Consider the following 57671-nt stretch of genomic DNA (forward strand, 5'->3'; position numbering starts at 1 on the left):
GTTGTTGTTGCATTCCTCCTGGTGGTGGTTGTTGTTGCATTCCTCCTGGTGGTTGTTGTTGCATTCCTCCTGGTGGTGGTTGTTGTTGCATTCCTCCTGGTGGTTGTTGTTGCATTCCTCCTGGTGGTTGTTGTTGCATTCCTCCTGGTGGTGGTTGTTGCATTCCTCCTGGTGGTGGGGGTTGAGTTCCTCCCGTTGGTGGGGGTTGAGTTCCTCCCGTTGGTGGGGGTTGAGTTCCTCCTGTTGGTGGGGGTTGAGTTCCTCCTGTGGGTGGGGGTTGAGTTCCTCCTGTTGGTGGTGGGGGTTGGATAGGTGTGGGTGGCGGTGGTGCAAAATTGGAGAGAATTGCAATATTGCCTTGAGTGCGATCGCTGGATAAGAGAATGCCGTTGAGTTGTTCAGTTCCCGTAAAAATGCCGCCTACAGTACCATTAGTTCTGGCATCCCCGACAATAAAGGGAGTATCGCTATCCCCACCATGTCGAATGACGATCGCCTCGTTGCCATTGGCATCAACCGTATAAAGACTCGTAGGAATATCCAAGTGATCGCGCAAAGTTCCGGTTGCGCGAAAAAATCCCCCAGTATTGATTTCAATCCTGCCACCCCTGCCGTTACTACCTCCCGAGGCATTAATCGCCACAACTTCAATATCTCCAGAAGAGGTGAGGGAGATATTGCCGCCACCGGAGATAATCTCACCACTTTGAATCCCAGTATTTCCAAGATTTGATGTTAAGGTGATATTGCCACCACCGGAAGAGAGAATCGCATTGCTATCAATCAACAGTCCCCCATTTCCCGATTGATTTGCCGTGAGGGTAATGTCTCCCTGATTGGTCTGAATATTACCATAGACAGCAATCCAATTTCCCGCCTCCGCAGTCAATCCGACCCCAGGGGTTTGGATGGCGATCGGGGTACTTACAGTAATGTCCTCACTTGCTTGCAGAATGACATTGGTTGTCGCATTATTAATCAAGTCTACAGCGATCGCCGTCGGTTGGCCTAAATCCGGGTCCGTAAAGGCATCAACGTCAGACAAATTAGCTGTATTTTCTGTACTGCTGACTACTTCTATATTTGTCGGGTCAAGTAAAAGAATTCCCGAATTACCATAAGGTGCGAGGGTATTGACAGTCCCTTGAAAGTCTAAAAATTCCCGTCCCGATATTTCTACAAACCCGCCATTTTGGGGACGGATAGAAGGATGAAAACCCCCTCTGGCAGTGACTTGTCCATAGAAGCGCGTGGTTTCATCGGACCAGATAATCACTCGTCCTCCATCTGCTGTAGAGGGGGAATTTGTGATTACTGCTGGATCAAAGATAGAGAGTCCATCAGCATGAATGGTTGTATTTTCACTAACAAATGTGCGGGTAGCGGTGGGAATTGTACCATTGCCTTGAAAGTCCCCGCCAATCCTGATTGTGCCACCGCCATCAATTCCGGAGGCATCGATCGCGGCATCGATGACAGCAACGCGATCGCCTACAAGGGTGATGCTTGGCAATGTAGACTGATCAGGCGTTTGGTCCCTGACATCAAGGGTTCCCGAGGCGATCGCATCCCCGATTTTGGCGTCCAGACTGATTCCTGAACCTGTGAGAGCGATCGTCCCATCGGCATTCACTTCTACCCCCGTCGCACTTTCTATGTTCCCTCCGGTTAGTAATTCTGAAAGTGAAAGGGAATCAGGCAGTGAGGCGACTTCCCCTCCCGTTAGAACTCCCTCTGTTCCCATCTGGATATCTAAACTTAACAAATGTCCGCTTTGAGAGAGGCGAACCCGATTTTGTCCGGGGATTGCAGCAAGGGTAATATTTCCTCCGGGACTAGCAAGAGTACCAGCATTGAAAACAGTTCCTCCCATTAAAACCAGTGCGTGACCCGGTTGCAATTCCATGCGGCCAAAATTAGCAATACTTCCCGGTTTCCAGGAGTCAAAAGCAAACTGCACCGGCGTTCCGACTAACTCCTGCCAATTTTGAAAACCCGTGGCAGTAAACCAGGTATTACTATCAAATCCAATTCCCGTTGCTGTAGTCGCAAAAAAATCTCCTGCTACATTTAATTGGGCATTTTGTCCAAAAAGAATTCCAGCGGGATTCATCAAAAATAAATTAGCATTCCCTCCCGAAATTTGGATTAATCCATTGATAAACGAAGCGGTCCCTCCGGTAACTCGTCCCAGAATATTTTGAAGATGAGGGGTAGCTTGAAAATTGGCAATTTCTCCAGGATTTAAACCAAACTTCTCAAAGCTATGAAACAGATTCACGCCATCTTTAGAAAAAGTCCCACCTTGAATATCATATTGATTTCCATTCCAGTGAACTTGGGTCCCCGTCCCATCCACAGCGGGGGAAATTTCTTGCGCGAGAGATAAATTAACGTCCGTCAATACCACAATGAGACTGAATAAAACCGGGTGAATTAACTTCATTGGGATTACTGGTTTAAGAGAGTTTCGAGTCAGTGGATGCTAGGAAATTTGGTCATGGGGGTTTAGAGGGGACAAGAGACTGCATCAGCGAGGAGTGGTTGCCTCAGAGGGTTAGGCGATCGCCTCAATAGGAACCCTTCAGCGGCAATCTAAGTAAAAACCCACAGGAAGAGACAGCAGGACTGATAAAATAAGGGGAAACCATTTAGGAATAGGGACCCGTGTTAGCGGCATTACTGTACGGAAAAGAAGACTTACGTTTAGAAATTGTACCGGATCCGACACCGGATGTGGGGGAAGTCGTGATTCGGGTGAAAACTGCCACGACTTGCGGAACAGATTTGAAGGTATGGCGGCGTGGGGGTCATGCCAAGATGTTGCAACTTCCCACCTTATTTGGACATGAGGCAGCAGGGGAAATTGTGGCAATTGGGGAGGGGGTTCAGGGATGGCAAATAGGCGATCGCGTGGTTGCCAATAATTCCGCCCCTTGCTTCCAGTGTTTTTTCTGCGATCGCCATGCCTATTCCCTCTGTCCTAACATTACTTGGAATAACGGAACCTTTGCGGAATACTTAAAAATTCCTGCACCAATAGTTCAAGCTAATTTACTGGCAATCCCCCCAAATATTCCCGATGAATTAGCTTCCTTAACCGAACCCTTAGCTTGTGTTTTACATGGAATAGACCGTTCACCAATTCAGCCACAAGACCGGGTTACCGTGATTGGAGATGGAGCAATTGGATTAATGTTTGTGGCAGTTTTAGCAACCCGTTGCGCCCAAGTTATATTATTCGGTGGTAATGATAATCGCTTGGAAATTGGCAGGAAAATGGGAGCATTCCAAACCTTTAATTATCATCAATTAGGGCAAACCATCCCCGAAGTGGTGAGAGGGTTCACCGATGGATGGGGTGCAGATGTTGTCATCGAAGCGACAGGAGTACCAGAAGTCTGGGAAACTGCGATCGCCTGTGGTCGTCCGGGTGCTATTATTAACTTATTCGGCGGTTGTCCAAAAGATACGACAATCACCGTAAATACTGAACGATTACATTACAGTGAACTGACCTTAAAAGGCGTATTTCATAATACCCCTTACCATGTCCGAGAAGCACTTTCTACCATTGCCAGCAGACAGATTCCCTTGGAATTGTTACTCAGCGATCGCCGGTCCCTGAAAGACTTAGAAAGAACCTTCCAGGATATGCGCGATCGCCAAGCAATTAAAGTTGCGATCGTCCCCGGTGACTAAGAAAATCATGATTAGGGGATTTTTAATTTTTTTAAAATAACCCGAATTTTAATCAACAAAAGCCGGGTTCTTTGCCAATTTTTACCTTAACAAATACTTTCCTCAAAACTCGGTTTGAGGGTAAGAAATTACCGGCTTCGATGATTTTTTTACCGAGTCTCCTGTAAAATTATCCTAAAACTAAAGCAATTAAAACAATGCTTTATCCTAAAATTATTATTCTAAATCTTAGAAACAAAAATAACAGTAAAAATTTATACCAGCAGCTATTATTATCCGGGGTAGGAGTAAATACTTACTATAAATGCGCGAGTAAATCACCCCTGCACTGTCATTAAAAACCCATAAATACCTAGAGAAAATACTCTTGACATCCTGGAAAAATAAATGTTATGACTAAAAAAGTACATCTCAAGTATCAGGAAGACAGAATGACCTCAAAATTTTGGCTTAAAGGCTTCAATGTTTCCGCTGTAGCTGGCACAACTTTGGGATTGTTGATGCCTGTATTGCCTGTCTTAGCTGTTGCTCCTTCCTCCAATATCGCCGAAGATTCTAGCTTCGCCCAGTCCGAAGAATTGATGATCGCGCAAAGCGGATGTGCAAGGGCTACCACGAGAGAACAATTCACAACAGACACCTATAATGTGTTCATTTGTGAAGATGGAAATGGAGATTATTTTTATCAAGGGATAAACCGTTCTAATGGGGATTTGATTAACGTCTATGGAGTCACCTTCACAGACAGTGGATATTATATGGCGACGACATCCGATAGCTCCGGCAACGAGTACACTTACATGGTAGGGGAATCTTTAGACGTGTACGAAAATGGCGAACTGATTTGGACTGAACCAACCTATTAAACCTGAACCTCGGGTTTAGTTATTGTGATTTATCTCTCCCTTCCAGGGGTTTTAAGTTAGAGAATTTGGTGCATCTTTACTTAATTTACAGGCTGTTCAGATGAGGATCTGAAGCTTTCGAGATTGGAGCAGAAGCTTTTCAGGGAATTCAATCGAATATCAAATTTTTATAGAGCTTATCTCAATGAACTTTTTAATTCATTGAGATAAGCTCTATACTGCATGATTTCGGACTTGCCTCACCCCCCTTGCCAAATGCCGGAATAGATACTTTGGACAGCGATCGCAATTCGATGTAAATCCTCCTTTAATAGAGGCGGCCAGTCTACCCCAGAGTTCCAGCCACTTTCAAAAAGCTGCTGACTTTCCACCGTTAAAAGATACAAAGCCCAGACCAAGTTGCGGTCTAAATTTTTGGCATCTTTCACCCCCTCAAACACAACCTTAAGTGCTAATAAAATAGCCGTAATCTGACCAGGAATTGGCGGTTTTCCCTGTTGGAGACGGCGGAGTAAATCATCAGGGTTGCGCTGAGAACTTAGGGCAGTTCCCTGATCCATTAAAAAATTGTAGGCAGTTGGGTAATCCATCGGCTTTTTTTATCGAACAAAATTAGCAGGCTCGCACAGAGTAGCATCATAACTTTAGCGCAAACCGAGAAAGGTGCGATCGCCTGCAAAGGAATAACCCGATTTGAGGCAGTGGTATCCTTAAAAAAGAAACTCAATCCAGCTATACAAAATAAACTCCCTCAAAAATCAAACTTGCCTTGAATAAGTGCCAGCAGTGGATGATTTTGGGTCTGGTAAAGATGAGTATTAGCCTTCCCTTCCAGCCGATTTTATCCCTTGAAAAAAGGGGAATTTCACCCGGGTTGCAAAAGCCCCCTAATCCCATAATATAGAACTAGAACAGAGACAGATGGGGCGCTTCAGCCCTCCTCATCCTCTCATCCTTACCCAAGGAGAATCCATGTCTTATTTATCTCAATTAGAAGCACAGATTATTCGGGAAATGAATCAAGCGCGGGCCAATCCGGGGGAATATGCTAACAAACTCGAAAGCCTGAAACAGTATTATGACGGCAGACTGTTTAAACAACCGGGAGAAACCCCGATCGCAACCCAAGAGGGCATCAGTGCTGTTGATGAAGCCATTCGGGCCCTGCGGGCAATGGATCCTAGACCCTCCTTGTGCCCCTCCCGAGGGATGTCTCAAGCGGCAGCGGATTTAGTCAAGGACCAAGGGCCACGAGGGGAAACAGGACATACCGGCAGCGATGGCAGCACCCCATTTGACCGGATGAACCGTTATGGACGCTGGCAGGGAGGGGCCGCAGAAAACATCAGTTATGGTTCCGATACCGCAGAACAAGTGGTCATGCAACTGATTATCGATGATGGGGTGAGTAGTCGCGGTCATCGGGAAAACATCTTCAACGGTGAATTTCGCTGGACTGGGGTCGCCTGTGGCCCTCATCAAACCTACCGGCAGATGTGCGCGATCGCCTATGCCAAGGGATATGAGGAACGGGAGTAACCGCAGTTACCGGGGTAATGAGACCCCATTGCCCCGGGAATAGGGACCCCTTTCAGCAGAACTTTGATTTTTGCGGCATACTTAGATATTTGTTAAAGAGACATCCCTCACCGCCGCAATTGCTGGTTTTTCCATGACGCTGACGCAAGTTTGGGGAACGTTACTGATTTTTATCCTCTGTCCAATCTTAGGGGCCTTACCCCTGATTGATTGGATCACTCGCGCCCTCACCGGCCAAAATTTGCGGCGGGTGGGAACCGGCAATATAGGGGTCTCTGCGGCCTTCTATCATGGAGGACGAGTTGCCGGTATCCTCGCGGTGATATCTGAGGCATCAAAAGGAATTTTAGCCGTATTGCTGGCAAGGCAATTTTTTCCCCAGAATCCAGAATGGGAATTAATTTCCTTGATTGCCTTGGTAATGGGTCGGTATTGGAAAGGACGAGGGGCCGGGACCACCAATGTGGTTTGGGGGTTTATCGTCTATGACCCGACTGCCTCGGGGTTGATTTTTTTGATTGGGGGCATTAGTTTTACTCTAGTGCGAGAGCGTCAGCAGGGTCGGACCTTAGTTTTGGTCCTCCTGCCGCTGATTACGGCTGCCTTGCACTCCCAGCAAGTCGAACGAATCGCCGCCGCGATCGCCCTGGGGGTAATACTCTACTGGATTTACCAAAAAATGCCTGACGATTTAGATTTGCCTGCCACCAACAGTCATGAACAATCTCAGAAGATGTTTCGCTTCTTCCGAGGCGATCGCGCCCTGGTTTCCCTAGACAAACCCCTTGATGCCGCCAAAGTCGGCGCAAAAGCTGCTACATTAGCCGCCCTCAAGCAGTCCGGCTATCCCGTTCCCCCGGGATGGGTCCTCCCGCCCGGGGATGACCCCGCCCCCTTGATTGCTCATCTCGACCCCTCCGAGGACTCTCCCCTGATTGTCCGGTCCTCCGCCATTGGTGAAGATAGCGAAACCGCCTCTGCTGCGGGTCAATATCTATCCGTTGCCAACGTTATTTCGCGCCCCAGTTTGAGTGAAGCGATTACCCGCTGCTTAACCTCCTACGATCGCCCCAATGCTGCTCAATATCGCCAGGATTCTAGCCCCCGAGTCAAATCCAGTAATAATCGTCAAAAGGCTAGAGACGCGATGGCGGTTCTGATTCAACCCCAAATTCCTGGAGTGTTTTCCGGTGTCGCCTTTAGTCGCGACCCCATCGCTGGACAAGGGGATTTTGTGGCGATCGAAGCCCTCCCCGGAGACTGTTCCCGAGTCGTCTCCGGACAAGTCACCCCAGAACGTTACCAAGTCTTTATCTCCGCTGCCGATGTCGATGGGACAGCCACCTGGAAACTCCCCGAGGACCAACAACTCCCCCTCGAAGGCACCGGGGATGTCCCCCGACGATTGCTGCAACAAGTCGCCTATCTCGTCCGCCATCTGGAAAACCACTACCACGGCATTCCCCAAGACATCGAATGGACCTACGACGGGGAATCACTCTGGCTATTACAAGCCCGCCCCATCACCACCCTGCTACCGATCTGGACCCGGAAAATCGCCGCTGAAGTCATCCCCGGGGCCATTCGTCCCCTCACTTGGTCCTTGAATCGTCCCCTCACCTGTGGCGTCTGGGGGAAACTGTTTAGCCTCGTTTTAGGCAAACGCGCCCGTCATCTGGATTTTCTGCAAACTGCTACCCTGCATTTTTCTCATGCCTACTTCAACGCCTCCTTACTGGGGGAAATCTTTCTGCGCATGGGGTTACCCCCAGAAAGTCTGGAATTTCTCACCCGGGGTGCGCCCTTCAGCAAACCGCCCTTAACTTCTACCCTGATCTCCCTGCCCGGATTACTGCGGTTGCTGCGGCGAGAAATCCGACTAGGATTTAATTTTGATGACCTAGAACAGAGGCGTTTGGCCCCCGCCTTAGCTGCATTGGAGTCCCAGAAAGCCCTTTCTATTTCTGATGACAATGGACCGGGATCGGGTGGTTCTTCCTTAACTCCTCAATCCCTAGTGCAACGGATTGATGAGATTTTGGAGTTGTTAGAAACGGTCACTTATTACAATATTTTGTCCCCCCTGAGTTTTGCTTTGAGAAAAGGAATGCTCAAAGTCGGCGATCGCGAACTGGATTATGGGAAAACTCCCGAAATCTCCGCAGTCCAGGCCCTCCAAGAAATTGCTAATGCCGCCCTCTTGGTCCTGCCGGACTTGGATGAAATTAGCCTTCCGGGAGATAAAACGGGCGATTGTTCTCAACTGTTTGCCGTCCTCGCCGAAATGCCCGAAGGACAAGCAATTTTTGACCAATTCGATGAATTTCTCAACCGCTACGGCTATTTGAGTGATGTTGCCACGGATATCGCCGTTCCCACTTGGAAAGAAGACCCTCGACCCGTGCGCCAACTCTTTACTCAGCAGTTGTTTCAACCTGTTCCTCTGGCAAACAAACCCAAATCCCAACGCCTCAAAGCCCAAATTGTTCAAAGTCGTCTTGACTTAAAGGGTCGAGTGGCGGTGATTTATAACAAGTTATTGGCCCATTTGCGCTGGAGTTTTTTAGTCTTGGAACAGCAGTTTATAGAAATGGAAATAATTGCTCAAGCTGGGGATATTTTCTTTTTAGAGTTTGGAGAAATTCGGCAATTAATAGAAGGTTATAATCGGGAATTAAGACCGCGTTTGCAGGAATTAATTGCGCAGCGGCGCGATGCCTTTGCACGGAACAAAAAGCTGGAATCAGTGCCTGCTGTGGTGTATGGAAATACCCCTGCCCTGCCCACTACGGTAACCCGCACCGCAGTGGATATGTCTCAAGGATTGCGGGGGATTGGTGCGAGTACGGGGGTTGTGGAAGGTCGTGTAAAAGTGCTTCGCAATTTACAAGAAATCAGCCCGATTGATAAGGAGACGATTCTAGTTGTTTCCTACACGGATGCCGGTTGGTCGGCAGTATTAGCCCGCGCTGGGGGGTTGATTTCGGAGGTGGGAGGTCAACTCTCCCACGGGGCGATCGTTGCTCGCGAGTACGGAATTCCTGCGGTTATGGATGTCACTGATGCCACCTCTCGCCTCCAAGATGGTCAACGGGTTCGGATTGATGGTGCCCAAGGTACGGTAATGATTGTGGGGGATGAATCACCGAGAGGATGATAGGCTGAATTGAAGAGAACGACAGCAAGTCGTTACTACAAACATCCTCCCCATCCTCCCCATCCTCCCCATCCTCCCCATCTCCCCATCCCCCCCATCCTCCCCTTACTCCCCTCCTTTGAACATTTTTCCCATAAAATTAACCCACACCTGACGGGGAAAAAAGCGGGGGAGATTAACAATGATGTGAGCTTTAAAAGTCCCGGTTACTACAACTAGCTGATTTTTTTCAAGGCCGCGTAAGGAGTCTTGAACCACTTTTTCGGGGGGGATAATGGTAACTTTTTGATTGTTGTTCATGGTCTGGGGAAACGCCGCTTGTTGGAAAAAGTTACTTTGAGTTGGACCGGGACAAAGGGCTTGAATGCGGAGGTTGAATTCGAGATTTTCGGCCCAGAGTGCTTCGCTAAAACTGAGGACAAATGCTTTAGAAGCGGCATAAACGGACATATAGGGCAGGGGTTGAAATCCGGCAATAGATGCAACATTAATGATGCTGCCCGATCGCCGCTGTTGCATGGAGGGTAAGATACAATGGGTCAGTTCCACGAGGGCTGCTATATTGAGGTGAATCATCTCTAATTGGCGACTGCGACTCCGACTGGCAAAGGGTCCGTAGTCTCCACATCCCGCATTATTAATCAGTAAATCAACAGTCAAACCTCGGTCTTTAACGGTTTGATAAACCTGGGTAGCGGCCTGGGGTTGTCCGAGGTCTTGTACAATGACTTCAACTTGAATGGGATACTGGTTTCGGAGTTGTTGGGCGAGGGTATTGAGTTGCTCTTGCGATCGCGCCACGAGAATCAAATGGTAATGACGACGAGCCAGTTCTCGGGCAAATGCAGCACCAATTCCAGAAGATGCTCCCGTAATTAAAGCAGTTTCCATGCTCATCCCTCGGATTTACTAAACGTTAAGTACACTGCTGAATTAAAGCCACCAGAGCAACCGCATTATAAACCTTGGTTTGTGTCTGTGCCGATCGCCCAGATGCCTAGGACGCAGGGAAGGCGATCGCCCTCACCCCAGTCAACGGATCCCCGAGGCCCTAGCTAAAGATGCGGCTTGCCCAGTCAAAGTCACGCCACCACGAGCGGATCCTGCTACTCTTAAACTATCCCTGCTCCAGATTCAAAACGGCTAAACTCGCTAACTGCCATCCCCGGAATGCGAGAGTATCAGTCTGCTTCAAGGTAGCTGAAACCCCCACAATTGAGGATAATAGAGCAGAAGCCGATGCTGACCTCCCCAGGAGCGATCGCGCAGATTTATTCCCCCCTGGCGATTTCCAATCCCAAGGATTAGCCAATTCACTCTAACTCGATTCAACGGAGGAATCATCCCTAATTCCACAACAATCTGAACCCGTTTACTGCTGATTGGTTCAATTTGGGCAAAGCAGTCTTCTGAACCTGCCACCGATCTCTATCCATTCAGTCTTTGAGCTGCAAGACTATGACCAGGCAGAATGCCAAAGCCACCAGTACCAACATGACCTGGACACAACACCCGATTACCGTCTTGCTCATTGACGATCAACCGATCATTGGTGAGGCAGTCAGTCGGATGCTGGTAGATGAAGAAGATATTATTTTTCACTACTGCCAGGACCCTCTTGATGGCGTTCGACAAGCCACCGAAATTTCCCCGACGGTAATTTTGCAAGATTTAGTCATGCCGGATGTGGACGGGCTATTATTACTGCGGTTTTTTCGCGCCAATGCCGCCACCCGTGACATTCCGATGATTGTACTGTCAGTGAAAGAAGAAGCCAAGCTCAAAGCCGAAGCGTTTGCTGCCGGTGCCAATGACTATTTAGTGAAACTGCCCGACCCCATCGAACTACTGGCCCGAATTCGCTACCATTCTCAAGCTTATATTAATCGTCTACAACGGGATGAGGCGTATCAGGCACTGCAAGAAAGCGAACTGCGCCTGCGCGGAGTGTTGGAAAATATGCCGGTGATGTTGACAGCCTTTGATGCCGAGGGAAATATTATCGTCTGGAACCGTGAGTGTGAAAGAGTAACGGGCTATTCTGCTACGGAAATTATTGGCAATCCCCAGGCTAAACATCTTTTCTCGGATCACTCCTTGCCCAGTGGGAGATCTCCAGAGTTGAGTGCATCCTCTACCTCGCCAATTGTCACCCCGGTGTCGTCGGTGAATACCCTCCGCGATTCCATTATTGAAGAAGTGAATAAAGCGCGGAATCATGGCCGCGCCCGGGAATGGCAAATCACCTGCAAAGATGGGGTGATCAAGACTGTAGCTTGGTCTAATATTAGCTCCCGCTTCCCGATCGCGAGTTGGGCTGGATGGGGAATTGGCATTGATATTACTGAGCGCAAACACGCAGAACTCGCTCAAGAACAAGAATATCAGCAACTCCGGCAATTTATTAAAAATGCCCCGATCGCAATGGCGATGTTCGATACAGAAATGCGCTTTCTGGCCTATAGCAACCAATGGCTCACCGATCATAATTTGCTCTCACAAAGTCTTTTGGGTTGCAGCTACTATGACATCTTTCCCGATATGAAAGAAGATTGGAAAGAAATCCACCAACAAGGATTACAAGGAAAATTTATTTCCCGCACGGAAGATAAGTGGGAGCGAGCTGATGGCTCGGTGTTATACTTCCGATGGGCAGTTCAGCCTTGGTACGTCAATCCCATCAATGGCACAGAAGATGGGGAGGCGATCGGGGGTCTAATTATGGTGGCCGATCGCGTGGATGAATTGATCCAAACCCGCGAAGCTGCCCTAGAAGCGGCTCATGCAAAATCCCAATTTTTGGCTAATATGAGTCATGAAATCCGCACCCCCATGCATGGCGTCCTGGGGATGGCGGGTTTGATGCTGCATACCTCACTCACCCCTAAACAACGGGAATATGTGGAAACCATTCGGATTTCGGCCAAACATTTACTCGGACTTATTAATGATATTTTAGATTTTTCTAAGCTGGAAGCCGGTGAAATGCAATTAGAAAATTTAGATTTTAACTTATATGAATGCCTCCAAGATGTCATCAATTTATTTAAACCTCAAGCCCAAGACAAAGGTATCATCTTAAACCTACATTTTGCCGAAAATCTGCCCCGGTTTGTGCGAGGTGACCCTAGCCGTTTGCGCCAAATTTTACTCAATTTAGTCAGCAATGCGATTAAATTCACCCCCTCGGGTTCTATTTCCCTAGAAGCTAAACTAGAGGGGAAAAGCAACCGCAAGACGCGCGTTGATTTTCGAGTCATTGATACGGGAATTGGAATTCCCTCAGAAGCCCAGGCGAAACTGTTTCAATCTTTCTCCCAAGTCGATCCTTCCACCAGCCGTCAGTATGGCGGAACGGGCTTAGGACTGGCGATTTGTGAACAGTTAGTCTCGATTATGCAGGGGGAAATTGGCGTAACCAGTGACGTGAATCAGGGTTCAACCTTTTGGTTTACCTTGCCATTTCAGACCGCCAATGGTGAGGGGGAAACTCAAGGGGAATCTCCAGGAGGAAGAGAGTGGGATTCCTTAGAAAAAAGGGGCGATCGCTCTTTGTCTGTGGGAAAAAAAGACCTCAAAATTTTGGTGGTAGAAGATCACTTAATCAATCAAACCGTTATACTTTCCCAGCTTGAAACCCTCGGTTACCAGGCAGACTGTGTGGCGAATGGTCTCGAAGCACTCAAGTGTCTGGAAGTTCAAGATTATGATATTGTCTTGATGGATTGTCAGATGCCCTTGATGGATGGTTATACCGCTACTCAAGAATTACGTCGCCGTGAGGGAAATAAAAATCGCACCGTTGTCATTGCCTTGACTGCCCATGCCATGAAAGCCGATCGCGACAAATGTTTGGCTTCGGGTATGGATGACTATTTGAGCAAACCCGTGGATGAAGAGGATTTAGCCCGAATTGTTCAGCGATGGGCACAGAAAATTCCTTTGAGTCATAGTAGTCATTCCCTAGGGACAGGGAAGGGAATAGACCACTCTTATGGGGCGACGGACTCAGAATTTGCGGAATCGGGTTCGGTGATCCCTGTGAATCCGATCTATCCCTCCACCGGAAATGGTCATCATTCTGGACGATCCTCCCCGGATTTGACCCTCCCCATCGATCGCGAACGCCTCGAAAAAATATCTCGGGGTAAAATCTCCGTCAAACGGCAACTCCTGCAAATGTTTCTGGAAACAGCTTCCCAAGATTTACAGCCTTTAGAACGGGCGATCGCCTCCCAAGACTATTCTCAGGTGAAGCATTTTGCCCACCGTCTCAAAGGTTCTGCCGCAAATATGGGGGTTCCCATTCTCTCCGATCGCGCCAAGGAACTGGAAGAAATGGCCTGCCAACGACGTCTGGAAGGTTCCACTGAACTTTTAGACTCGTTTCGCGAACTTCTCGAAGCGGTGGATGTATTTATTGAAACCGAACTGACTTGATGATTTCCTTTCCCCAGGAAAAATTTCCCCTTTTTAGTTTAGGCAGTCGCCCACTGTTCTATCCCAGAATTTGGCGAGTCCCGGTTCTCCCGTGGTAAGGGAATGGTTGCCGACTCTGATTCCCCCTCTCCCCCATCCGCAGTTGCATCCAGATGCAAAGGGAGTACGATTTTAAACTCCGTTCCCTCTCCCAAAGTTGAGTTACAGGTAAACAACCCTTTATGCTTCTCGACAATAATTTGATAGCTAATTGACAATCCCAGTCCCGTCCCTTTGCCCATCGGTTTTGTGGTGAAAAAGGGTTCAAACAGGCGCTCTCGGATCTCTGGGGGTATTCCCTGACCATTATCGGTGATTTGGATGACTAGGGAATCATTCTGGATCTCAGTGTGAATACAAATCGTGGGAACCCTAGGGGCTAGACTCACTTCCGGCGATCGCCCCGAGGTGTCCCCCCTTTCCGATGCCGGAGAATTCCCCGTTTCCAACGCATCGATCGCATTCCCAATCAGATTAATAAAGACTTGATTGAGTTGTCCAATACAGCATTCTATTTCCGGTAAGTTCCCATAATCCTTGACCACTTGAATTTTATTCGCTTTTAGCCGATGTTGTAAAATAACTAAACTACTATCAATCCCCTCATGAATATCCACTTGAATTCGCCGCCCCTGGTCCATCCGGGAGAAGTTCCTCATATCGTTGGAAATTTCTTGGATGCGATCGACCCCCACTTTCAAGGACGACATCAAATTCGGTAAATCCTCCCGAATAAACTCCCAGTCTATCTCCTGAATAAACGCTTTCACCTCGGGACTCGGGTCCGGATTTGACCCTTGGTAAAGTTCCAGCAGCGCTAACAAATCCTCAGTATATTGGCGGGCATGAGTAATATTCCCAGCAATAAACTGAAGGGGATTATTGATTTCATGGGCAATCCCAGCAACCAATTGCCCCAGGGCCGACATTTTTTCTGCATGAATCAGTTGAGCTTGGGTATTCTGAAGGCTTTCTACCGTTTGCCGCAGTTCTTTCGTGCGTTCCTCTACTCGCTGTTCTAAACTTTCATGGAGCAATTGTAGTTCCTCATAGGCTTCCTGCTGTTTTAAAAAATTAATATAAGCCTTGGAGTGATAGCGGATCCGGGCAATCAACTCGATGGGGTCCGGAAATTTGATTAAGTAGTCACTTGCACCGGCAGCAAATGCTTCTCCCTTCAGACTAACTTGTTCCTCCGTGGAGAGAACCAGGACCGGAATTTCCCGAGTTTTAGGATTAGCCCTCAAAAATCGGAGTAACATTAATCCATCAATTTCGGGCATAACTAAATCCAGTAAAATTACCGTCGGTGCACATTCGAGTGCCATTGGAATCGCACGAACTGGATTGCTACAGTAAAAAAACTCCATGTCTTTTTCTGACCCAATTTTTCGTTTTAAAACCTCTCCAACCAAGGGGCGGTCATCTATCAGCAAAATTCTAATTGGGTAGGTTTTGGGGGAAAACCATCCGGTTATTTCCTGGGAATACAAATGGTTGCCTGATGATTCTTTCATGGTTGTTGTCCCGGATTTCATGATCGACATGAGTCATTCAAATATTTTTGTAAATTACCGTGATTTCACTGAATTCACAGAAGTGATCTCGGGGCTAAGTCGGATTTATTTCTCTTTTTAGTTTTTTAAGCCGATTAAAAAGCCTATCAAAGTAAATTGACCTATCTAGGTTGAAAAAAGATGCTTTTAAACCCTTTCTTCTCAAATATATCAAAAAAAACCCCAGGGGTCTATAAATTTTGTGGGCATGAGTAATGACGTCCGGTAAAAATGAGTAACACTTTGACCCGGAAATGAGGATTTATGTGAGGTTTTTATTTATCATAAAAATCCCTTATTGTCAAGTTGGGAGTTTAACCAACCTCGCCCAGTTTTTTAAGTTGTGCACATCTAGTTTGCTAGAAATAGGGGAAATTAATTTAAGAGGGGAAACCTTTCCCTTGGTTCCAGAAAGTGAGTTAAATGGATGAAGCAAGGCATCACAATTCCTAAGAAACGGAAAAAAGGCGATCGCCTTCGCCCTCAACAAGCGGGATAAATCGATTATCTCGGTCCGCTAGACTTGACCCCCGAAGACTCTAAAGGAAGTCCCCCTCCTCAAATTAAACCTTCCATTGCTCTGAGGATCAGGCCCTGCCTGGTCCTTAAGGTCCAGTACAAGGTCCCGGACTGATCTACCCTTCTAATCTTCTTTAGTCTAACATTTCGATGGGTTAGCGCCTTACAAATGGGTCAGATCACAAAATTAAGCACTCTATTAGCAATTTTATAGAAGAGGGAGCATTTTGCTCCCGGTATTTTGCTCTATTGTCCGCTTCTGGCAAGACTGTCCATAGATAAAAAGTTGACAGTTCCCATCGCTCCGATCCCCTGGTAAAGAAAGAGAAAAAAAGCTTCCATTTGGGCCAAAAAATCTGTAACAATTAGCACGTTTTTCGGGTTAAAAAACCCAGCAACAACCCCATTGCTGGAATACTGTCCTGCGGTTTTAGAGCAGCGGTACAGTATGAATAGAGGGAAAAGAAGAAATCCGGTTTACCTACCCGAAAACCGTGCTAATTATCAGTATCTTTGTTAACAAACTGCATGGTCTTTTCCCGATTGTGCCGACCCCGGAGAAAGGAGCCGCATCCCATCAGAGTCGGGTGGGGCATTCCCCACCCTCTGATTGACTTACAACGGGGTGCCACATTCACTACAACACTTGTGGCTGGAGGGGTTGAGATGACCGCAGGCGGAACAGGTGAGTCCATTTACGGGGGCGGATTCATCTAAGTGAGGGTGTAATCCCAGCATCCGATCATTGCCGGTACCGGGGACTACCATTGGATAGCAGTCTTCGTTGCGGGTGACGCGGATATCCAAGAGCATGGCTCCATCATGGGCGAGGAGTTGAGCGATCGCCCCGGGGAGTTCTTCGCGCGATCGCACCGCTAAACTCTTGATGCCATAGATTTCGGCTAACTTGGCAAAATCCGGTGTTCCTTTCTCCAAATTCGTTGCTTCATAGCGATCGCCATAGAACAAATGTTGCCACTGGCGGACCATGCCTAACCAGCCATTATTCAAAATCGCAATTTTCACCTTGATGCCATACTGGGCGATCGTACCAAGTTCCTGGATATTCATCTGGAAACTGCCATCGCCGCTAATACAAATCACCTCTTCATCAGGCAGGGCTTTTTTCACCCCAACTGCTGCCGGTAATCCATACCCCATCGTCCCTAAACCGCCACTAGAAATCCAGCGACGCGGCCCATTTTTCAGGAACTGGGCAGACCACATTTGATGCTGACCCACATCGGTAGTATAATAAGCCGTTGGTGCATGACGCCCAATTTCCGAGATCACTTCTTGGGGAGATAGACCCTCTGCGGGACGAGGAATTTCTAGGGGATATTCGTGACGCCATTGTTCGAGGCGATCGCGCCAGGGTTTGGTTTGTGCTTCCTCAACCCCATTGCCTAATTCCCGATTGCGGTGCAGTAAATCAATGAGTACCTGTCGCACATCTCCCACAATCGGCACATCGGGTTTGCGGTTTTTCCCCACTTCAGCCGGATCGATATCAATGTGAATCACCTTCGCATTGCGGGCAAAATCCTCTAACTTACCCGTCACGCGATCGTCAAACCGGGCACCAACGGCAATCAATAAATCACAATCGCTCACGGCAAAATTGGCGTAGGCGGTGCCATGCATCCCTAACATTCCTAAAGACAGGGAGTGATGCTCATCAAATGACCCTTTGCCCATCAGCGTAGTACAGACGGGCAGATGGAAATGTTCCGCGAGTTCTAAAATTTCCGCATGAGCACCGGAGGCGATCGCCCCGCCGCCGACATAGAGTAAAGGACGTTCTGCCTCCCGAACCAAACTCAAGGCGCGATCGATTTGCCGGTTGTTGCCTTTCACCGTAGGACGGTATCCTGTCAAACTGATATTCCCCGGTTGTACCGGAGTATAGTCAAACTCCTGAGAACCTACATCTTTAGGAACATCAATCAAAACCGGGCCAGGTCTCCCCGTACTCGCCAGATAAAACGCTTCTGCAATAATTTGTGCCATATCTTTGGGATCGCGCACTACATAAGAGTGTTTGACAATCGGTAACGTGATCCCGAAAATATCGATCTCTTGAAACGCATCACTGCCGATCGCCGCCCGAGGCACTTGCCCGGTAATCGCCACCATTGGCACGGAATCTAAATAAGCCGTCGCGATCCCCGTCACGAGATTCGTAGCACCGGGTCCGGAGGTTGCCAAACAGACCCCCACCTTGCCCGTAGCCCGAGCATATCCATCGGCGGCATGAGCCGCACCTTGTTCATGTCGGACCAAAATATGCTGTATTTCTCCAGCAGCTTCCGCCTTATACAGTTCATCGTAAATCGGCAGGTTCGCGCCACCTGGATACCCAAAAATATGCTTGACACCGTGACGTTTCAAACTATCAATTAAGGCAAAAGCGCCGGATACGCGCTTGACTTCTACACTGGTTGCTTGCACGGGATACCTCTGCTGTCTTTTGCTACTTCGGGATTGTTTTTCTCAGAATTTTTGTACTAATTCCTACATTTTTACTGCACGAATCCCGGTTTTCTGTGCTTGGGAAAAAACGATAAACGCTCTCAAGCGTGCAGTTCTGTTCGCTACAACACGCTTCTCACCTGGAAGGGGCGATCGCAGTTTATTTTTCCGCCCTATCCCCAACTCAGGTAACCTTTATTCATCAATTACAATCATGCCCTAAATTTTAGAATAAAGGGTTAATCTTGATATTTATTTAACAACTGGAGGAGAAATGGCCAAGAATTCTCAGTGTAGTCTTGATGACAAAGAGGCTTAAAATCCGTCCCCAACCTAATTCCCGTCTCTTCCCCAAAACATCAACCCTTCAGCTTGGGGGTACAGCCTCCATTAGAAACCCGGTTTCTGGCAGATCATTTTGCCATCAGCCACCCATTTAGGCAAAAAACCCAGTTTCTGGTCCCTGCAATAGGTTAGAAACCGGGTTTCTGGCGGATAATTTTGCCATCAGTTACCTATATTTCGCTCACAAAGCCCGATGCTGGTCCTTAACCGGGCCTTGTGAACCGAGCCGGATGGGGCCTCAACCTTTTGGGGAAGGACCCTGATGATTCTTGCTACTTATCCACAGGAGTCACAAATAACTGACAACTTCTTTCCGTGGGTTTGTTCACCTCACTCAACCGAGAGGTGACAAAGCGATCGAGCCAACGTTCCAGATAGACTCGGTTTGCTTGCTGTTGTGCTGGTTCCTTCGTGTCTAAGGGATAAGGTGCCAGACCCTGAATCGCTGCGGTGGTAACGCAAAACATGGATTTTTGAAAACTTTGGCAAATTTGCACCCGCAAATCATCTTCTCCCCGGCAACTATTGCGATACACCTCATGCAAATAGTCTGGGAGATAGTGCCGCATATCTTGCATCAACAAGGTGGGAGGAATTCCCGCTGCACCTGTGGGTAAGGGGTCTGCATAAAGCGCGCCATAACTAAACTGCTCTTGAAACTCGGGAATTTGATGCGCTTGAGCATTGTAAGAAATCGTCCCCGGAAACGGAGTGCCTCGGAAAAATACCGCCTCGACATAAGGCACCGCTGTGTCCATTAGAAAGGTTAATCCTGCTTCTTTCGGCAGAATATCGTAGACTTTATCCCCTATTTTTACTGAATAAGTAATGGGGGTATTTGCATCAGCGACTAATCCCTTCAGGATATGATTGACCACTTCAGGAATTGATGTAATTTCTCCGGCATCATAGCCATCGCTCAGGGAGATAAACATATCGCTCATGATCCGCCAAAACTGGCCCAATGCGCTGTAATAAGCAAGCTGGCGCACTTGTTCTAACAAAAAATCGGGAAAGAGCTGGTTTATGCCCAAAATAAACGGATTAAATTTTAATTTAGCCTGAATTGCTGCTTCCGCGAGTTTCTGAAATTCCGGACTATCCACATACTTATCTAACCCGCCGCCCCCATGCCAGAACATTGCTTTCATGCAATATTCGGCATATTCAAAATTAATGCGATCGTGGAACCAATGTTTCCATAATTTAGGGAAAGAAAATTCTCCGTTAAAATATTTAAAGAACGGGAATAACACCAAAAATTGATTTTCCGCAATATAAATTAAATTGCGGGAATAGGCATCTAAAATAATGCCATAGCTTTTGAGGATGCCCACCACTTCTACCATGTTTTCTGGGGAATCGGGAAGCAAGTCACCCCCAGCTTCTAGGCGTTCGATATATTCAATTAAAGGATGGGTAGAATTTTTTATTTTTGATAGGGTCATTTTCTGTAATCTCCTGAATCAATAGCAAAGGGAAATTATTGAATAGGGTAGAATTTTAATGGTGGTTTCTTCTATCATGGTACGCCAACTGAGGGGAAACCCTAGGGGGGTGAAGTTAAAACCGACGGCAGGGGTAGACAGCCCACCAGTCGGTTTAAATGTTAGGGATTTATGGGGAAGAGGGCGGACACAGCAGAGGGATCAGAAACGGCGATCGCCTCTTGATGAACTGCTGCACTTAGAGCAGGCCGTCCCAGACTCAAGGCTGTAGCTGCGGTTTCAGTATAAGCAACCAAGCCACTGGGAAACAAGCCTAAAATCACGACAATCACCGCTAACACGATCGAGGGAATGCGATCGGACCACTGTACCTGCGGCAAATTTACCACCTGCTCAGACAAGCGACCAAAAAAGGCCCGGTTAATCAGCAACAAGAAATAAACCGCCGTTAAACCCGTCCCAATCATACTCAAAAGAGTTTGCACCGGAAACACGGGTAAACTGCCCCGAAAGATAATAAACTCCGCAATAAATCCCGCCATACCGGGAATCCCCGCACTTGCCATCACCGCTAGAACCATCAAGGACCCAATCATCGGTAACCCGCGTTCTGGATTCAACAACCCATGCAACACGCGCAAGTCCCGGGTCCCGGCTTTCTTGTAAACCACCCCAACCAAGAGAAACAGTAACGCCGAAATCAATCCATGACTGACCATTTGGAACACCGCGCCGACGGTGCTCACCGGAGTATTAGCAGCACAGGCGAGGAGAATATATCCCATGTGGGCAACGGAACTAAAGGCTACCATTTTTTTCATGTCCGTTTGGGAAATGGCGCTAAACGCTCCATACAGAACGCTCACCACCGCAACCGTGGCTAACCAAGGGGCCCAATAAGTCCAAGCATCGGGAAATAAACCCACTCCAAAGCGCAATAACCCATAAGTTCCTAACTTCAACAACACCCCAGCTAACATCACCGAAATCGGCGTCGAGGCTTCAACGTGAGCATCGGGTAACCAGGTGTGGAACGGGACAATCGGGGTTTTGATGGCAAATCCGATTAACAAAGGGGCTAAGAGCAGCAGTTGCGATTTTAACGGCAGTGACCCACCGGCAAAGGCTTGATAAGCAAAGCTATCAGCATGGGTCAGCCAAACTAAGCCTAAAAATGAGGCGAGAATTAAGATACCAGAAATGGCGGTATAGAGTAAAAACTTGGTGGCTGCATAACCCCGCCTTGCTCCTCCCCAGATGGCAATTAATAGATAGAGGGGAATGAGTTCGACTTCATAGAACAGGAAAAACAGCAGTAAGTCTTGGGCGAGGAATGCACCGGCAACACCGCCATTCAACAGCAAGATTAAAGCATAGTAAAATCGCGGACGGTTAATCCCCTCATTCGTACTGTAGAGGGCGATCAGGGTCAGCAATCCATTTAAGAGGATTAAGGGTAAGGACAAGCCATCTAATCCCAGTCGGTAGCTCAACCCGAGATATTCCAGCCAAGGCAGATTTTCCTCGAATTGTAACCCGGTCGCCGTGGGGTCAAATTGACTGACGAGAATCAGAGACCAGATGAATACGGCAGCGGTGATCGCCAAGGCAATCTGACGCGATCGCTTTGAGTTCATCTGGTTGGGGAAAAATCCAATGAGAGCGGCACCGATCGTCGGCACCCAGATTAAAGCACTCAGCATCGCTAACTTCTATTGGTCTTTTGAACTGTAATCAATTGCGGAAGGGGTGAGAGAGTCTTAAAGCATTCCTGATTTAATACGCTGTGATTTCTTTCCCCCTTCCGATTCGGTTTACACCGTAAAACTGACTGATGAACGGGTAAGGGCAATTCCTGTACTACCTCGCCGCGCGATCGCACGGGTTTTATCCCCAAATTGGGTCAGTCCGGCACTGTAAATCCCAAGGTTTATAACAACGCACTCATCAACAGACCCAAAAGTGCAACGCTAATGAGAATGGTCAAAACATAGAGTTGAGACCCTCCAGGAACGGTATATTTTAAGCCTTGACCACTGAAGACGGTAGCTAAACCGAGCAAATTGACCAGTCCATCGACAAAGTAGCGGTCTATCCAAGCGGTGAATCGGGAGAACTGTTCCACAGCTAACACCACGGTGACTCGGTACAGCTTATCGACGTAAAAGTCATAGGCAAACAGGTCTTGTAACGGTTTCCAGGGGAGTTTTACGGGTTCGGTGCGGTTGGGGTTGAGATAAAGCACACCCCCTACAATACAGCCGACAATACCCGAGATGACGACCAAGGGCAAGTCAAAGACTGCCGGATCCGGCCCATTTCTGGCCCAAGGTCCGGCCCAACTGAGCAAGAGTTGCCAATGTTGGAGCATCAGGGGAACTAGCAGGGTGACGATGGTTAAGCTGACCATCGGGACGGCCATCGGCCAAGGGACTTCCGGTGCACGACGGGTTTTGGGTTGGGTTTGACCGAGGAAGACGAGACAGAAGACGCGGGTTAAGTTCAGGGCGGTTAAGCCATTAAAGACGATCAGCAGGAGTAATAACCACCAGGGAACGCTCCAAAATCCATTGACCCAGCGTTCCATTGCCCAAAAGTTCCCCAGAGGGATGAGGGCGATCGTCCCGGCGCTACCGACGACAAAGGCGAGGGTAGTGGCGGGCATTTTGGACCATAATCCTCCCATTTCGGTGATGTTTTGGTTGCTGGTGGTCAGGATGATGGAACCAATGCTGATAAATAGGAGGGCCTTGGCGATCGCATGGGTGAGGAGCAGTAACAGGGCTACATCCACGTGCTGCATCCCTACGGCGATAAAAACTAATCCCAAGACAGCGCTAGTGGAGTGGGAGAGGGTGCGTTTAATATCGATTTGGGCGATCGCCACTAAAGAAGCGCCGATCGCCGTCATGGTCCCCACCACGATTAAAGTCGTTTCTGCAACCGGGGAGAGTGACACCACCGGCGAGAGTTTAATCAGCACATAAGCGCCGCAACTCACCACCAGGGAATTTCTGAGTAAGGAGGCCGGATTTGGACCTTCCATCGCCTCATCCAACCATAGGTGCAAGGGAAATTGAGCACATTTGCCAATGGGACCAGCGATTAAGGTCAATCCTAGGAAGTTCGCCACCATTGGGGAAAGTTCGGCAGTTCCCGCCCACACTTCGATATCGGCAAAGTTAAAGCTACCAGCTAGGGTGCCGACACTCACCACCCCCATCAGTAACAAAATATCTCCCACCCGTTTGGTTAAGAAGGCATCTCTCGCAGCGGTGACGACTAAGGGTTGGGCGTACCAGAATCCGACAATCAGATAGGTGGAAAGGGTCAGCATTTCCAGTAAAGCGTAACTCAAAAATAAGGAGTCACTAATGGCTAGACCACTCATCGCCGCTTCAAAAAATCCCATCAGGCCAAAAAACCGGGCTAAAGACCAGTCTTTTTCCATGTATCCCAGGGCGTAGACTTGGGCGACCACACTTAATCCGGTGATTAATTCCATTGCCCCGGTACTCATTTGGGAGATTTCTAGGACGAAGGATAGATCTAAATCTCCGGTACTGAGCCAATTGATCACGATGAATTCTGGGCTGTGACCCCAGGTGGCTCTAAATAAGAATCCCCCATGAATAAATGCCACGATGCTTGCGAGTAGGTTGATGTAAGCACCGGGTCTGGGTCCCGTGCGTCGGACGATTCCCGACGACCAAGGTAGCGTAATGATTGCGCCGAGTAAGCTATATAAGGGAACCCACCAACTCGTTTGGACGAGCAACTGATTAATCATAATATGCCGTGATATCCAGGGATTAAATTGACGAGCAACCGTCTTTTTCTTTTGAGTCTTGTTTATCAGAAAAAGGGGTGGTCAAGGCAGATCTATAAGGGGTTGATCTGGGAGTTTTTCGAGGTAGGTTGACCCGCTCAATGTCGGCCTAAAACGGTAGACGAGATAGCAGCATTTTGCTGTTTCCCATCGTAAAATTTACGGACTGCTCGCTGATCAAGGGGGTTCAAGGGGCGATCGCGCAGTCCTGGTGCAACGGTTCCCACTGCCAATCATGGAAGATTTGGGGACAATTCCGCAGGAACCCTGGGCGATCGACCGTGAAGGCGAGACGAGGGTACGGTTCGTCGCAACGGAGATATTTTGACCTCCTTGAGGGCCTTGACAACAGCGCCGGGATTGACCCTTGGTTACTCCTTTGATTCCGTTCAGTGCAGGGCTCGGGATGAGCAGTTCGACTCCCTTCCGTGGGACTGATCCCTGATGCGATCGCACCCACTTCAGCACTCATGGCCCCACTCGGTCGAACTCCTTTCCCATTTGAGCATTAATTTTATTAATAAAATATTAATTTTCTTTAAAGTATTAGTTTTTCTAATTACTTTTATTTGCGAACATGATTATTATTTATATTGTCAAGGGATACAAGATTCACCTATTCTTGATAAAGGAAGAGGATAGCTTTACGATAACTGAAAACGTTCGGGAATACCGATCGCTTAACGATCGCAGCTTAGATTGAATTAAACCGACTCATCCATTCAGGAGACAGAAGAAATGCCTATAGCAGTGGGAATGATTGAAACCCGAGGCTTCCCAGCCGTGGTTGAAGCGGCGGATGCGATGGTAAAAGCCGCCCGCGTAACCCTTGTGGGATATGAAAAAATCGGTAGCGCTCGCGTAACCGTAATTGTGCGCGGAGACGTATCGGAAGTGCAAGCCTCCGTCTCGGCTGGGGTCGAATCGGTCAAGCGTGTTAATGGCGGAGAAGTTGTCTCCACCCACATTATTGCCCGTCCGCATGAGAACCTAGAATACGTGCTGCCGATCCGGTACACCGAAGCCGTCGAACAGTTCCGCACCTATTAACACCATTCAGGACCACCGTTCTGACTGGGACCCAGAGCAAGCGTCATTGACGCAAAGAGCAAATATCAACCTTAACGTTGGGAGTAAGATTCATGTCAATCGCAGTTGGAATGGTAGAAACCCTTGGGTTTCCCGCAGTTGTAGAAGCCGCAGACGCAATGGTGAAAGCAGCCCGCGTCACCTTAGTGGGATATGAGAAAATCGGAAGCGGTCGCGTCACCGTCATCGTGCGTGGAGATGTCTCGGAAGTGCAAGCCTCCGTCGGTGCAGCCGTGGAAAATGTCAGACGAGTCAATGGTGGCCAAGTCTTGTCTACCCACATCATTGCCCGTCCTCATGAGAACCTAGAGTATGTGCTCCCGATTCGCTACACCGAAGCCGTGGAGCAATTCCGGGAAAGCACCACAGGCATTCGTTTAAGCCGATAAATTGAGTGTAAATCATGCAACTTGCGCAAGTTCGCGGTACCGTCGTCAGCACACAAAAGGATCCAAATCTGCAAGGGGTTAAATTACTCCTGTTGCAATTGATAAATGAGGAAGGACAACTCATCCCCAAATACGAAGTCGCTGCGGATAGTGTAGGGGCGGGTATAGGGGAATGGGTGCTGGTCACCCTCGGCAGTGCAGCGCGGCAGGTCATCCGTCATGACGAGCGGCCCGTGGATGCAGCAGTTATCGCGATCGTAGACACGGTGAATGTTGAAAATCGCATTCTTTACAGCAAGAAAGAAACCGATCGCTTTCGTTAGTCAGTTTCGGTAGTCAGGATAGACAAAACGGACCAACGCGATGCGATCGCATTCGGTGTGGAGTCAGGCGTCAGGAGTCAGGATTCAGGGACGATTCACTTAACTTGTGCGATCGCACAGCGGACGACGGGACAGAAGTGACCCCAAGCCTCTGTACCCTCCGTCCCCAAAATTCTGAATTCTGAATGTCTGACGCCGATTCTAGTCGCATTCTTTGAAGGAGTAATACAGTTATGGTAGTCCGCAGTAAGGCGGCTCCGCCAACCCCTTGGTCAAGAAATATGGCCGAGCCGCAGATCCACAAAACCGCCTACGTTCATTCCTTCTCTAATATGATTGGGGATGTGCGGGTTGGTGCTCATGTCTTGGTTGCCCCAGGTACCTCAATCCGGGCTGATGAAGGCACTCCTTTTTCCATCGGAGAGTATAGCAACATCCAAGATGGCGTGGTGATTCACGGACTTGATGCAGGCCGAGTCGTCGGAGATGACAACAATCCCTATTCCGTGTGGATCGGAAAAAATTGTTCGATCGCCCACATGGCCTTAATTCACGGTCCCGCCTATGTCGGCGATAGCTGTTTTATCGGCTTTCGTTCCACCGTCTTTAATGCCAGAGTTGGCAAGGGCTGTATCGTCATGATGCACGCCCTGATTCAAGATGTAGAAATTCCCCCCGGGAAATACATTCCGTCTGGAGCGATCATCACCAACCAGCAACAGGCCGATCGCTTGCCGAATGTGACAGAGACGGATACCAAATTCGCCACCCATGTCCTCGGCATCAACGAAGCCTTACGCAGCGGGTATCACTGTGTCGAAGACAAAGCCTGCGTTCTGGAGATCCGCAATGAAGCCCCAGGCGCTGTAAGTTCTAATAGCAACGCTACTACACAAGAGACTATGACAATCACTCAAGAAGCCATCTCCCAAGTCCGAGATCTCCTAGCCGGTGGATATCGGATCGGTACCGAGCACGTGGATGAGCGCCGCTTCCGCACCGGCTCCTGGCAAAGTTGTGCTCCGATTGAAAGCAAAAACCTCTCGGACGTCATCTCCTCCCTAGAACAGTGTCTAGCGGAACACCGTGGCGAATATGTCCGGTTAATTGGCATCGATGCCAAAGCCAAGCGCCGGGTCCTGGAAACCATCGTCCAACGCCCGAACGGTCAGGTTTCCAGCACTAACGGCAATGGCCACAGCTCCTATCGCCCCAGTAACACCTCCAGCAGCTACAGCGCACCGACGGGGAACGGCGGTGGACTGCCCACGGAATTGGCCGATCAAGTCAATCACATCCTAACTCAAGGATTGCGTCTGGCCACGGAGCACGTGGATGAGCGACGTTTCCGCACTGGCTCCTGGAAAAGCTGCGCTCCGATTGAGAGCAAGAATCTGTCCCAAGTGCTGGCAGAATTAGGTAATTGCTTGGCGGAACATCAGGGGGAATATGTGCGCTTGATCGGGATTGACCCGAAAGCCAAACGTCGAGTGGTGGAAACCATCATCCAACGACCCAACGAACCCCTCGCCACTAATGGCAACGGTAGCGCATCCTCGGCGGCGAAAAACTACAGCAGCAGCTCGAATAGCGCCCCCTCTGGTGGCTCGGGCCACCTGGGTAATGGAGTGGCGGATACAGTGCGTCAAATCCTCAGCCAAGGACTTCGCCTCGGTGCAGAACACGTCAGTAAGCGGCGCTTTAGCTCCGGGTCCTGGGAAAGCTGTGGTGCTATTGATACCCAAAATCAATCCCAAGCACTCGGGGCGATCGACGGGTTTATTCGTCAATATCCCGGTGAATATATCCGCATTATTGGAATTGACCCGAAAGCCAAGCGGCGCGTGGTGGAAACGATCGTTCAACGGCCTTAAGCCTAAAGGGAAGCGTCAGGGGGTGGCCCACAAGCCAAGCGGGTTGAGTGGAGGCCAATTAGTCGTTGCATTCTGTGGCAATCCACCCTCCGAGTCAGGGAGAGAGGCGATCGCATCGCGTCTTGACTCCTCCGTAAACTTGGGCTGTCTACCTCTCGTTTCCCAACCCTTCCCCATACCGGAGATGACCGGAGGGGAAAATCCAGATCGTCCGACCCTTAAAGGTTCCATTTCCCATGTATTTGCCGCCGCTGCAACCCAATCAGAATCCCAATATTTATATGAGTGGCGATGTCACTATTGATGAAGGTGCCGCGATCGCCTCGGGAGTGATCCTCCAGGCATCTCCCGGTACTCGCATCGAAATCGCTGCTGGTGTCTGCATTGGCATGGGTTCCATTCTCCAAGCCTGTCAAGGCAATCTGATTATTGAAGAAGGAGCGACCCTCGGTGCCGGAGTCTTGGCGATCGGAACGGGCAAAATCGGTGCTAATGCTTGCATCGGGAACTCCGCAACGTTACTGCATCCCACGGTTGCATCCAATGAAGTGATTCCCCCCGGTTCCTTAGTCGGGGACGAAAGTCGTCAATGGAGCGAGGTGGAAAGCACTAGCGCTGCGGCTGATCCAGGTCCGGCATCCCCTGCGAGTCCTAACCCTGTCCCCCCGGATCCAGTCCCGCCCGCTCCTCCCCAACCCCCTGAACCGACCACGGCATCTGAGCCGGAACCTCCAACTCCGGAGCCATCACCACCCATCAGCAGTAATGGCAATGGCGCAGAACCGGCGCCGTCACCCCCAGAGCAGCCCGCCGTCCCCTCCTCTCCCGCTTATGTTTATGGACAAGCGCACCTCAACCGATTGATGCAAACCTTATTTCCCCATAAACAAACGCCCATCCAACCTATCCCAGAGGATTAGATTTACTCGCGCTTAAATTTTAAATGTTACGTTTGAGATCAGGTGAAGAAATCGAGAACCGACACCCTCAGCTAATGTGGGACCTCGGTCATGTTGGAGGGAGACAGGCAAGATGGAAAGACGCGAAGTAGGACTGGTAAAGCGCGAGCAAAAAACGCGCAGTCACGACCTTCAGGATTTAGCTTTGGGTTTAGTATCGACTCAAAGTTTCCCGGCGATCGTGGGCTGTGCCGATATGATGCTCAAATCGGCTGGGGTGATTTTAGTTGGATTTGAAAAAATCGGGGGCGGTCACTGTACGGCGGTGGTTCGGGGCAAAACGGCAGATGTACGCTTGGCTGTAGAAGCCGGTGCGGAAACTGCCGAAAAGTTTGGTCAAGTGGTTTCTAAGCTGGTTATCCCGCGTCCCTTGGCCAATTTGGAAGCCATCCTCCCCATCGGTGCGCGGTTGATGGATTTGGCCCAGGGCAATCAAGGACGTCCGAGCAATCAAGCGATCGGACTGGTGGAAACCCGAGGATTTCCGGCTTTGGTGGGTGCGGCAGATGCCATGCTCAAGTCGGCTGATGTGGATTTAACGGGCTATGAAAAGATTGGGGACGGGTTATGCACGGTGATTATCCGAGGTACTGTGGCCAATGTGGTGGTTGCTGTGGAAGCGGGGATGTTTGAAGCCGAACGGATTGGAGAACTGACCTCGGTAATGGTGATTCCCAGGCCCCTGGATGACTTGGAGCGCGCTCTACCCCTGGCGAGTTGTTTTGTTGAGACGGCCCAACCTCTGCAAATGCCGGTTGTCATTGAGGAGAAAGAGCCTGAACTGTTAGCTTTGCCGGAGTTGGAGAAATTGAGTACACCCCAAGAAGTTGAGGTGGAACCCCTGGAACTGCCGGAGTTGCAGGAATTACAGGAGTTACAGGAATTACCCAAACTGCAACTGGAGAACCCGGAGCAACAATAACTTGAGGTCGGGCCCTGGGGAGTTCTGGCTGGGAGGCGATCGCCGATGGGTTCCCTTCAGCAGGATTCCGGTGATTTTTGCTCCCTAAGATTCAGGAACCTCTGAGGGAGACTGGCGATCGAGAATCGCTTCGGCTATCCACCGGGCGAACGCTTCATCCCCCATCCGAGATAATGCCTCTAAAAGGATGTCTTGCGATTCTTCCGGCGCGTCCCGAGTTAACTCCACAGGGAGGGCTAACAAGGGCATATTCTGGATCAGTTCCAAGAGGTCCTCGCGGATGCGTTTGCGCTTAGTTTCTAGGACCATGACGGTTCGACGAATCGATCGCTCGCGGGTGACTTCGAGTAATAAAACATCCTGTTCATAAAAGTTATTCATTAAAAAAACTCCTTTGTGGATACCCCTATCCCGAATCGGGTTGCTCTTCCCTACTGAAGACTAGCGCGATCGCCTATTGTGAGCCATCTTAAACGAATTTCCCCTCCCGTAACTACAGTCCCGGGATAGGGGTTAAGGCATAACTATCGTTTCAGCATTTTCCCCTCCCTGGAAACCTCGTTCTCATCCGCACCAGAGAACCCCATTAGGGCCAAACTGTTGGGCTGCTGCTAGTCCGTACTCTCCATCTCCCCATTGTGCTCACGATGGCGGGCTTGAGGGGGCTTTTCAACCTCCGCCGCTACTTGTAAATCGGTGCTAATTTTTCCTTTTTAAACTCTCGGTAATTCTGCCTAAAACTTTCCGGATATGCCTAGAGGATTAGATTGAAAATCTACAAAAAGGTAGGGGGCGATTCCCGAGAATTAGTTCTATTTATAAGGGGTAGTTTAAAAAGTTTACGGAAAAGTGTATGCCGACCCAAGAAAAAGAACGCCCCGCCCAACATCAAGACCAACAACCGGGCCGGGAATCGGAAATGAATCCCCGTCCTAAAGCCCGTGCTTCTGAGTATAAAGGCAGTGGAAAATTAGAAAATAAAGTTGCCCTGATTACGGGCGGAGATAGCGGAATCGGTCGTTCCGTGGCGATTTTGTTTGCCCGAGAAGGAGCGGATGTGGCGATCGTTTATCTTAACGAACATGACGACGCTAAAGAAACCCAAAAAATGGTAGAAGGCGAAGGGCGTCGCTGTGTGCTAATTGCTGGAGATATTGGAGAAAAAAGCTTTTGTGAACAGGTGGTTAAGCAGACTGTGGATGCTTTCGGCCATCTGGATATCCTGATTAATAATGCAGCGGAACAGCATCCCCAAGAAAATATTGAGGATATTACCCAAGAACAGTTGGAAAAAACGTTCCGCACGAATATTTTCTCCATGTTTTACCTGACGCAGGCGGCTATGCCTCATCTCAAAGAAGGCAGTGCGATCGTGAATACGACTTCGGTAACCGCCTATAAGGGAAATGAAACTTTACTGGATTATTCTTCCACAAAGGGGGCGATCGTGGCCTTTACACGAGCCTTGTCTCAAAAAGTGGTCAGCAAAGGAATTCGCGTGAATGGGGTCGCACCCGGTCCAATTTGGACTCCCCTAATTCCTGCTACCTTCCCCCCGGAAAAAGTCGCCTCATTCGGTCAACAAGTGCCGATGAAACGGGCGGGAGAACCAGAGGAAGTCGCCCCCTGTTATGTGTTCCTCGCCTCGGATGATTCTTCTTATATGACAGGTCAAGTTTTGCATCCCAATGGGGGTACTGTTGTCGCAGGTTAAGGGTTGAGTTCGTCAGTCACAATAAGGCTTAAATCTCCAGCAGTCCTCAATGATTTATAAAAAATCATTGAGGATTGCTATTGTAGATGGCTAACAAAAATAGCCACCACAGGTGGCAAGCTTACGGCATAGCCTCGCTCTGGCTTACTCTATGACCAACTGATTTAGGACTCGCTCTCTAATCAGTTCAAAACAAAAAAATGGGAGGTATTACACCCCCCATTTTAGCTGATTTACAATGTTAGGTTAGCAACTAGCTGACCGGAGTCCTGATCTTAGGAGGCCATTGATTGCTGAATGCGGCTTTTGGCTTCTTTAAACTGCTTGGACACTTGTTCCATTTGGGACTCATTCATGGCTTGCTGGAATTTATTGAACATCTCGTTCTCTTCTTCCTTGACATGATGCTGCACCATCTCTTTCAACTGTTTGACACGAGTCATAAAGCTGGCATCGCTACCGTTGCTAGATTTGATGGCTTCGAGGAGTTGTTTCATCTCCGCCTGCTCGTTATACAGATGTTGCACTTCTGGGAATTGAGCGCGGATAGCGGGATAGACAACTTCTTCTTCAGCTTCGGCGTGAGCACTCAGATCCTTATAAAGTTGACCGAAGAATTCTTCGCGTTTCTTAGCGTCACTGGTCTTTTCAATTTCCATGAAGAGAGTATCTGCCTTGCGGTGATCGGCACGGAGGATTTCCAAGATGTTCACATCATCTTTGGTGCGGCTGACGGCGCTACCAAAGACACCACTCAAGGCTGCCATTGCATCTTGAACCCGACTCCAGACGCCTTGATCCGGGTCTTGTCCGGTGAGTTCGCGAGTGCCGAGGACTTCCAGAATACCCTTGAGTTGTTCTTGGTGAGAACGGTTTTCAAAGTTCACCGTATTCAGGGGAGTGATGGCGACTTCAATGTCAGCGCCGACGACTTGTGCGGCTTTATGGACGAGGAGTCCTTTCATTACCTGAGCGTGTTTGAGCAATTCGTGCTTAGAGATTTTATCAAACAGGGTCGCCTGGGAATCTTCCATCATTTTTTGAGCCTGTTTGAGGGTTTCCTCGGTGGCGCTATCTGGCTCAGAGGGATTGCCATATTGAATGATGGTGGTTTCAATGATGCCGAGGTTTTTGCGGTCGTCCTCTAGCATACTTTGCAAGCGATCGCGGATATCGCTGTCGCTGGTGGCGCTGATAAATTTTTCTTCACTAGAAATGAGAAAATTTTGTACGGCTTTCATATCGGCCAATTTTTGGGCGATCGCCATGCGTTTAGTATCTTGTAATTGAACGGTCATTCGGATGTTCTCCTCGTAATTTAGGATTTAAAGTTGTTGTCAACTGTCCTTCACTTTAAAAGAATAGCGGTATAAATTCATCCTTCTTTAGGCAGATCGTCGTGTTTTTGAGGGAAGAGAACCTTTGAAGCGAAAAGACTCTATCTACCTATAATTTTTACTTATTTTACATGAAAAAAGGCCATTTTCTTGATGTAAATTGAGGGGAACCTTAATGGTTGAGGGGGGAGCAGCCTGATTTTCCCGAATGTTATTGCTCTAAAAAATACTCCTTTAGGTAGGGAGATTTTTATGCCTTTTGAGGGGACACATTTTTGGATAAATTTCCTACCAAGGCGCAGTAGCAATTTTTACTGAACTCAGAAAGAGATGGGGGAGTGAGAACTTGAAAAAGGTCCAGGTGTACTGACTTGCTGAATGGGGAAAATTACTCAGGAGAAAGCTTTTATTCAACTGCGCCGATAGCGCATTCCCGGTAATTGCTCGACCAAGCCGATTAATTCGAGTTGCAATAACGCACTGGAGACTGAGGCGGCATCGAGTTGGGCTTGGGATACAATTACTTCAAAGGCGATCGCCTCGATCGCTGTTGCCTCCCAGACTTGTTTCAAGGGGGGGTCTAAATTCGGGACTGAAGGCAGGGGTGGGATCACTGCCGTTGGAGCAATCAGGGAAGGGGGCGGGTTATATTTGGGCAGGGCCCCTAACATTTCTAGCAATTCAGTTTCATTGATGATGGTCTCTGCCCCATTTTTCAACAAGCGTAAACAGCCTTGCGAATTGGGGTCATCAATGCGTCCCGGTAAGGCAAAGACATCGCGGCTGTATTCATTGGCGACTTTTGCCGTAATCAGCGCCCCCGATCGCTCCGGTGCTTCCATGACCATAACTGCCCGACTTAACCCGGCAATAATCCGATTGCGTTGCGCGAAATGTTCTCGTCTTGTGAGAGTTCCCACGGGATGCTCACTCAAAAACAATCCTTTTTGTATAATTTTTTCCGAGAGATGACGATTGGTCTCCGGATATATTTTATTGAGGGGAGTTCCGAAAACGGCGATCGTGCGGCCATCAGCATCTAAACAACCGAGATGGGCATAAGTATCGATGCCTGCGGCCATTCCAGATACAATGGTAAAGCCACATTCCGCCAGAATCTGGCTAATTCGGCGAGTCCATCGCTGGCCATATTCGGAGGGGTGACGAGTGCCGACAATGCCGACGAGGGGGCGATTTCCTAGGGTTTCCTGGCGATCGACCTGACCCTGGTAATACAGCAGGGGGGGTGGGTTAGGTATTTCCCCGAGCAAACGTGGATAATCGGGGTCCGCAGGGGTCCAAAAATTGGGGTTTTGGCGCAGATGTTCGCTGTAGAGTTGTTCGGGATTGAGTTGCGATCGCCGTTCTACAATTTTTTCCACCAGTTGCCGACCCAAACCCTGAACCTGAGTGAGATCCTCCGGTTCAGCTTGCCAAGCAGCGGCTAAACTGCCGAAATACCGAAACAAGCGACCCAGCAAAACCGGGCCGACGGTGGGAATTTGCGACCAGGCTACCCAAAATGCACGTTCTTCCAGATACATTAACCCTCATGACTCCTATCGAAAAATCGGGAGGAAATATAGGCGATCGCATCTTATACTCCCTCCAATTTTCAAAGGTCTATAAAAACCTGCACCTGATCGGGTCTGGCTATACAGACTAAGCCTGCCGAAGCAAGCTGAAGAGGAAAGATGGATGGCGATCGTACCCCCTTGAATTTTAAGGGAAAGTGCAGTTTGGAACAACGGGAAATCGATGAACTGAGGGAATGAGATCGCTCCAGGAAGATACCCATCCAGAACAGTCAGACAAACCGGGTTTTTGCCCCCTTATTGCCCACACCGGAGCAAATTTGAGTTAAAAACCCGGTTTCTAGTTCCTGGAAAGGTTAGAAACCGGGTTTTTTGAACCCATTTTTATTGGCTTTGCGCCCAATTTGGGGCAGAAACCCGGTTTCTGGTCCTTGGGGTCTGATGCTCTAGGCATTAGGCGATCGCCGGGTCCAGGGACTGGCTGGACTGGAGCATGAGTGTACTGTATAAGCTACTGAGTTGACGAGCCACACCATCCCAGCTAAAGTGGCTTTGTACCCGTTCGCGACCGGCTTGGCCCAATTGGGTTTGCCAGTCGGGGTGAGATAAAATTCGGTCAATGGCGACAGCAAAAGCGGCATCGTCCTGGGCTGGACAGAGTAGACCTGTTTCTTCTGAAACCACGGTGAACTGTAATCCGCCCACATCTGAGGCTACAACCGGGGTTCGGCTGGCCATTGCTTCGATCGCCACTAATCCAAAGGGTTCATAATGGCTGGGAACCACGCAGACATTGGATGCTGCATAATATAGCGGTAACTCGTCATGGCCGATCCGTCCGGGGAAGGACGTTAAGTCAGTTATCCCTAATTCTTCTACTAGACTGGCAATGCGATCGCGCTCTTTCCCATCGCTTTGACCTGGACGCCAACCGCCACCAATAATCAGCCGGAGATCCTGCTGATCCCGCAGGGTGGAACGACTCACTGCCCGGACTAAGGTTTCAATCCCTTTGCGTCGGTCAAATCGGCCCACATAAAAGACCACAGAACTATCCTGGGGAATGCCTAGTGTTTCCCGGGCTATAGAGCGAGAAAAACTGCCAAATTGATGAATATCGGTCCCGCAAGGAATCACATCGATCTGTCCCTTGGTGGAAACCAGGGTCCTCATGTGTTCTTTTTCCTGAGGAGAGGTTGCCACAATGCGATCGGCATTTTCCAAACAAGCCTTTTCAACGGCTAAGCGTGTAGTGGCAATCATCGGAATGGTGGAAACGGCCTTATACTTGACTGCCCCCAGAGAGTGGTAAGTATGAACCTGTTGGATGGGTTGAAATTTTTTCAACTCCATTCCCACTGCTGCCGAAATCCAGTAATTTGTGTGAACCAGGCCATAGTCTAAGTGCTGTTGTTCTTGAAATTTCAGAAATTCCTGAACAAACTCTGGTACATATCCATAAATGTTTTGCCGGGGAACGAATTCTTCGGGTCCGGCAACTAAGCGAATCGTCCGACAATTGGGGGTATGTTGTACCACCGTCGGTTGTGTTGCATTGGACTTGCGAGTGAACAAATCAACTTGCCACCCCAGATTGCCTAACGCTTCTCCAACCTTGCGAACATAAACATTTTGGCCTCCGGCCTCTTCTTTACCAATTTCTATGGCGGGGTCGCCATGAACAGAAATTAGAGCAATCGATTTTGACGTTATCATAGGTATAAAGTAGGGGTGAAGAAACTGAATTATAAAAACACGGCCTGCATTGAGCGGTGGGATTCCAGTTCGGTTGGGTTATCCCTGAATACTAGAGGTGACCTAGATTCTGTGGGGACTTCTTAACACTAGGCTGAATGACTCCAGGACTGGTACTGGAACTCAAAGCATTGACCTAACATCCTTTTGAGCCAAAAATCTAAGCCAAACCCTGTATTTAGGGGTTCCTATCGGTCATTTTCTCCCCTTGCCTAAAATGAATTAGGAAGAGGAAACCCTCTAGGAGAGCGTGCTCTTTCGATTTTTGGATCGAGTAAAATTTATAGGAAAATAATAAATAATAAATCACGAGGAGCGCATCTACCCGCCGAAATAATTCGAGGGGAATAGCTCAAGGAACCGGACCGCAATCCCCTCATTGAATGTAGCAACATAATGAGCGGATTGCCCTGCTCCTGGGAGGTTAATACCGTGAACTGATGTTATTTTTGGCTGTGGAGAAGCTTAACTCCCGCCCCGGTTGTTTCGGCTTTGTCATGATTTATTGACAATTCGCTACCACTCGCATTTTTTCTTAGAATTGAGCGGGAGTCAAACCCTCCTAATTAGCTCTGTCGCCCTGGTGGAGACCCTAAAAGGCTTGGAACCGGACGAAGAAACCTATGCGCTCTGGTATTTTTCTGGTGTACAACCCGGTCACAAACTATGACTAAGCGGGTTAAGGCTGGGTTTTTTCCTGTTCCTTGAGGTAGGCAAAAACGCTTTTGTCTCCAATATCTGAGGGAATGTCTTGGCCCGCTTTTCGCCCTGCGAAAACTAGAAAGAGAATGGCCAAAACTGCTAATAGATTTTGTTCAATTGAGGGAGTTAATAAACCTGAGAGGTGACCTAAAATTAGCAGGGGGACTAAGGGGGTGAGTAATTTAGTTTCTAGGCGATTGAAACAAAAGGCTTCTTTAAAATAGATGCCAGTTAAGGCGACAAAGGTAAATCCGATACCGACTAGGGCGATCGCCTCGTGATAAACTGTGACTACGAAAGGCTCAGGGCGAGTAAAAATCACGATTAATGCAGTGACGGCACCGATCGCCCAGCAGACTTGAAGGAAGCGATGGAGGACTTTGAGATAGATATGAATCGTCAGTAAGCTGACGCCGAGTGCAAGACAGAAACAGGCATAGAGTACGCTGAGACTTGTGAGGATAGGGGGGGTGGTTCCTTGCCAGAACAGCAGAACCGTGGCGATGGCGAAACTGAGGGCCGCTACCATCAAGCCACTGCGATAGATGATAACGGATTGGCGATCGCTTGGGGTAATGCTAAATTCCCCAAACTGCCCTTGATAGACAGGAGATTCTATAGAATTCGCTGGAGTCATAATTAATTTGACCGATCTACTACAAGGTAATGGGTGTTCGAGATACACTTTGATTATGACCGATTTGATGACTGACCTGACTTTGGTAGGCTCTAAAGATGACTAAATCCAAAAAACCTCGGAAACAAAGCACCTCATCCCCCTCGGTCCCGAAAATTATAGAAATTGATGAAGGGGTTTTTGGCCCCCGACTCATGGAACGGGGGGAAATTCCCATCAATCTGGATCAAGTCATCGATTTAGTCAGCAAGATGAGCCAGATACAAGCATTATTAATAGAGGCGGAAAATGAGGAGGAAGATGAGGAAGATTTATTTTTAGAAGATAGTTTTGATGAGGAGGAGTTGGAACTAGAATTACAAGAAATTTTAGGCACTTCTAATATAGAGGTGAATGAAGAGAATTTAAACCAATATTTAAAATTCCTGAAAGCTCGGATTAAGCCCCCTTATAAACTGACGGGGAATGGTGAATTTGACTGGGAAGAAGAGTATGTGAGTGGCGGCAAGAGCAAAAAAGAATATGAAAAGCTGAAAAAACAACAGCCTTCTTATACGGATACGTTTAGTTTGGTTCAGTTTTGTGATGTCGGGACAGAGGGGATTATGGTTAAGGTGGAACGGACCAGCGATCGCCGCCAGTTTATCTTGCCGTTAATTGATTTAGATGTGACCCCAGAAGATCCCGAGCATTTTGAATTAATTGATAATTATCTCCTGTGGTTTTTCAGTTATTAGACGAATTTGCCGCAGGTTGAGGATTAACGATCGCCCTCCTGAACAACCCACCCACAATCCTTTAGCTCAATCTCACCCTCACTGTTGCACCGACAGCAAGTTGGAGTGTATAGGAAGCATTGCCGCCATTGATGGCAATTTCCACCCAACCATGAGAACCGACGAGGGCAACTGGCCCTCCTTTTGGCGCATCACTGTAAGTATTTCCGCCCGGAATCATGCGATCGCCCACTCCCACAGACCCTAATTTCCCCATCACCAGACTGGCAGGAATGTTTGTAATCAGGTTACCAAAGCGATCGATATATTGGATACAACCGACGATTTCCTGGTTTTGCCACTGACATTGCGGCAGATCCAGGGTGACTAAAGTCCGGGGATCAATCGCTGGTCCTAGATCCTCTAAAGGTACTCCCTTGCTCAGATGAGCGCCCACGGGAGCAAAAATATCTCGCCCATGAAACGTGGTACTCGGGTCAGGGGTGCGCCAGTAGTCAGAATTGCTCAGTTCCACTGCTGCAAGAATGGGGTTTTCTGGACTGAGGACCCCAGAGAATAACCCGTTATCAGGTCCCACCAAGGTGAAGTGCGGCATTTGCAGGGCGATCGCGCGCCGAGCACTGCCTACCCCAGGATCCACGACTGCCACATGAACGGTCCCTTGCGGGAAATAGGGATAAGCATTCATCAAACAAAAACGAGCAGCAGCAATATCCTGGGAAGGAATCTCATGGGTGAGGTCTACAATTGTGACCTTGGGATTGATACAAGCGATGACGCCCTTCATCACGCCGACATAGACATCATGGGAACCGAAATCTGTTAAGAGGGTAAGCATGGGGATGGGGACGGTGGGGGAGGTGGGGAGGATGGGGGAGGTGGAGGAGATGGGGGAGATGGGGTGGATGGGCGAAATGGGGAGGATGGGGTGGATCGGGGAGAATTATTAAAATTTTGGTAAATTTTGATACTATTGCTGATTTTAAGTGTTATTTTAGAAGTAAGGGAAAATACACGAATTGAAAACGGAAAAAGTCCACAATGAACAAAATTAGTCATGAAACCTTGAAACAAGCGGCTGCGATGCATCGGGCCACTATCCGCCAGAAGCTACAGTATCGCCTAGAAATGGCTAGACAGAAAGGGGATGAAAACTTGGTTCGGATGCTTGAAGCCGAAGCCAGCTATTTCAGCTAACGCCCGATTATAAGGAACCCCGTTGATAAAACCCGAATACAGACTGGATGTAGAGACGCCTCATTTCGCGTCTCTATTATAGTTTAAGGGTCTGGAATGAGATTTGGGGCTTCTAATCGGGATTAGAGATCAGCTTTGCAATATTTTAGGAAATGGGAGCATCTCAGGGGCTTGATCAAGCCCCAGAGATGCTCCCATTTCTGTTGGGGATGTTGTATTTGCCTCCAGGGTCCGGAAAGCTACCCTACAGAAACTGGATGCTGCTGACCCCTGCGGCAGAGACTCCCATCAAGGATGCCAAAATTTCGCCGGTACTGGCGATCGCAATGTCGGTGATGTCGCCGTTTTGAGTAATTAACAGCCGATCCCGGGTTAATTCCCCGGTTAATTCCAAAAAATCCTGTTCCACTTCAAAATCCCCGATCAGGTCCTTGCCGTAACCCGCTTGAAGTACAAACCGATCGCGCCCGTTACCTCCAATTAGGGTATCGTTGCCAAAATCCCCACTCAGGCGATCGTTCCCCTGTCCCCCGGCGAGGATATCGTTTTCTTTACCCCCAAACAAGGTATCGTCTCCCTGATCACCATTGAGAGTGTCATCGCCGCGATCGCCATAGAGTAAGTCATTTCCCATACCCCCACAAAGACAATCTTTTTCCGTATTAGGATCCATCGGTTCCTCAATGCCAGTACCCCCGAGAATGGTGTCATCCCCATCGCCACCGCAGAGGGTATCATTGCCGCGATCGCCGAAAATTAAATCATTGCTGTGATCTCCGGCAACAATATCATCCTGCTTGCCACCGCGTAGGGTATCGTTTCCCTCACCCCCAGATACCGAATCATCCCCCTGGTTGCCGTTAAGGAAATCATTTCCCGCGCCACCGAAGAGCAAATCCCGCCCATTGGGGTCAAAAACTGCGGCATCATTGGGATTTCCTAAAAGGGTATCGTCACCCAGTTCGCCCAACAGGGTATCATTGCCAATATCGCCAAAGATGAGATCGTTATCTTTGCCACCGTGAACAAAATCATCATTTTTTCCGGCATGGGTGGTATCGTTTCCTTCATTGCCGAATAGATAGTCATTCCCGCGATTTCCAAACAGTAAATCGGCATCTAAAAAGGGACCAACAGGAACATTACTTCCTTTGCCACCATAGAGGGTATCGTTGCCTAAATCGCCATAGAGGGTATCGTTTTCTTGATCGCCCAAGATTTGATCATCGTCTTTTCCGCCCCATATCCGATCGCCTCCGAATTCGCCGGAAATGGTATCGTTGCCTTCGTTCCCAAATAGATCATCGTTTCCCGCATTCCCTTCTATCCAGTCGCGATCGCCTTGGGAACCGATGGGAAAAGTGCTACCGATTCCCCCGAGGATGGTATCATCTCCGGCACTTCCTAAAAGATTGTCATCACCCGGGTTGCCAAAGAGTAAATCATTGCTGCTGCCTCCGTTAATTTCATCCGGGCGACTGCTGCCTTGTAATCTGTCATTTTCTTCGGTACCGATGAGGATAGTTTCTACTAAATTGGGTTGGGCGATCGCTGCTGCTAAGGGTAAGAATTCCGGTACTGTGAGATTTGGGCAATTGCAATCCGGTATCTCTAGGGGAGTTAAGGGGGGTATTGGTGTTTCCGTGACGCTGGAATCTGGATTAAGGGTAGATGGCAGGATGGGTTCTCCTATCACTTCCAGGGGGGGTGAGGGAGTGGGTTCCGGTTCCAGTTGTGGGGGTTCGTCATCATCAGTGATTGTGGCGATCGCTTGGGGAGTGGCGATCGCGGCATTGACGGAATTAGAAAGAGTGATTACAAAACGTTCCTCGGGTTCATCAATGGTATCGCCTGCGATCGGCACTGTAATTGTTTTTGTCGTTTCCCCGGGATTAAACTGTAATGTGCTACTCGTTGCCGTATAATCTTCCGGAGAAGTCGCACTATCATCAATAGTGGCATAATCTACGGTAGCCAGTTGGTTAAGTGGCGCATTCAGCGTCACCGTAAAAATTGCATTAGTTCTATCAGAATTTCCTTCATTAACCCTAATATCTTCCAGGGTAAAACTGGGTGCAATCACTACTTGACCCCCGGAAAATTCCGAAGTGTTGTTATTGGGGTCTGTAGCAGTAGCGGTGATGAATTCATTGGCAGGAACGGCACTATCCAAGGTTTCCGTAAAGCTAACATTGCCAGTAGCATCGGTGGTAACCGTGGTAAATCCTATAAATCTTTCCCCTTCGCCAAATCCCGAAGGGTCTACAGTGCGATTTGTGAAAAATTCTAGGCGAAATTCAGTATTAGCGGTGCTGTTGAGCGTCCCTAAAACTGTGGTACTTGTTCCATTAGAAATCGCTGAAGCAATTACCGGAAAATTTTGGAGATTATTAGTTCCTGTATCTGCATCTCCTTCATCATTTGCCGTTGTACCGGCAGTGTTAATAGCAGGACCGGCTAAATCGATTCCTAAGCGACTGTTAGAAAATATAGCATTGGATAAAATTCCGTTATTACTGCCCGGACTAACCTGAATTCCAGCCCTTCCATTAAAGCCAATTTGGTTGCTTTCTCCTGTAGCTATTCCCCCAATAAGGTTATTAGCCGTTAGGGAAGCAATATCAACGCCATTTGCAGCATTTCCTAGGGGGCTAATTCCATCAGCTTGCGTGCCAATAAAGTTACCTAAAACTCGGTTACTGCTGGAAGCGAGGTAAATGCCATTACCGCTATTTCCTGAAATCAAATTCCGGGCATTTGGGGTTGTGCCCCCGATGGTGGTGTTACGCGGGAAAGCATCAGTAACAATCCCATCTCCACCATTTGCGATCGCAACTTTTCCTGTAACATCCGTGCCGATATAATTTGCAGCAATCAGGGTCCCAGAAGATCCAAGACCTAAATCAATTCCATCGGAGCGATTTCCGGAAATCAGATTACCAGAACCCGGTTCTAAGCCCCCAATTTTATTGTTTTCTGCCGCTAAAATAGACACACCAAATGCATTACTAAGCGCAGATTCTCCCGTAAGATTAGTTCCTATAAAATTGCCTAAAAGTTGATTATTGTTAGCATTGGTTTGAATTGAAACACCCACTGATTGATTACCGGAAATAATATTGCGATCGCCTTCAGTTGTACCCCCAATCAGATTCCCTGTTGCACCTTGAGCAATCACAACCCCAGCTTCACCATTGGCAAGTGCTACATTCCCCGTGAAATCGGTGCCGATTAGATTTCCCGTCACTCGATTATCATTGGAACTGTTACCACCTAGCAGAATCCCATCGCCTCTATTTCCAGAGATTAAGTTATTGCTAATAATATTATTCGCCCCATCAATCCGCAGTCCATCTCCACTATTCTGTAACGCTTTGTCTCCTAGAAAATTAGTACCAATATAATTGCCTACTATTGAATGATTTCCGCTCGTTTCGCGAACATAAATTCCCGAAATCCCATTACCCGAAATAACATTGCGACTGGCAGTGGAATCCTCACCGATTAGGGTCCTAGAGCCACCAGCTATCTGAATTCCATCAAACGTATTTCTTAAAGAAATTTCCCCCGTAATATCTGTCCCAATAAAATTGCCTAAAATTTGATTATCATTCGCCTCACTGCCACTAAGGAGAATCCCATGAAAGTCATTACCCGAAATAATGTTCCGGGCATTGACAGTTGTTCCACCAATACGATTATTAGACGCATTGCGAATGACAATCCCGCTCCCTGCGTTACCCAAATCCAAAGTTCCGGTAACATCCGTTCCGATTAAATTTCCTAAAATTTGGTTTCTACTTGCCCGGTTGCCTTCAATATCAATTCCAACAGAAGATGTATTATTATTTCCTGAAATCAGGTTATTTTGAATCGTATTATTAGCGGAGTCTTGAATCAAAATACCTGAACCATTGCGTTCCAGTAAACCTGTTCCATTGACGTTGGTTCCCAGGTAATTGTTTTCAAGCAAATTATTGCCATTTTCACGAATGAGAATAGCGGCATTACTAAATCCAGCCCGATTAATCACCAATCCGCGAACGGTGCTATTTCCGGCGGTAATTTGTAAAACTCCCCTATCTAATCCCCCTACATTTGTACCATCAATTTCAATCAGGGGACTTGCCGTATATCCGGGTTGAGTTGTAGCATCAATAATGACAGAATTACTAATGACAGGGAGGGCCGATAAAGGCTGAATAGTTTGCACTCCACCGCCGCCAATATTAAACGTAATTGTATCAAGTTCCGGGCTAGTATTCGCTTCTAAAATCGCTTGTCGCAAAGAACCCACGCCACTATCATTGGAATTAGTAACTATGAACGTCCCCAGAACCGAGGCATAATGTTCTAGGGTTTGGGAATCAAAGGGTAAAACCGTCTCAATTGCCCCCGTTTTAACTTCAAACTTCCAATTCCCGCCGAGGGTACTATTGCCGGTTTTACTATTAGAAGCGGCAACCGTTATGCCAGTTAAATTCCTGAGTTTTTGGATAAATTCTTCTCCCCGATCGCCTGCTGCAACTTCGCACCCATAAACAAGCAGTGAGGGAGAGCAATCCGGGGAAAAAGCATCACTCCACTGCTGCAACAAATCGGCATAACAACTAAGGGTTTCTAACGTGAGATACCCATTGCCCAGTTGTAGACAGGCAGCACTACCATGAGAGAGAATATGCAGGGTATGCAATCCCTTTCTTTGGGCTAAAATAGCGGAAATTTGCTCAATTCCATCTTGTTTAGTTCCCAGGGCGATCGCCTCTGTCCCTGCCACTCTACCAGCAACCAAATGTTGCCATTCCGGTACTGCCGAATCAATCAAGATGAGGGTATGAATCGAGGGCGCTTTAAGAGTAGGTTTCATCAAAGTTTCCATTATGAAAGTTCTCCCAATTATTTATTATCAATTAGAGGGCAATTCAGCAGACTTTACTCACTTTTGTGATAAGTCCAGGTTTTTAAATCAAGCAGAGCTATTTAAGAGATGAAAGCATATTTTGTTAAAAATGGTAGGGCTAATTGATTAATTTTTATAAAAATTCACATAAAATTGAGGGCATCGCTATTTCGTGCGATCGCCCTCAATTGGTAGGTAAACTTACTTTGAAGAATTTCCGAGAAAGTCCATCATGCCGCCGAGGTTATAAACCGGGTTTCTTGCCGAGATTTGTGGCAGATTCCGGAAGGTTTGTTCAGAAACCCGGTTTCTGGTCCTGGTATCGAGTAGGGAGGATTATCGTCCACCAACAACGACATTTTGAATAGAAACGTGGGGCCCACCAACACTCACAGGTAACGGGGATTGTCCACCTTTACCGCATCCCCCATTCAGATAAACCGAATCAGAACCGATCGCCTGAATATCCTTAAGAGTTTGGAACACATTTCCCGAAAGCGTCACATCACTCACAGGTTCCGCAATTTTCCCATTGCGAATCATGTACCCTTCTGCTGCTGCAAAAGTAAACATTTCCCCATTCGTTTGACCCCCAAGCATCCGGACTGCATAAACCCCTTCATCGATATGACCAATCATATCTTCAAACGAGCAATCTCCCGCTTCTATTGCCGTATTAGTCATTCGGACAATGGGGGCGTAGGTGGCACTGAGGGCGCGAGCATTTCCCGTGGGTGTTTCATGCATTTTTCCCGCAGTTTCTCGGCTGTGCAAACGCTGAGTCAGAACGCCATCTTTGATGAGATATTTCCGTTGACCCTCCACCCCTTCATCATCATATTTTAGGGAACCCGGTAAGTTAGGAATTGTGGCATCATCCACCACATTCAATTGGGGAATTCCCAAGGGTTTACCGAGTTGAAGCACTTCCTGCATCTGAGGATTTTCATAGACAAAATCCGCCTCAGACAAATGACCGAATGCTTCATGAATAAAGACTCCGGCGAGATAGGGGTCAAGGACAACGGTATATTGACCGCCTTTAACGGATTTAGCTTCTAACTGGCGAATTGCCCGTTCTGCGGCACTGCGAACCCGATTTTCAATGCCGGTGAAGGCATCATAATCCGATCGCGAATGGACCGATTCATAGCCTTGGCGCACTAAACCGCCTTCACCCCTTGCGATCGCCCCAAAACCACCGGAAATATCCAGGCGTTCTTGAGCAATACAGGTCCCCGTCGAGTTGACAAAATAGGTAATTCCAAAGCGATCGCGATAACTGGAACTGGTGGTTTGAATCCTCGGGTCAAAATCCAGCAAAAGCTGATTATAATTTTCCACCATTTGCCGCTTTTCTTCCAGGGAGACCCCCCGGGGATCCCGCAGTAATGACTCAGCGACATAATCCTGAATCGGTTTAATATCAGCTAACTGAGTGCTGTCTGAACCGATTAATTTAGCTTGGGAAATCGCTTCTTCCAGGCGATCGCCCAACTCATCTAAACCATTAAACGTCACAAAACTCCACCCCCCCTTATGACAGGCGCGGACCCCACCAGCGAGGGAAAAATTGCGATTCACTGCATCCAGGCGATCCCCGCGAAACGAGATTGCCGTGGATTCGCTTTGTTCCATGCGAATTTCTAAATAATCGACGCGATCGCGGTAAGGGGCGATCGCTGAGAGTAACCGATCCTGCATTGAATGATTCACGCGCTAACTTTCCAGATTTGACAACTTGCAACCTTTCTTACTTCCAGTTTAATGTGCCAACCTAGAAACTGAGGACGGTATCCCCCCTGACGTGATCCCCCCTCAACCGCTACCCCTCTGAAAACCCTGTAAGCCTGGATCCTTCACCCCAGAAAACCGAGGAACCTAGAGCGGGACCAGGGATCAAAGTCAACTCCCCAGGGATTCCCCCGAAAATTCCATCACCAAAGCCAGAATCTCTAGCGTCTGGAAAATGCAATGGTATAAGATAAAAGCTTGTCCCCTTACCCACCTTGAAGATGGCAGAAACCCTTTTCTTCAACGCGCTCAAAGCCGCCATTGACGAAGAAATGGCCCGTGACCCTACAGTATTCGTCCTCGGTGAAGATGTCGGTCAGTATGGCGGATCCTACAAAGTCACCAAGGACCTGTACGAAAAATATGGCGAACTGAGGGTACTCGACACCCCGATCGCGGAAAATAGCTTTACTGGGATGGCGGTTGGTGCCGCCATGACAGGATTGCGCCCGATTATTGAAGGCATGAACATGGGCTTTTTGCTCCTCGCCTTCAACCAAATCGCCAACAATGCCATGCTGCGCTATACCTCCGGTGGCAACTTTACAATGCCCATGGTAATTCGCGGTCCCGGTGGGGTTGGACGACAACTCGGTGCAGAACATTCCCAGCGCTTAGAAACCTATTTTCAGGCCGTTCCTGGCTTAAAAATGGTCGCCTGTTCCACCCCGTACAACGCCAAAGGATTGCTCAAAAGTGCCATCCGTGACAATAACCCCGTGCTATTTTTCGAGCACGTCCTCCTTTATAATTTAAAAGAAGACCTGCCCTCAGAAGAATATCTCGTGCCTCTGGATAAAGCAGAAGTGGTCCGACGGGGTAAAGATGTCACGATTTTGACCTATTCGCGGATGCGCCATCACGTTCTGCAAGCGGTGCCGCAGATTGTGAAAGAAGGGTTTGATCCGGAAGTCATTGACTTAATTTCCCTCAAACCCCTGGATCTCGAAACCATTGGCGAATCGATTCGCAAAACCCATCGGGTGATTATTGTAGAGGAAGCAATGAAAACAGGGGGGATTGGGGCTGAAATTATTGCTTCAATTAATGATCGGTTCTTTGATGAGCTGGATGCACCTGTGCTGAGACTTTCGTCCCAGGATATTCCCACGCCCTACAATGGTACCTTAGAGCGACTAACCATCGTGCAACCGCCCCAAATTGTCGAAGCGGTGCAAAAAATGGTGGGCCTCAAAATATAAGACAGTGTTGAAATGTGAGTTTTGAGTTTTGAGTGAAATTGTCTCAATTTACAACTTAAAACTCAATTCTCAAAACTCTAGAAACAGGTAAAGTCATGCAAAAAAACCGTTCATTATTGGCTTTAATTCTGGTTCTGGTTATTGCCGCGATCGTTGCGTTGGTGAATGTCCCATTCCGCTTGGGATTGGATCTTCAGGGGGGTTCTCAACTGACCCTTCTGGTGCGACCCTCGGAAGAGGTCCCACAAATTACCTCCTCCGTGATGGAAGCTGTGCAGAGCGTAGTCAGAAACCGGGTTGATGCCCTTGGGGTATCTGAACCCCTTGTTCAGTCCGTCGGGACGGATCAGATTCTCGTCCAACTCCCGGGAGTCAGCGATCCCGCCCAAGCCGAGCGTGTGCTTGGGGGAACCGCTATCCTGGAGTTTCGTGAAGAAACCTCGAATGCCGAAGTCCTGGCCGAACTGAACGTGCGGACCCAAGAAGCCACCCAAATCGCCCTAGAGTTGGAGCAGTTAAAAGCGTCGGGAGAACAAGGACAAATTGCCGAAAAGCAAGCCGAGTTCGATCGCAAGCGCGAAGAGATTCAGGCACTCAATGTCCAACTGTATCAAAAAACCCCCCTCACAGGTTCTAACCTGGAGGATGCCTATCCCGAACCGGCGCAATCTGGGGCAGGGGCTTGGAATGTGGGTCTGGCGTTCGATAACGAAGGCGGAGAACTGTTCGCCCAACTCACCCGGAATCTGGCAGGAACTGGACGGACTCTGGGAATTTTTCTGGATGAAAAACTGATTAGTTCTCCCACGGTCCCCGCTGAATTTGCTACCACGGGGATTACCGGCGGACGTGCGGTGATTCAAGGTAACTTTGCTGTACAAGAGGCCAATGAACTCGCAGTTCAACTGCGGGGTGGGGCTTTGCCGGTGCCGGTGGAAATTGTAGAAAATCGGACCGTTGGGGCCACCCTGGGGCGCGATAGCATTGTTAGAAGTATCTATGCCGGAATCGGGGGCCTGGTGTTGGTTCTGATTTTTATGGTGGTCTATTACCGCCTACCCGGTTTGATTGCCGATCTGTCCCTGGTGATCTATGCCATTCTGACCTTAGCCAGTTTCTCCCTGTTGGGGGTGACCTTGACCCTACCCGGGATCGCCGGATTTATCCTCAGTATCGGGATGGCGGTAGATGCCAATGTACTGATTTTTGAACGGACCCGGGAAGAATTGAAGGCCGGTAAGAGTTTGTATCGTTCGGTGGAGTCGGGGTTTTACCGCGCTTTTTCGAGCATTTTGGATAGCAACGTCACCACGCTGATTGCCTGTGCAGCCTTATTTTGGCTGGGTGCCGGTTTGGTGAAAGGGTTCGCCTTGACCCTGGGAATAGGGGTGGTGGTGAGTATGTTTACGGCGATTACTTGCAGTCGCACCTTCATGTTTTTAGCGATTAGTATTGATGACCTTCGCAAGCCCCAACTGTTTTGTCCAAACCTTCAAAATGTTAGGAAAGTTTAGGGGGATGTGTTACCAGAGGCAGATTCGATGAGATTAAACGTTAACAAACAGCGCCGATTGTGGTGGACATTATCCGCAGCAGTTGTGGTGGCTGGGTTGATTTCAATGGTGATTTCCTGGCAACAGTTGGGAGCGCCCGTGCGTCCGAGTCTGGATTTTGTTGGGGGGACGCGGTTGCAGTTGGAACTCGATTGTTCGGTTCCCAACAATTGCGATCGCCCGATTGAATCGGGTCAGGTGCGATCGATTCTCGCCTCCCAAGGGTTGGGCAGCAGTAGCATTCAAGTGGTCGGTGAGAGCCAGCAGGCGCTATCGATTCGCACCTCTAATCTGGATGTGGACCAACGCACTGAACTGGTTAATTCGTTAACGGAAGAACTGGGCAGTTTTGATCCACAAAAGAGCCAAATTGATACAGTAGGTCCAACCCTTGGGCGTCAATTGTTTACCCAAGGACTCTTGGCACTGATTATCTCGTTTGCCGGGATTATTGTCTATCTCAGTTTCCGGTTCCAGTTCGATTATGCCCTGTTTGCGATCGTGGCTTTATTCCACGATGTAGCCATCACCGTGGGGATTTTCTCGATTCTGGGACTGGTTTTAGGGTTAGAAGCCGATAGCTTATTTATTGTGGCGTTGCTCACCATTATCGGGTTCTCGGTAAACGATACGGTGGTGATTTACGATCGCATCCGGGAAACCCTCGCGCAGGATAAGTTAAATCGCCCCATTGATCAAATCGTGGATGATGCGGTGAATCAAACCCTGGGGCGATCGATTAATACCACGGCCACCACGATGTTACCCTTGGTCGGGATTTTCCTGTTTGGGGGGGAAACCCTCAAATCTTTTGCCCTAGCCTTAATTGTGGGCTTTTTGGCCGGTGTGTATTCCAGTCTCTTTTTAGCGAGTAGCTTGTTAGTCTGGTGGCGAGAACGCAATGGACAAGGGATGTCGCCAGTTCCAGAGGGTTCCACCCCTGTGGATGCCTCCCCAGACTCCAATGAGAGTTAGTCTGGGTTAGTTCTCAGTCGTTCTTCTGGATTTAACGAGGTTGAAGTCATCTTCTATCACTTGAGATCGCTCTGATGGAGAACAATCACGAGTTTAGCGATCGCCCCCTTGACCCCCTTCCTCTACAGCAGGACCCCACGTTCGAGCAAGAAGTGCAACGGTTACATGAGTACACCGTTGCCGCTCGGTGGGTGTTGGTGTTGCTGCTGTGGCTAACTGTGGGGAGTTTTAGCCTGTGGGCGTTGCGATCTGATATCAGACTCCTGTCTGAACATTTTACCTGGGCGAGTCTGCGCTACGCCCTAAGTCTGCGCTACAATCCCATGCCGGCGATCGGACTCACTTTCACCGTGAGCATGACTGTTGCGGTCCTGGTTTGGCAAAGTCGGAACATCTTATTTGGAATGCCACCAGCCGAGCGATCGCGTTTAGAACAACAACTCCTACGGATTCGCCAGCAGGGTCAATCTCATCCCCTCCATTCCTGGATTGTCCAGTCTCCTCGGCTGAAATAACAACCCTTCAGTTCCTCTTTTTCCCTCTCCAGAACCCTTCTTTTGCTTGTAACCTTTCTAACCCCACCCTCAGCGCGGTGAGCCTCTCCAGTCTCAAAAACTATAGGGATTTCTGGACTTACGAGGTACAACTATTTGGGAAAGTGGAATTAGCCAGACGACGCCCGCTCAGAACTAGGGGTCTATCATTTCCGGGAAAGCTCTTTTGTAACTGGGCTACGGTTATTTATGATACCAAATCCGGGTGTGATAGGTTTATAAAAACCCACACCCTCAAGGGTGGGTCTACAGGGACAAAGCCCGAGAAGCGCGGGCTGAAGAGAAAAACGACTTTTAGCAACCGGATTGGGTATGAATCCTAAACTGAAGCATCTCCTAATTGGCGAGTTTTCTCTCAAGCGGTTGGTGCGATCGCTGTTGTTTGTTTATCTCTCCATTGGCATTTACGGCTACTTCTTTTCCGAACGGATGATATTTATCCCTCAACCGGCTTCCTATTCTCAACTACCGGGGATGCTGAGGTTGACTTCGGCAAATGGAAAGCAAATTGCAGCAGTTTATTTAGAGAACCCTCAAGCCGATTATACGATTCTCTATAGTCATGGCAATGCGGAAGATTTAGGAGATATTTTGCCAGTTCTGACTCAACTCCAGACTATGGGGTTTTCGGTGTTGAGTTTTGATTACCAAGGGTATGGAATTTCTGAAGGGAATCCGACGGAACGGAAGGCAGTTCAAGATATAGAGGCGGCCTATTTTTATCTAACGGAAACTCGGAAGATTCCGCCGCAGAAGATTATTGTTTATGGGCGATCGGTGGGTGGGGGACCGGCGTTGGAGTTGGCCACTCGTTATCCCGTGGGTGGATTGGTGGTGGAAAGTTCATTTACTTCCATTTTTAGAACCGTGACGCGAATTCCGATTTATCCCGTGGATAAGTTTAATAATATTCGCAACATTCAACGGGTGAATTGTCCAGTGTTGGTGATTCATGGGACAGAGGATGAGGTAATTCCTTTTTGGCATGGAGAGGCATTGTTTGCGGCGGCACCAGAACCGAAGCAGGCGCTGTGGGTGGAGGGTGCTGGACATAATGATTTAATCGGGGTGGCAGGCGATCGCCATTCAGCGGCAATCCGGGGGTTTGTGGGGTTACTTGACCCCAACTCCTCGGCAGAGTAAACCTGATTCCCTCAGAAGCGCCCCAAATAGGTTGATGAGAAACCGAAAGGTAGCTCTTGGTGGAAGGGCGATCGGCTGGTATGATTGTGCTGGCTAAGGGAAATAGCACACTCTTTGCGCGATCGCTCTTTTGGGGTGTCCCGAAACCGGGATAAACTAGGGCGATTCAGTTTGAAAATTAATGATTCATAACAAAACGCTTAAAGATGGAATGGCACGGCAGCGATGCTCAGAGTCTGGCAATTATTGATCGGGAAATCGGGGATCACGTCTTCTCCCCGGCAGAGTATGAGATTGTGCGGCGGGTAATTTATGCCACCGCTGATTTTGAATATAAATCCCTGATTCGCTTTTCTGAACAAGCGCTCCAGGCGGGTGCGGCAGCATTGGCGGCACGCTCAACGATTGTGGTGGATGTGCCGATGGTGCAAGTGGGCATTTCCCCCCATATCCAAAACACTTTTGCTAATCCGGTTTACTGTTCGATGGATGCGCTCACCCGTCCTCAAAAAGAAAAAACCCGTGCTGCCTGGGGAATCGAAACCCTTGCTAAACGCTATCCTGAAGGCATTTTTATCCTGGGTGAGGCCCAGACTTCCCTAACGACCCTGGTGGAGTTAATCGAAGCGGAGGAAATTCGCCCCGCTTTGGTGATTGGGACCCCCGCAGGGTTTGTCGGGGTGGATGCGGCAAAGGCGAGACTAAATGACTCGATGATTCAAAATATCCGGGTGGATGGACGCAAAGGGAGTGCGGTCGTTGCGGTTGCCATTTTAAATGGATTAGTAGATTTAGCATGGCAAGCGTATGGACAGGAAGGACGGGGAATGATTTGAGGAGGAATTAGAGAATTTATAACCCTAAATTTCTACCGAAATTCTTCTGCTCTGCGGGTTCTCTTTTTGCGGGGTCGCGGTGTATTTAATTCTTCCATTTGTTGGCTAATTTCTACAAATAAGTCCCGGCGTAAATAGGGATAGTCGCTAATCCAAAAGTCAATGCGGGGGAGGTAGATATCGGAGACTTTGGCAATGCGTCCGAGGTCGGTGCGGTTTGACATGACAACCATTTCGGCAATATCCCCAGGGGCGATCGCCTTATGTTCTTTCCGCAAGGGAACGAGCACTCGCGTACTAAATCCGGTTTCGTCGCCGACTTCTAAATTCAGTCTGCGTTCGCGGTTCTCGACGATGACCAGTTCTCCCCTGGGACTGACGGTTTCTTTCGTCCCCACGACTTCTTCGGTGACAAAGACATCCCAAACTTCTCCCTGCCAAAATCCGCTGTATTTATAACGCCGACATTGGTAGTTTTCTCGGGAGGCGGAGGCGACTGGTCCCCATAACCAATAAAGACCGAAGATGATGCCAATAATTAATAAAAAAGGTCGCCAGTTATCGGGAAGTGCATTGGCGGTTAGGGTGAGCAGTCCAATTCCAGCTACGGAGATGAGGACTCGCTTTAAAATTTTGTCAATTTTGCCGCCATAATAAGCATATTGAGCGCCCGTAGCAATGGCGGGAATTAACTCTTCAAAAGTTTCACGGGTTAAGGGAATTAGCATTGTTAATCTGGTTCAGAATGGGTTAATTTATCACAGATAGAGCTCAGAAACTGTTCGAGAAAATTAGGAAAATTTAGGACAGCTTTAGATGTAATCCTCGTGACGTGGCTCTGCCGCGTCATGGACCATAGGAGGCTCTGCCTCCAGTCCCCAAGCAAAGGCTTAAGCTACCTATGATGCTATCTGTTACGGCTTGAACTGGTTACCAGAGGTACAGGCGCTTAAGCCGCCAATAATGCGTGACGCGGCTTCAGCCACGTCACGAGGAATTTGGCTATATTCAATCCAGAGAAAGACCTTACAAGAGTTTTTCTAGGCCATAAACGAGGGTTTTGAGTTGGAGAATTTTGCGAATAGAGAGCAAGACTCCGGGCATATAACAGGCCCGATCGCTGGTGTCGTGACGGAGGGTATAAACTTGACCCGGTGCGCCAAAAATCACCTCTTGGTGAGCAATTAAACCCGGGAGACGGATACTATGAATGCGAATCCCTTCTCCGGCATCACTGCCTCGGGCCCCGGCAATTTTTTCCGTTTCTTTCACCTGGGGAGGATTAAAGGTTTTGCCCATTTCTCCTAACATTTGGGCAGTTTGAATGGCGGTTCCACTGGGGGCGTCCGCTTTTTGGTTGTGGTGGAGTTCGATGATTTCCACATGGTCAAAATGTTGAGAGGCCGCGATCGCCGCTTGTTGTAACAGGACCATGCCAATGGAAAAGTTAGGAATAATGGCACAACCAATGCTGGATTTTTCCGCAAAAGCAGCGAGTTCTTGAATCTGTTCGGGACTCATACCCGTAGTGCCAATCACGGGGCGGATCCCATAGGCGATCGCCGCCCGCGTATTTTCATAAACCGAGTTTGGATGGGTAAAATCCACCATCACCGCTGATTGCTTTTCCTGAAGCGCTATCCCCAGAGTGCCTTCAAGGTCATTTAAAACCGGAATTTCTAAAGGTCCGCATCCGATGACTTCCCCAATATCTTGACCTAGATATTCAGGATTGCGATCGACTGCCCCCACTAAAATCATATCTGGAGCCTCAGAAACCGCCTGAACGACTTCACGGCCCATTTTGCCCCCAGCGCCATTGACGACAACTGGAATCGGAAGTTGATTTGCCATACTTCAATAAAGTCCCCTGGAACTAGATGAGGGAATTTTACCCTGCTTCGTGGGAATCCCTCTATGGATACTATAGTAAGGTTCAGAGGGACTTGGCCGGTTGAGATTGCCGCCCAGATTGAACCTTGAGCCATTTTAATCCCGGTGGCGGGTGGATCTTAAGTTAAGGTGGGCCATTGACAATCTAGGGCAGGGGAAGGCAGGATCAAGAGGATCGGAATTTTGACCGGGACCTACTCTACAACTGACTCAGAATTCGCCGAAACCCGATTGAGCCGATCGCTCCTTTTACCGTGATACCCCATCCCCTTTTTAACCACTTTTTTAACGGATAACGGTGCTTGATAAATTTTCTAGCCAAGTCAACGCGTTGGCATCTGGGGTTTATGAACAGATTGCCAAAATCAAGCTCAACCGGGTACATACCCCCGTGGGTTCCGTGGCGATCGCCATTGCCATTGCCATCGGAGTTGTTCTCACGATTCGAGAAACCGGCGGGTTTCAACCCCTAGAACTGGTTACATACGATTGGATGATGCGAAATCGCCGGTATAATCCGGGACTTGATAACCGATTATTGCTGGTAAAAATTACAGAAACCGATATCCAAACTCAACAAAAATGGCCGCTTTCCGATCGCATCGTGGCCCGGGTGTTGGAGGAAATCTCTAAATTTGAACCGGCAGTGATTGGGTTGGATTTGTATCGGGATGTCCCCCAGTCCCCGGGTCATCAAGACTTGCGGTTACAACTCCAATCCCTGGATAATGTGATTGGTATTACCAAACTCTCTGATGCTCAAGAACCGGGCGTGCCACCCCCACCCCATCTCCCCCCGGAGGCGGTGGGATTTAATGATATTGTCAATGATCCCGATGGAATTGCCCGCCGAAATTTACTTTTTGCCCAGAACCAAGAGGGAATAACTTTTTACTCCTTTGCCTTGCGAGTCGTTTTGAAGTATCTGAGCGATCGCAACATTGCGATCGATAATAGTCCCACCCATCCCCAGGGAATTATCTTAGGAAAGGCCCACATCACCCAGTTAGAGCCTCATTCGGGAGGGTATCAAACCATTGATGCGGAGGGGTATCAAATCCTGCTCAACTATCGATCGCCGGGTTCGATTTCTCGTGAAGTGACCCTGAACCAAGTATTAAATCGAGAAGTTGATCCCAGTTGGATCAAAGATAAAATTGTTTTAATTGGTACCACCGCATCCAGCGAGAAAGATTTATTTTTTACTCCCTACGGCATCAAAACAGAAACAGAAACCTTCAAAATGCCTGGGGTGAGACTGCACGCCCAAATGGTGAGCCAACTCGTCAGTAGTGCCCTTGATGGAAAGGCGATTTTATGGTTTTGGCCGAACTGGATTGAAATCTTATGGATTGCCAGTTGGGGGGTGATTGGCGGGTTCGTGGCATGGCAGATTCAACATCCCCTCAAATTGGGGTTAGGGGTTATCCTCGGTGTTGGGGGGATTGTCGCGATGGGATTTGGGCTATTTCACTGGGGTGGATGGATTCCCATCGCTGCCCCAGGGGTTGCCTTTACACTGGCCCTGAGTGGAGTGGTTGCCTCCAAATTACTCTATACCGCGTTTCATGATGACTTGACCGGATTGCCAAATCGCACCTCATTCATGAAGCAACTGGAGCGCGTTTATGGGCGATCGCAACCCAAGAGACTCCCCTTTTTTCTAACGTTAGGAAAGCTACCCCAAGCCGGTCAAAGCCCAAAATATTCTCTTGTTTCTTTAAACTCCAAATTGCCACCCGTCCCGCGTTTATTAGCAGTCTTATTCCTCGATTTAGACCGATTTAAAGTTATTAACGATGGACTCGGCCATGACATAGGGGATCTGCTGCTAATTGCGATCGCCGAACGCATTCGCACCCTGATGCGCCAACCTCGAACCGATGGCATTGAAGTAGTCACCCTCGCCCGAGTTGGAGGGGATGAATTTGCCATTCTCCTGGACAATCTTTACCGTTCCGAAGATGCCATCAACATTGGCGAATCCCTCTACTACCAAATCGCCCGACCCTTTACCTTAAAAGGTCAAGCTATCTATACCACCGCCAGCATCGGGATGGCCCTCGGTCATGCGGATGAGTCCCGGAATTTATTACGAGATGCTCATACCGCCATGTATCGGGCTAAAGCATTGAGCAAAGCGCGCCCGCAAGTCTTTGAAAGCGCCATGCAAAACAATGCCGTGGCCCGATTTCAGCTTGAAACAGACCTGCGTCGCGCCATTAATGCCGGGGCGACCCCAGTCAATGGCAAGATTGAATCTGAGTTTTTGGTCTATTATCAGCCCTTGGTTGATTTAAAATCAGGAAAAATTATCGGATTTGAAGCCCTCGTGCGTTGGCAACATCCGGAACGGGGTTTAGTCTTTCCCGGTGAATTTATCCCCGTTGCCGAGGAAACGGGTTCAATTGTGCCTTTAGGTGAATTGGTGCTGGTGATTGCCTGTTGGCAAATTTGCAAATGGCAACAGGAATTTCCCTCGGATCCGCCGTTAATGGTGAGTGTGAATCTTTCCGGGAAGCAGTTTGCTCAACCCAATCTCATTGAAGTTATCAAACGAACCTTAGACCAAACCCACCTTGATCCAGCTTGTTTGAAGTTAGAAATAACCGAAAGTGTGGTGATGGATGAGGTGGAGTTGGCGATCGAGATGTTGTCTCAAATGAAAGCCTTAAATTTAAAATTAGGCATTGATGATTTTGGCACTGGGTATTCGTCCTTGAGTTATTTGCACCGATTTCCTACGGATACCTTAAAGGTGGATCGGTCGTTCGTGATGCGGATGGTGGAAGGGGACCAAAATTCAGCCATTGTTAAAACAATTATTGCTCTAGCTCATAACTTAAAAATGGATGTGATTGCCGAAGGGGTGGAAACAGCGGAACAATTGGCCCAACTGCGATCGCTGGGCTGTGAGTGTGGTCAAGGGTACTTTTTCGCCAAACCCTTACCGGCAGAACAAATTGAAGCCTTATTAAAGTCAGACCCCACTTGGTAATCCCACCCATCCGGACCCTTTCCCTGTTCGGTGTCACCACTGGGGTGAGTACCCCGAACCCCAAGGGCGATCGCAAAAGGACAGACAAGGGGGGTTAAACAATGGCACAATGAGAAACGCCATCCAAAAAAGATAGAAATATAGGTAAAGTCGTGAGCCCGATTGCCCAAGCTATTCCAACTCAACCCGCGATCGCGCGGCGTGCTGTGTTTCCCTTTACTGCTATTGTGGGGCAGGAAGAAATGAAACTGGCATTGCTGCTTAATGTCATTGACCCCAAGATTGGCGGGGTGATGATTATGGGCGATCGCGGCACTGGCAAGTCTACTACCATCCGCGCCTTAGCTGATCTGCTTCCAGAAATTGAAGTGGTGGCAGATGACCCCTTCAACAGTCATCCCTCGGATCCTGAACTGATGAGTGATGTGGTCCGCGATCGCGCCTCTCGGGGGGAAACCTTACCCCTGATGCAGCGCAAGGTGCAAATGATTGACCTCCCTCTGGGTGCCACAGAGGACCGAGTTTGTGGAACGATTGATATTGAAAAAGCCCTCTCGGAAGGGGTAAAAGCCTTTGAACCGGGTTTGTTAGCCAAAGCCAATCGCGGTATCCTCTATGTGGATGAAGTCAACCTCCTCGACGATCACCTCGTGGATGTCTTATTAGACTCTGCCGCTTCGGGATGGAATACCGTTGAACGGGAAGGGATTTCTATTCGTCACCCGGCGCGATTTGTGTTGG

43 protein-coding genes (1 of these 43 running past the window's edge) are annotated in these 57671 nt (G+C 48.6%); 23 read left to right on the top strand and 20 right to left on the bottom strand.

Annotated elements, in window-relative coordinates:
• Nucleotides 1-2446: filamentous hemagglutinin N-terminal domain-containing protein (locus tag NG792_RS04600; protein ID WP_261234700.1), on the bottom strand; the 2446-nt coding region annotated here is incomplete at its 3' end.
• A 221-nt stretch (nt 2447-2667) separates the two neighbouring features.
• On the opposite strand from NG792_RS04600, the gene NG792_RS04605 reads away from it, so the two are divergent.
• Entirely contained in the window at nt 2668-3702 is a 1035-nt protein-coding gene (locus NG792_RS04605; protein ID WP_261234701.1) for a zinc-dependent alcohol dehydrogenase, read from the top strand.
• Nucleotides 3703-4133: 431 nt separating this feature from the next.
• Complete coding sequence (locus NG792_RS04610; RefSeq protein WP_261234702.1) at nt 4134-4568, top strand: hypothetical protein; 435 nt, start codon at nt 4134-4136, stop codon at nt 4566-4568.
• A 239-nt stretch (nt 4569-4807) separates the two neighbouring features.
• Here NG792_RS04610 and NG792_RS04615 read toward each other — a convergent pair whose 3' ends face one another.
• Entirely contained in the window at nt 4808-5158 is a 351-nt protein-coding gene (locus tag NG792_RS04615) for a Dethiobiotin synthetase (protein ID WP_261197321.1), read from the bottom strand.
• 382 nt (nt 5159-5540) lie between these two features.
• On the opposite strand from NG792_RS04615, the gene NG792_RS04620 reads away from it, so the two are divergent.
• Both NG792_RS04620 and NG792_RS04625 read left to right on the top strand, forming a co-directional pair.
• Nucleotides 5541-6107: a CAP domain-containing protein gene (locus NG792_RS04620; protein WP_261234703.1), complete on the top strand. Its 567-nt coding sequence runs from the start codon at nt 5541-5543 to the stop codon at nt 6105-6107.
• 133 nt (nt 6108-6240) lie between these two features.
• The gene (locus tag NG792_RS04625) at nt 6241-9264 is read left to right on the top strand and encodes a glycerol-3-phosphate acyltransferase (protein WP_261234704.1); all 3024 of its coding nucleotides are present in this window, start codon (nt 6241-6243) and stop codon (nt 9262-9264) included.
• A 105-nt stretch (nt 9265-9369) separates the two neighbouring features.
• Here NG792_RS04625 and NG792_RS04630 read toward each other — a convergent pair whose 3' ends face one another.
• Together NG792_RS04630 and NG792_RS04635 are read right to left on the bottom strand one after the other, a co-directional pair.
• On the bottom strand, nt 9370-10155 hold the full coding sequence (locus NG792_RS04630; protein WP_261197324.1) for an SDR family NAD(P)-dependent oxidoreductase: 786 nt from the start codon (nt 10153-10155) through the stop codon (nt 9370-9372).
• 300 nt (nt 10156-10455) lie between these two features.
• Nucleotides 10456-10686 (bottom strand): hypothetical protein, encoded by a 231-nt coding sequence (locus tag NG792_RS04635; RefSeq protein ID WP_261197325.1) that lies wholly within the window; start codon nt 10684-10686, stop codon nt 10456-10458.
• A gap of 36 nt (nt 10687-10722) precedes the next feature.
• Between NG792_RS04635 and NG792_RS28930 the strand changes: the two genes are divergently transcribed.
• Nucleotides 10723-13704 carry a response regulator gene (locus NG792_RS28930; RefSeq protein WP_317618921.1) on the top strand — a complete coding sequence of 994 codons (2982 nt, stop codon included), beginning with the start codon at nt 10723-10725 and terminating at the stop codon, nt 13702-13704.
• A 38-nt stretch (nt 13705-13742) separates the two neighbouring features.
• On the opposite strand, the gene NG792_RS04650 is transcribed toward NG792_RS28930, so the two are convergent.
• From NG792_RS04650 to NG792_RS04675, 6 genes are all read right to left on the bottom strand, one after another.
• Nucleotides 13743-15260, bottom strand: coding sequence for an ATP-binding protein (locus NG792_RS04650; RefSeq protein WP_261234705.1), 1518 nt, complete (start codon nt 15258-15260; stop codon nt 13743-13745).
• 1173 nt (nt 15261-16433) lie between these two features.
• The gene (ilvB, locus tag NG792_RS04655; protein ID WP_261234706.1) at nt 16434-18269 is read right to left on the bottom strand and encodes a biosynthetic-type acetolactate synthase large subunit; all 1836 of its coding nucleotides are present in this window, start codon (nt 18267-18269) and stop codon (nt 16434-16436) included.
• A gap of 638 nt (nt 18270-18907) precedes the next feature.
• Entirely contained in the window at nt 18908-20083 is a 1176-nt protein-coding gene (locus NG792_RS04660; RefSeq protein ID WP_261234707.1) for a CO2 hydration protein, read from the bottom strand.
• Between the two features lie 161 nt (nt 20084-20244).
• The gene (locus NG792_RS04665; protein WP_261234708.1) at nt 20245-21786 is read right to left on the bottom strand and encodes an NADH-quinone oxidoreductase subunit M; all 1542 of its coding nucleotides are present in this window, start codon (nt 21784-21786) and stop codon (nt 20245-20247) included.
• 227 nt (nt 21787-22013) lie between these two features.
• Nucleotides 22014-23870, bottom strand: coding sequence for an NAD(P)H-quinone oxidoreductase subunit F (locus NG792_RS04670; RefSeq protein WP_261197496.1), 1857 nt, complete (start codon nt 23868-23870; stop codon nt 22014-22016).
• Nucleotides 23871-24099: 229 nt separating this feature from the next.
• Nucleotides 24100-24384: a hypothetical protein gene (locus NG792_RS04675; protein WP_261197330.1), complete on the bottom strand. Its 285-nt coding sequence runs from the start codon at nt 24382-24384 to the stop codon at nt 24100-24102.
• Between the two features lie 105 nt (nt 24385-24489).
• Here NG792_RS04675 and NG792_RS04680 point away from each other — a divergent pair, with 105 nt between their 5' ends.
• The 7 genes from NG792_RS04680 (at nt 24490) to ccmO (ending at nt 29468) form a co-directional block, all read left to right on the top strand.
• A complete protein-coding gene (locus NG792_RS04680; RefSeq protein ID WP_261234709.1) occupies nt 24490-24615 on the top strand; it encodes a hypothetical protein in 126 nt (41 codons plus the stop codon).
• A gap of 35 nt (nt 24616-24650) precedes the next feature.
• Entirely contained in the window at nt 24651-24962 is a 312-nt protein-coding gene (locus tag NG792_RS04685; protein ID WP_015148315.1) for a carbon dioxide-concentrating mechanism protein CcmK, read from the top strand.
• Nucleotides 24963-25054: 92 nt separating this feature from the next.
• The gene (locus tag NG792_RS04690; protein ID WP_015148316.1) at nt 25055-25390 is read left to right on the top strand and encodes a carbon dioxide-concentrating mechanism protein CcmK; all 336 of its coding nucleotides are present in this window, start codon (nt 25055-25057) and stop codon (nt 25388-25390) included.
• Nucleotides 25391-25404: 14 nt separating this feature from the next.
• Nucleotides 25405-25713 (top strand): beta-carboxysome shell vertex protein CcmL, encoded by a 309-nt coding sequence (ccmL, locus tag NG792_RS04695; RefSeq protein ID WP_261197331.1) that lies wholly within the window; start codon nt 25405-25407, stop codon nt 25711-25713.
• Nucleotides 25714-25946: 233 nt separating this feature from the next.
• Nucleotides 25947-27587, top strand: coding sequence for a beta-carboxysome scaffolding protein CcmM (ccmM, locus tag NG792_RS04700; RefSeq protein ID WP_261234710.1), 1641 nt, complete (start codon nt 25947-25949; stop codon nt 27585-27587).
• A 236-nt stretch (nt 27588-27823) separates the two neighbouring features.
• Nucleotides 27824-28507 (top strand): beta-carboxysome scaffolding protein CcmN, encoded by a 684-nt coding sequence (gene ccmN, locus NG792_RS04705; protein ID WP_261197333.1) that lies wholly within the window; start codon nt 27824-27826, stop codon nt 28505-28507.
• A gap of 112 nt (nt 28508-28619) precedes the next feature.
• On the top strand, nt 28620-29468 hold the full coding sequence (gene ccmO, locus NG792_RS04710) for a beta-carboxysome assembly protein CcmO (RefSeq protein WP_261234711.1): 849 nt from the start codon (nt 28620-28622) through the stop codon (nt 29466-29468).
• Nucleotides 29469-29552: 84 nt separating this feature from the next.
• Here the strand turns inward: ccmO and NG792_RS04715 are convergent, their stop codons facing one another.
• Nucleotides 29553-29849, bottom strand: a complete 297-nt coding sequence (locus NG792_RS04715; protein WP_261197335.1) for a hypothetical protein — start codon at nt 29847-29849, stop codon at nt 29553-29555.
• A gap of 472 nt (nt 29850-30321) precedes the next feature.
• Here NG792_RS04715 and NG792_RS04720 point away from each other — a divergent pair, with 472 nt between their 5' ends.
• Nucleotides 30322-31182 carry an SDR family oxidoreductase gene (locus NG792_RS04720; RefSeq protein WP_261197336.1) on the top strand — a complete coding sequence of 287 codons (861 nt, stop codon included), beginning with the start codon at nt 30322-30324 and terminating at the stop codon, nt 31180-31182.
• 275 nt (nt 31183-31457) lie between these two features.
• Here the strand turns inward: NG792_RS04720 and NG792_RS04725 are convergent, their stop codons facing one another.
• The 4 genes from NG792_RS04725 to NG792_RS04740 all read right to left on the bottom strand — a co-directional run bounded on the left by NG792_RS04725 (nt 31458) and on the right by NG792_RS04740 (nt 37148).
• Nucleotides 31458-32480 (bottom strand): hemerythrin domain-containing protein, encoded by a 1023-nt coding sequence (locus NG792_RS04725; RefSeq protein WP_261234712.1) that lies wholly within the window; start codon nt 32478-32480, stop codon nt 31458-31460.
• A gap of 449 nt (nt 32481-32929) precedes the next feature.
• A complete protein-coding gene (dprA, locus tag NG792_RS04730; protein WP_261234713.1) occupies nt 32930-34063 on the bottom strand; it encodes a DNA-processing protein DprA in 1134 nt (377 codons plus the stop codon).
• Between the two features lie 444 nt (nt 34064-34507).
• Nucleotides 34508-35770, bottom strand: a complete 1263-nt coding sequence (locus NG792_RS04735) for a glycosyltransferase family 4 protein (RefSeq protein ID WP_261234714.1) — start codon at nt 35768-35770, stop codon at nt 34508-34510.
• Nucleotides 35771-36488: 718 nt separating this feature from the next.
• Complete coding sequence (locus NG792_RS04740; protein WP_261234715.1) at nt 36489-37148, bottom strand: DUF2301 domain-containing membrane protein; 660 nt, start codon at nt 37146-37148, stop codon at nt 36489-36491.
• Between the two features lie 98 nt (nt 37149-37246).
• Here NG792_RS04740 and NG792_RS04745 point away from each other — a divergent pair, with 98 nt between their 5' ends.
• On the top strand, nt 37247-37885 hold the full coding sequence (locus tag NG792_RS04745) for a hypothetical protein (protein ID WP_261197341.1): 639 nt from the start codon (nt 37247-37249) through the stop codon (nt 37883-37885).
• Between the two features lie 61 nt (nt 37886-37946).
• On the opposite strand, the gene NG792_RS04750 is transcribed toward NG792_RS04745, so the two are convergent.
• Nucleotides 37947-38723 carry an SAM hydrolase/SAM-dependent halogenase family protein gene (locus NG792_RS04750; RefSeq protein ID WP_261234716.1) on the bottom strand — a complete coding sequence of 259 codons (777 nt, stop codon included), beginning with the start codon at nt 38721-38723 and terminating at the stop codon, nt 37947-37949.
• Nucleotides 38724-38926: 203 nt separating this feature from the next.
• Here NG792_RS04750 and pirA point away from each other — a divergent pair, with 203 nt between their 5' ends.
• Entirely contained in the window at nt 38927-39082 is a 156-nt protein-coding gene (pirA, locus tag NG792_RS04755) for an arginine synthesis PII-interacting regulator PirA (protein WP_261197342.1), read from the top strand.
• Nucleotides 39083-39326: 244 nt separating this feature from the next.
• Here the strand turns inward: pirA and NG792_RS04760 are convergent, their stop codons facing one another.
• Both NG792_RS04760 and NG792_RS04765 read right to left on the bottom strand, forming a co-directional pair.
• Nucleotides 39327-43949 carry a DUF4347 domain-containing protein gene (locus NG792_RS04760; protein ID WP_261234717.1) on the bottom strand — a complete coding sequence of 1541 codons (4623 nt, stop codon included), beginning with the start codon at nt 43947-43949 and terminating at the stop codon, nt 39327-39329.
• Nucleotides 43950-44318: 369 nt separating this feature from the next.
• Nucleotides 44319-45686 (bottom strand): TldD/PmbA family protein, encoded by a 1368-nt coding sequence (locus NG792_RS04765; protein ID WP_261234804.1) that lies wholly within the window; start codon nt 45684-45686, stop codon nt 44319-44321.
• Nucleotides 45687-45997: 311 nt separating this feature from the next.
• On the opposite strand from NG792_RS04765, the gene NG792_RS04770 reads away from it, so the two are divergent.
• The 6 genes from NG792_RS04770 (at nt 45998) to NG792_RS04795 (ending at nt 52039) form a co-directional block, all read left to right on the top strand.
• The gene (locus NG792_RS04770) at nt 45998-46978 is read left to right on the top strand and encodes an alpha-ketoacid dehydrogenase subunit beta (protein ID WP_261234718.1); all 981 of its coding nucleotides are present in this window, start codon (nt 45998-46000) and stop codon (nt 46976-46978) included.
• A 95-nt stretch (nt 46979-47073) separates the two neighbouring features.
• Nucleotides 47074-48492 (top strand): protein translocase subunit SecD, encoded by a 1419-nt coding sequence (gene secD / locus NG792_RS04775; protein WP_261234719.1) that lies wholly within the window; start codon nt 47074-47076, stop codon nt 48490-48492.
• A 27-nt stretch (nt 48493-48519) separates the two neighbouring features.
• A complete protein-coding gene (secF, locus tag NG792_RS04780; protein ID WP_261197347.1) occupies nt 48520-49506 on the top strand; it encodes a protein translocase subunit SecF in 987 nt (328 codons plus the stop codon).
• Nucleotides 49507-49580: 74 nt separating this feature from the next.
• A complete protein-coding gene (locus tag NG792_RS04785; RefSeq protein ID WP_261234720.1) occupies nt 49581-50021 on the top strand; it encodes a hypothetical protein in 441 nt (146 codons plus the stop codon).
• Between the two features lie 351 nt (nt 50022-50372).
• Nucleotides 50373-51203, top strand: a complete 831-nt coding sequence (locus NG792_RS04790) for an alpha/beta hydrolase (protein WP_261234721.1) — start codon at nt 50373-50375, stop codon at nt 51201-51203.
• Nucleotides 51204-51409: 206 nt separating this feature from the next.
• Nucleotides 51410-52039 carry a precorrin-8X methylmutase gene (locus NG792_RS04795; protein ID WP_254568175.1) on the top strand — a complete coding sequence of 210 codons (630 nt, stop codon included), beginning with the start codon at nt 51410-51412 and terminating at the stop codon, nt 52037-52039.
• A 32-nt stretch (nt 52040-52071) separates the two neighbouring features.
• Here the strand turns inward: NG792_RS04795 and NG792_RS04800 are convergent, their stop codons facing one another.
• Nucleotides 52072-52767 (bottom strand): DUF8619 family protein, encoded by a 696-nt coding sequence (locus NG792_RS04800; RefSeq protein WP_261197351.1) that lies wholly within the window; start codon nt 52765-52767, stop codon nt 52072-52074.
• A 298-nt stretch (nt 52768-53065) separates the two neighbouring features.
• The gene (gene dapB / locus NG792_RS04805; RefSeq protein ID WP_261197352.1) at nt 53066-53893 is read right to left on the bottom strand and encodes a 4-hydroxy-tetrahydrodipicolinate reductase; all 828 of its coding nucleotides are present in this window, start codon (nt 53891-53893) and stop codon (nt 53066-53068) included.
• A gap of 337 nt (nt 53894-54230) precedes the next feature.
• Here dapB and NG792_RS04810 point away from each other — a divergent pair, with 337 nt between their 5' ends.
• Together NG792_RS04810 and bchI are read left to right on the top strand one after the other, a co-directional pair.
• Nucleotides 54231-56930, top strand: a complete 2700-nt coding sequence (locus tag NG792_RS04810; protein ID WP_261234722.1) for a CHASE2 domain-containing protein — start codon at nt 54231-54233, stop codon at nt 56928-56930.
• Nucleotides 56931-57082: 152 nt separating this feature from the next.
• A protein-coding gene (bchI, locus tag NG792_RS04815) for a magnesium chelatase ATPase subunit I (RefSeq protein WP_261234723.1) crosses the window boundary here: on the top strand, nt 57083-57671 show its 5' portion. Its footprint extends 503 nt past the window's final position; only the first 589 of its 1092 coding nucleotides appear in the window; its start codon is at nt 57083-57085; the stop codon falls past the right edge of the window.

Source organism: Laspinema olomoucense D3b, from assembly GCF_025370785.1.
Classification (GTDB): Bacteria; Cyanobacteriota; Cyanobacteriia; order Cyanobacteriales; family Laspinemataceae; genus Laspinema; species Laspinema olomoucense.

Excerpts from the sequence above, each read along its gene's own strand:
- NG792_RS04610 (WP_261234702.1), top strand. The coding sequence starts at position 4,134 with ATGACCTCAAAATTTTGGCTTAAAGGCTTCAATGTTTCCGCTGTAGCT.
- NG792_RS04615 (WP_261197321.1), bottom strand. The coding sequence starts at position 5,158 with ATGGATTACCCAACTGCCTACAATTTTTTAATGGATCAGGGAACTGCC.
- NG792_RS04620 (WP_261234703.1), top strand. The coding sequence starts at position 5,541 with ATGTCTTATTTATCTCAATTAGAAGCACAGATTATTCGGGAAATGAAT.
- NG792_RS04625 (WP_261234704.1), top strand. The coding sequence starts at position 6,241 with ATGACGCTGACGCAAGTTTGGGGAACGTTACTGATTTTTATCCTCTGT.
- NG792_RS04630 (WP_261197324.1), bottom strand. The coding sequence starts at position 10,155 with ATGGAAACTGCTTTAATTACGGGAGCATCTTCTGGAATTGGTGCTGCA.
- NG792_RS28930 (WP_317618921.1), top strand. The coding sequence starts at position 10,723 with ATGACCAGGCAGAATGCCAAAGCCACCAGTACCAACATGACCTGGACA.
- NG792_RS04650 (WP_261234705.1), bottom strand. The coding sequence starts at position 15,260 with ATGAAAGAATCATCAGGCAACCATTTGTATTCCCAGGAAATAACCGGA.
- NG792_RS04660 (WP_261234707.1), bottom strand. The coding sequence starts at position 20,083 with ATGACCCTATCAAAAATAAAAAATTCTACCCATCCTTTAATTGAATAT.
- NG792_RS04665 (WP_261234708.1), bottom strand. The coding sequence starts at position 21,786 with ATGCTGAGTGCTTTAATCTGGGTGCCGACGATCGGTGCCGCTCTCATT.
- NG792_RS04675 (WP_261197330.1), bottom strand. The coding sequence starts at position 24,384 with ATGAGTGCTGAAGTGGGTGCGATCGCATCAGGGATCAGTCCCACGGAA.
- NG792_RS04680 (WP_261234709.1), top strand. The coding sequence starts at position 24,490 with ATGATTATTATTTATATTGTCAAGGGATACAAGATTCACCTATTCTTG.
- NG792_RS04685 (WP_015148315.1), top strand. The coding sequence starts at position 24,651 with ATGCCTATAGCAGTGGGAATGATTGAAACCCGAGGCTTCCCAGCCGTG.
- NG792_RS04690 (WP_015148316.1), top strand. The coding sequence starts at position 25,055 with ATGTCAATCGCAGTTGGAATGGTAGAAACCCTTGGGTTTCCCGCAGTT.
- ccmL (WP_261197331.1), top strand. The coding sequence starts at position 25,405 with ATGCAACTTGCGCAAGTTCGCGGTACCGTCGTCAGCACACAAAAGGAT.
- ccmM (WP_261234710.1), top strand. The coding sequence starts at position 25,947 with ATGGTAGTCCGCAGTAAGGCGGCTCCGCCAACCCCTTGGTCAAGAAAT.
- ccmN (WP_261197333.1), top strand. The coding sequence starts at position 27,824 with ATGTATTTGCCGCCGCTGCAACCCAATCAGAATCCCAATATTTATATG.
- ccmO (WP_261234711.1), top strand. The coding sequence starts at position 28,620 with ATGGAAAGACGCGAAGTAGGACTGGTAAAGCGCGAGCAAAAAACGCGC.
- NG792_RS04715 (WP_261197335.1), bottom strand. The coding sequence starts at position 29,849 with ATGAATAACTTTTATGAACAGGATGTTTTATTACTCGAAGTCACCCGC.
- NG792_RS04720 (WP_261197336.1), top strand. The coding sequence starts at position 30,322 with ATGCCGACCCAAGAAAAAGAACGCCCCGCCCAACATCAAGACCAACAA.
- NG792_RS04725 (WP_261234712.1), bottom strand. The coding sequence starts at position 32,480 with ATGACCGTTCAATTACAAGATACTAAACGCATGGCGATCGCCCAAAAA.
- dprA (WP_261234713.1), bottom strand. The coding sequence starts at position 34,063 with ATGTATCTGGAAGAACGTGCATTTTGGGTAGCCTGGTCGCAAATTCCC.
- NG792_RS04735 (WP_261234714.1), bottom strand. The coding sequence starts at position 35,770 with ATGATAACGTCAAAATCGATTGCTCTAATTTCTGTTCATGGCGACCCC.
- NG792_RS04740 (WP_261234715.1), bottom strand. The coding sequence starts at position 37,148 with ATGACTCCAGCGAATTCTATAGAATCTCCTGTCTATCAAGGGCAGTTT.
- NG792_RS04745 (WP_261197341.1), top strand. The coding sequence starts at position 37,247 with ATGACTAAATCCAAAAAACCTCGGAAACAAAGCACCTCATCCCCCTCG.
- NG792_RS04750 (WP_261234716.1), bottom strand. The coding sequence starts at position 38,723 with ATGCTTACCCTCTTAACAGATTTCGGTTCCCATGATGTCTATGTCGGC.
- pirA (WP_261197342.1), top strand. The coding sequence starts at position 38,927 with ATGAACAAAATTAGTCATGAAACCTTGAAACAAGCGGCTGCGATGCAT.
- NG792_RS04760 (WP_261234717.1), bottom strand. The coding sequence starts at position 43,949 with ATGAAACCTACTCTTAAAGCGCCCTCGATTCATACCCTCATCTTGATT.
- NG792_RS04765 (WP_261234804.1), bottom strand. The coding sequence starts at position 45,686 with ATGCAGGATCGGTTACTCTCAGCGATCGCCCCTTACCGCGATCGCGTC.
- NG792_RS04770 (WP_261234718.1), top strand. The coding sequence starts at position 45,998 with ATGGCAGAAACCCTTTTCTTCAACGCGCTCAAAGCCGCCATTGACGAA.
- secD (WP_261234719.1), top strand. The coding sequence starts at position 47,074 with ATGCAAAAAAACCGTTCATTATTGGCTTTAATTCTGGTTCTGGTTATT.
- secF (WP_261197347.1), top strand. The coding sequence starts at position 48,520 with ATGAGATTAAACGTTAACAAACAGCGCCGATTGTGGTGGACATTATCC.
- NG792_RS04785 (WP_261234720.1), top strand. The coding sequence starts at position 49,581 with ATGGAGAACAATCACGAGTTTAGCGATCGCCCCCTTGACCCCCTTCCT.
- NG792_RS04790 (WP_261234721.1), top strand. The coding sequence starts at position 50,373 with ATGAATCCTAAACTGAAGCATCTCCTAATTGGCGAGTTTTCTCTCAAG.
- NG792_RS04795 (WP_254568175.1), top strand. The coding sequence starts at position 51,410 with ATGGAATGGCACGGCAGCGATGCTCAGAGTCTGGCAATTATTGATCGG.
- NG792_RS04800 (WP_261197351.1), bottom strand. The coding sequence starts at position 52,767 with ATGCTAATTCCCTTAACCCGTGAAACTTTTGAAGAGTTAATTCCCGCC.
- dapB (WP_261197352.1), bottom strand. The coding sequence starts at position 53,893 with ATGGCAAATCAACTTCCGATTCCAGTTGTCGTCAATGGCGCTGGGGGC.